Source organism: Streptomyces sp. NPDC054047, from assembly GCF_055585065.1.
On sequence record NZ_JBVJKV010000001.1, the window covers coordinates 465740 to 522628 of the forward strand.

Below are 56889 nucleotides of genomic sequence, written 5' to 3' on the forward strand. Positions count from 1 at the left end.
CAGTGCTCAGGACCTGTCACCGATCGCAGGGTGAAGTACATCGCGAAGAGGGCCGCGAAGAACATCAGCTCGGAACTCAGCCAAATGATGGTTCCGACGCTGGTGAGGTTCGGCCGATTGACCGGCGGGTGCGCGTGCCCGGTATCTACTGTCGTTGCTGTCGCCACGACCGACATTATGTCGGTCGCTTATCCCGCCCTCACCCCGGGGGGTGCCGTTCGGAGTGTCTGTGGGGTGTGTCCTGCCCGTATGGCCCATCGAAGGGCTGTCCGAACCGCTGTTGACGGGGTGTCCGGAGGAGTAGCATCCGCGCATCGGTCCCCGGCCGAGAGCCCCTCAACGAAGCGGAGGAACAATGCAGCCGACCGCCACGGTGCTGGTCTACAGCGACAACGCGAGCACCCGCGAGCAGGTCCGGTTGGCCACCGGACGCAGGCCGGCGGCGGACGTTCCCGCGGTCGAGTTCATCGAGTGCGCGACGCTGCCCGCCGTGCTCAAGGAACTCGACCGGGGCGGCATCGACGTCTGCGTCCTGGACGGCGAGGCCACCCCCATCGGCGGCATGGGGGTCTGCCGTCAGCTCAAGGACGAGATCTTCCAGTGCCCGCCCGTGCTCCTGCTCATGGGACGCCCGCAGGACGCCTGGCTGGCCACCTGGAGCCGCGCGGAGGCCGCCGTGACCCTTCCGGTCGATCCGGTCGAGTTCGCGGACTCTCTGGCCGCTCTGCTGCGCCACAGGCTGGCCGTCCAGGCCTGACGCGGCACTTGGCGCACGAGAGGGGCCCGCGCGGACGCACGGGCCCCTCTCGTCGCTTCTCGGGGTGTCCTGCGGCCGATCAGACCTGCGGCCGCAGCCGGGCCGCGTCGACGGCCGTGGGGCCGTCCTTGGCGCCGCCCAACAGGGCGCTGCCGTCCCGCCAGTCCTTCCAGTCGACGTTCCAGTCGCCGAAGCCGTTGCCGAACGGATCCATGTCCGCGCCGTAGCTGTTGACGACCTTCACGATGTCGCCCTGCCGGACGGTCTCGTAGAACCAGGCGGCATTGCCGGTGCTCATGCCCGTGCAGCCGTGGCTGGTGTTCGCGTACCCCTGCGAGCCGACCGACCAGGGCGCGGCGTGCACGTACTCGCCGGAGTCGGTGACCCGCGTCGCGTAGTAGACCATCTTGTCGTAGAAGTCCGATGCGCCGATGCTGGCACTGGTCATACGTACGGAGTACTCCTTGCCGAGCACCACCTTGACGCCGTTGCGCGTGGAGTAGCCGGGCTTGCCCGTGGTCACCGGCATGGAGTTGATCTCCTCGCCGTTGCGGTAGACCGTCATCCAGTGCGAACCGGCGTCCGTCACGGCCTCGATGCGGTCGCCGATGGTCAGCTTCAGCGGCTTGGCCTCGCCGCCCCAGAGCTTGTCGCGGACCTTGATGCCCTCGAGGTTGCTCCGTACGTTGATGGTCGCGCCGGTGGGCCAGTACTCCTTGGCGCGGTAGTGCAGCGTCTTGCTGTCCACCCAGTGCCAGGCGCCCTCCGTGGCGGGCTGCGAGTCGACCTTCAGCGCGCGCTCCACGATGGCCCTGGCCTTCTTGTCCTTCACCTTGGCACTCAGCTTGGCCGTGACGGGCTGGCCGACGCCGTACTTGCCCGAATCGGGACCGAAGGTGACGTCGAGGCGCTTCTTCTTGGCCGCGGCGCTGGTGTCGAAGTTCAACACCTTGCGGCCCGGCGAGCCTTCCTCGTCCTCGGTGCTGACCCGCACCGTGTAGTGCGCACCCGCCGCCAGGGGCGCCGTGCTGTGCCAACGAGCGCCGTCGGCGGCGAGTTCGCCCGCCACGTACCGCCCCTGCGCGTCGGTGGCCGTCACATCGGTGATGCGCCCGTCCTCGCCCTGCGCGGTGACCTCAAGGGGCTTGTCCGGATCCGCCTTCTGGCTGCCCACCGGGCTGTTGAAGGCGATCTGGCCCGCCGCGTCGTACGGCTTAGCCGAGAGCGGGTGGCCGTCGGAGCTGCCGCACGCCGTGGTTCCCACCCCGAGGGCGGCCACCAGCATGGTGCAGCTCAGTACCGTGCGGATTCGCGGTGAGTGGCTCATGAACACACGGTATGAAGGTTCATCCGCTCCGGCGCGCCGAGTGACCCGTACGAGGGTCGGCCGCGACACGCCGAGGGGCCCGGACGCTCCTGACGGAGTGTCCGGGCCCCTCGGTGAGGCGGGAGATCACAGACTCACTGGGTCTGGTTCTCGCCCCGGTAGTACTCGAAGACCCAGCCGAAGAGACCGATCATCAGGATCGGGGCCGAGAAGTACAGCAGCCACCAGCCGAAGACGACGCCCATGAAGGCGAGCGCGCCACCGATGGCCAGCGAGAGCGGCTGCCAGCTGTGCGGGCTGAAGAAGCCCACCTCGCCGGCCTCGTCCGCCACGTCGGCCTCTTTGTTGTCCTGTGCGGACGCGTCGACACGCCGGGCCGTGAAGGCCAGGTAGTAGCCGATCATGATGCACAGGCCGAAGGCCAGGAACAGCGCGGTCGTACCGGCCGGCTCCTTGGACCACCAGCCGTAGACGATCGCCATGGCGAGCACGAAGACGCTCAGCCAGATGAACATCTTGCCTTGGACCTTCACTTGCCGGCCTCCTTGCCGCCCGCGAGCGCCTTGTCACCGTGGCCGCTGTTCTCGAGCTGGTCGAGAGCCGCGATCTCAGGGTGATGCAGGTCGAACGCCGGGGATTCGGAACGGATCCGCGGCAGGGTGAGGAAGTTGTGCCGCGGCGGCGGGCAGGACGTCGCCCACTCGAGCGAGCGGCCGTAGCCCCACGGGTCGTCGACCTCGATCTTCTTGCCGTACTTGGCCGTCTTCCAGATGTTGTAGAAGAACGGCAGGATCGACAGGCCGAGCAGGAACGAGGCGATCGTCGAGATCGTGTTCAGCGCGGTGAACCCGTCGGCCGCGAGGTAGTCCGCGTAACGACGCGGCATGCCCTCGGCGCCCAGCCAGTGCTGCACCAGGAACGTGCCGTGGAAGCCGATGAACAGCGTCCAGAAGGTGATCTTGCCGAGCCGCTCGTCCAGCATCTTGCCGGTGAACTTCGGCCACCAGAAGTGGAAGCCGGAGAACATCGCGAAGACCACGGTGCCGAAGACGACGTAGTGGAAGTGCGCGACCACGAAGTACGAGTCGGAGACGTGGAAGTCCATCGGCGGCGAGGCCAGGATGACGCCGGTCAGACCACCGAAGGTGAAGGTGATCAGGAAGCCGACGGCCCAGAGCATCGGTGTCTCGAAACTCAGTGAGCCCTTCCACATCGTTCCGATCCAGTTGAAGAACTTCACGCCCGTCGGTACGGCGATCAAGAACGTCATGAAGGAGAAGAACGGCAGGAGCACGCCACCGGTGACGTACATGTGGTGCGCCCACACGGTCACGGAGAGACCCGCGATCGCGATCGTCGCGCCGATCAGGCCCATGTAGCCGAACATCGGCTTGCGGGAGAAGACCGGGATGACCTCGGAAATGATTCCGAAGAACGGCAACGCGATGATGTACACCTCTGGATGGCCGAAGAACCAGAAGAGGTGTTGCCACAGCAGTGCGCCGCCGTTGGACGCGTCGAAGATGTGGGCGCCGAATTTACGGTCCGCCTCCAGGGCGAACAGCGCTGCGGCAAGCACCGGGAAGGCCAGCAGGACCAGAACCGCGGTCAGCAGGACGTTCCACACGAAGATCGGCATCCGGAACATCGTCATGCCAGGAGCGCGCATGCAGATGATCGTGGTGATGAAGTTGACCGAACCGAGGATCGTGCCGAAGCCGGAGAAGGCCAGACCCATGATCCACATGTCGGCGCCGATGCCCGGCGAGCGGACGGCGTCCGACAGCGGGGAGTAGGCGAACCAGCCGAAGTCGGCCGCACCCTGCGGGGTGAGGAAGCCGGCCACCGCGATGAGCGAGCCGAAGAGGTACAGCCAGTACGCGAACATGTTCAGCCGCGGGAACGCCACGTCGGGCGCGCCGATCTGCAGCGGCATGATCCAGTTCGCGAATCCGGCGAACAGCGGCGTCGCGAACATCAGCAGCATGATCGTGCCGTGCATCGTGAACGCCTGGTTGAACTGCTCGTTCGACATGATCTGCGAGCCGGGACGAGCGAGTTCGGCGCGCATGAAGAGCGCCATGACGCCGCCGATGCAGAAGAACGCGAACGACGTGACCAGGTAGAGCGTGCCGATCGTCTTGTGGTCGGTGGTGGTCAGCCACTTGATGACCACAGCGCCCGGCTGTGCGCGCCGTACCGGCAGCTCGTTCTCGGACGAGTCTTCTGCTGCCGCGGCACCCTGAGGTTCGTTGAGGATGCTCACAGGTTGTTCGTCTCCCGGTTCTTCTCGTGCTTCGTCTGCTCGATGCCGGCCGGGATGTAACCGGTCTGGTTCTTCTTCGCCAGGTCCTCGAGGTGCTTCTGGTAGCGCTCGGGGGAAACGACCTTGACGTTGAAGAGCATCCGGGAGTGGTCGACACCGCAGAGCTCGGCGCACTTGCCCATGAAGGTGCCCTCCTTGTTCGGAGTCACCTCGAAGGCGTTGGTGTGGCCCGGGATGACGTCCTGCTTCATGAGGAACGGCACCACCCAGAAGGAGTGGATGACGTCACGCGAAGTCAGCACGAAGCGGACCTTCTCGCCCTTGGGGAGCCAGAGGGTCGGGCCCGGGTTGCCGTTCTGCGGGTTCCGTTGGCCGGGCGTACCGACGTCGTAGACGCCGCCGGCGTTGGACGGGAACGCATCGCGGAACTTGTCCGGGATGGCCTCCAGCTCCTTGGCCGTCTTCGCGTCGTCCTTGTTGGAACCCGGCACGTCCTCGATGTAGTTGAAGCCCCAGCTCCACTGGTAGCCGACCACGTTGACCGTGTGGGCGGGCTTTTCGTCGAGGTGGAGGAGCTTCGACTCATCACGTGCCGTGAAGTAGAAGAGCACCGAGACGATGATGAGGGGAACCACCGTGTAGAGCGCCTCGATGGGCATGTTGTAACGCGTCTGCGGAGGTACCTCGATCTTGGTACGGCTGCGCCGGTGGAAGATGACACTCCACAGGATCAGACCCCAGACCAGCACGCCCGTGGCGAGCGCTGCCGCCCACGAGCCCTGCCAGAGGGAGAGGATCCGCGGAGCCTCCTCCGTTACCGGGGTGGGCATACCAAGGCGGGGAAAGTCCTTGTATGTGCAACCTGTCGCGGTTGCCAGGATCAGGCCCGCAGTCAGCACCTGCGGCAGCTTCCGCCGCATCGGGCGCCGCGACGAGCGGTCGGAGCCGTTGGGACTCACGTAGCGCCTTCCCGAGAGTCTCGGCCCGCGCGGTCGGGTGCGGCCTTCTCGGTCGTCGGTCGCCGCCCTGCGGCGGGCAGGGGTTTGGATGTTTATGCGGGCCAAACCTTACTGGACGCTATTTGGGGTCGCGCGGGGAGGGTGCCTAACGCGCCGCGGGTCACTCCGAAGGGTGGGACCCTCCGCCGTCCACCCCTTTCTGACGGGGGGTCGGACGCCCGGCGGCTCGGCGGAAGCCCGTCGTCCGCGACCGCGGGTCCGCCCCGGCCCGTCGCGCCGTTCCCCGCGCCCCTTCGGGGCGCTCCGACCGGGGCACGCTCTAGCGTTGCCGTGTGCCCTACTTCGATGTCGCCTCCTCCGCTCCCCTCCACCCCGTGGCCCGGCAGGCCCTGCAGGCCTCGCTGGACGAGGGGTGGGCCGATCCGGCTCGGCTGTACCGCGAGGGGCGGCGGGCCAGGCTGCTGCTCGACGCGGCGCGCGAGGCCGCCGCCGACGCGGTGGGCTGCCGCCCGGACGAGCTCGTCTTCACGCCCTCCGGCACCCGCGCGGTGCACTCCGGGATCGCCGGGGCGCTGGCGGGGCGTCGGCGTGTCGGGCGGCATCTGGTGGTGTCGGCGGTCGAACACTCTTCGGTGCTCCACGCGGCGGCGGCCCTCGAGGCCGACGGCGGGGCGGTGACGGAGATCCCGGTGGACCGGTCCGGCGCGGTGACCCCGGCCGCGTACGCCGCTGCCCTGCGCCCCGACACGGCCCTCGCCTGCCTCCAGTCGGCCAACCACGAGGTCGGCACCGAGCAGCCGGTGGCCGACGTCGCTTCGGCGTGTCGCGGCGCCGGGGTGCCGCTCCTGGTGGACGCGGCGCAGTCGCTGCCGTGGGGCCGGGTGGCCGGGGAGTGGTCGCTGCTCGCCGCGAGTGCCCACAAGTGGGGCGGGCCCGCGGGCGTGGGGCTGCTGGTGGTGCGCAAGGGGGTGCGGTTCGCCGCGCAAGGCCCCGCCGACGAGCGCGAGTCGGGGCGCGCCCCGGGCTTCGAGAACATCCCGGCGGTGGTCGCCGCCGCGGCCTCGCTCCGTGCCGTGCAGGCCGAGGCCGCCGCGGAGAGCGCCCGGCTGCGGGAGCTGACGGAGCGGATCAGGGCCCGGGTGCCGGGGCTCGTGCCGGACGTGGAGGTGGTGGGCGACCCGGTGCGGCGCCTGCCCCACCTGGTGACCTTCTCGTGTCTCTATGTCGACGGGGAGACCGTGCTGCACGAACTGGACCGGGCCGGCTTCTCGGTCTCGTCCGGCTCGTCCTGCACCAGCTCCACGCTGACCCCGAGCCACGTCCTGAAGGCGATGGGCGTCCTGAGCGAGGGCAACGTCCGGGTGTCACTCCCACGGGGGACCCAGGAAGCCGACGTGGAGCGTTTTCTGGAGGTTCTGCCGGGCGTGGTGGCCGGGGTGCGCGAACAACTGGGCGCTCCGGCGGCGCCGACGACGCGTGCGCGGTCCGCCTCCCTCGTCGTGGACGCGCTCGGCAAGCGCTGCCCGCTCCCCGTCATCGAGCTCGCCAAGGTCATCGGGGACGTGCCGGTGGGCGGCACCGTCACGGTCCTCGCCGACGACGAGGCGGCGCGGCTCGACATCCCGGCGTGGTGCGAGATGCGGGGCCAGGAGTACGTGGGCGAGGAGCCGGCGGACCACGGTTCGGCCTATGTGGTCCGCCGGAGCTCCTGACCGGGCCGGGTGGCCCGGGTGACTAGGCCAGGTGGGTCCGGACGTCGGAGGCCGCCTCATGGCCGTACGCCTTGGTGAAGCGGTCCATGAAGTTGCTGCGCTGCAGCTCGTACTCCTGGGTGCCGACGGTCTCGATGACCAGGGTGGCGAGCATGCAGCCGACCTGCGCCGCGCGCTCGTGGGAGACGCCCCAGGCCAGACCCGACAGGAAGCCCGCACGGAAGGCGTCGCCGACGCCGGTCGGCTCGACCTTCGCCTCTTCCTCGGGGACGCCGACCTCGATCGGGTCCTGGCCGCTGGACTCGATGCGCACGCCGCGCGAGCCGAGGGTGGTCACGCGGTGGCCGACCTTGGAGAGGATCTCGGCGTCGCTCCAGCCGGTCTTGGACTCGATGAGCCCCTTCTCGTACTCGTTCGAGAAGAGGTACGTGGCGCCGTCCAGGAGGGTCCGGATCTCCTCGCCCTCCATGCGCGCGATCTGCTGGGAGAAGTCCGCGGCGAAGGGGATCCGACGCGTCCGGCACTCCTCGGTGTGGCGCATCATCGCCTCGGGGTCGTCCGCGCCGATGAGGACCAGGTCGAGGCCGCCCACGCGGTCGGCCACGGTCTTCAGTTCGATGAGGCGGGCCTCGCTCATCGCTCCCGTGTAGAACGAGCCGATCTGGTTGTGGTCGGCGTCCGTGGTGCACACGAAGCGGGCCGTGTGCAGCGTCTCGGAGATGCGGACCGAGGCCGTGTCCACGCCGTGCCGGTCGAGCCAGGCGCGGTACTCGTCGAAGTCCGAGCCCGCCGCACCGACGATGATCGGCGCGGTACCGAGCTGGCCCATGCCGAAGCAGATGTTGGCGGCGACACCTCCCCTGCGTACGTCTAGGGCGTCGACCAGGAATGAGAGGGAAACCGTGTGCAGCTGATCCGCGACCAGTTGGTCGGCGAAGCGGCCGGGGAAGGTCATCAGGTGGTCGGTGGCGATGGAGCCGGTGACTGCGATACGCACGACGGCATGCTCCTGTGGAGGAGAGGCGAGGGGTTGACACTTCACGCTACCGGGTCGGTACACCCCCGCTGAAGAGGCCAAACTACCCGTTAGTAGGTCTTTTTTCGCCGGGTGTGCGATGCGTACGGTGCGGTTATGGCCGTTATCTCGAAGCATGTCGTCACCGCACGTCCCGTCGAGCTGCCTTCCGAGACCTTGGAGACACTGCGCGGCGACTGCGCCCGCATGGCCCCTCACTGGGTGACCCCCGCGTCCGCCGCGACGGTTCCGGTGTCGCCCTCGCTGATCCACGGGGTCAGCGTCCCGCCCGCCTCCGCGCGGCTGATCGACGGCATGTCCGAGTACGGCGACTGAGGCGAGGGGCGTCGGCGCGCGCCGAGGGAACCGCGCGCTCCCCCGCTGCGTCCCACCGCTGTCCCCCGTAAAGGGGACGCGGAATACGAACGAGGCCCACGCACGGGCCTCCAGGGACAGCAGTGCAGTCGAAGGAGCGATGCGGTGAGCACCGAGCGATCCGACCATGACGCGGCCGAGCAGCACCGGCGGCGTTCCCGCCTTGCCGTCGCGTCGGTGGCGGCCACGGTGCTGCTCGTCGGTGGCGGCGGCGCCTACTTCGCCGCGACCGCGTCCGGCGGCAGCGGCGGCGGCAACGGCAGTTCTCCCGTCGGCGACGGCGGCACGCCTCCCCCGCTCGCCCTCGACGGGCACACGGACGGCGACCGGCAGGAAGGCGGCACCGAGGGCATCGCCCCGGGAGAGCCCGACCCGAACGGCGCCGCCTACCGCGCCGAGGGCAAGCTGCCCGACGGCCCGGGTTCCGCGGCGGTCTACCACGCGCGGGGCACCGTCACGCGGGCCCAGGTCACCGAGCTCGCCAAGGCCCTCGGCGTCACGGGCGAGCCTGTCTCGCGGGACGGCGCCTGGAAGATCGGCCCCACCAAGGACGGTTCCGGGCCCTCGCTCCAGGTGGGCAAGGAGGCGCCGGGCACCTGGACGTTCTCGCGGTACGCCTCCGGGGGCAGCGACAACTGCCAGAAGAGCAAGGCCTGTTCGGACGGTTCGCAGAGCTCGGACACGTCCGTCGCGCCGAACGGCGAGGGTGAGGCGGTCGGCGAGAGCGCGGCGAAGAAGGCGGCTGCGCCCGTCCTGAAGGCCGTGGGCCAGGACGACGCGAAGCTGGACGCGGGCCAACTCATGGGCGGTGTACGGGTGGTGAACGCCGACCCCAAGGTGGGCGATCTCCCGACGTACGGCTGGTCGACCGGTATCCAGGTCGGATCGGACGGCCAAGTGGTCGGCGGCAGCGGCCAGTTGAAGGCACCGGAGAAGGGTGCGACGTACCCGGTGATCAGCGCCGAAAAGACCCTGGACCAGCTCAACAGGACCGGTGACGGCGACGGACGCGTCGGCATCGGCGGCTGCGCCACCGCGGTGCCCGAGGACGCGACGGGCAAGGAGGGCGAGAAGCAGGCACCCTGCGAGGAGCCCTCGTCCGCGCCCCCGAAGCCGCAGCCGGTCGCGGTGGAGGACGCCACGTTCGGGCTCGCGGCGCACTTCGTGGACGGGCGCCAGACGCTCGTGCCCGCCTGGCTGTTCGACGTGCGGCCACAGGGCGCCAAGGACGCGTTCACGGTGACGCATCCGGCGGTCGATCCGAAGTTCCTCACCTCGCCGAGCACGCCGTCGCCCGCCCCGACCCCGACCGAGAAGCCGGGCACGGGCACCGAGCAGCCGGGTACGGGCGCGAAGGACCCGGCCCTGCACGTCGAGTCCTACCGCGCGGACGGCAAGTCCCTGACGCTGCACTTCTGGGGCGGCGTCTGCAGCGACTACTCGGCGTCGGCCGACGAGAGCGGGGGCAGCGTGCGCGTGAAGGTGACGGAGACCCACAAGAAGGGCGAGGTCTGCGTCATGATGGCCAAGGAGTTCACCGAGACCGTGACCCTGGACAAGCCGCTGGGCGACCGCAAGGTCGTGGACGCGGAGGGCGGCGCGACGGTGCCGCGCAAGTAGCACCCCGCAAACGCGCGCAAGCAGCACGCCACAAACGAAGGCGGCCCCCGAAGTTCTTCGGGGGCCGCCTTCGCAGGTACGGGTCTAGCTGAACGAGTCGCCGCAGGCGCAGGAGCCCGTGGCGTTCGGGTTGTCGATCGTGAAGCCCTGCTTCTCGATGGTGTCGACGAAGTCGATGGAGGCGCCGCCCAGGTAAGGAGCGCTCATCCGGTCGGTGACGACCTTCACGCCGTCGAAGTCCTTGACCACGTCGCCGTCGAGCGAGCGCTCGTCGAAGAACAGCTGGTAGCGAAGGCCCGAGCAGCCGCCGGGCTGAACGGCGACGCGCAGCGCGAGATCGTCCCGGCCCTCCTGCTCAAGAAGGCCCTTGACCTTGGCCGCGGCGGCGTCGGACAGGAGGATGCCGTCGCTCACGGTGGTGGTCTCGTCCGATACGGACATCTGCTTCTCTCCCGGGTTGTACGGAGACTGCTTGCCGACGGTTGCAACCGCCGGGGCCGCGGATTCATTCCGGGCCGAGTGCTGTGTCTCTCGGCTGGCTGTCCCTTCATGCTCGCACATGCCGCCGCGCGGGGCATCGGCCCGTCGGAGGCGAACGCGTCACATCGACACTATGGCCATCGTCAAACTGACGTGAAGCGGTTATGATAGATAACGTCAATTAGACGAAAAGGCTCGTCTGCAGAACAGAAAGGGTGCGTGTCGTGACCACCGCCCAGTCCTCCGGGGACCTCGTGGACCTCGATGTTCAGCCCACGCCGCTCGCCCTGCTGCTGCTCGGCCGCGAGGCCGACCCCAGGAGCGAGCGCGGCGTGGAGTGCCCCGGCGATCTGCCGTCGCCCTCCGACCCCGACCTCGTGGAGCGCGCACGCGCGGCCAAGGAGAAGCTCGGCGACAAGGTCTTCGTCCTCGGCCACCACTACCAGCGCGACGAGGTCATCCAGTTCGCGGATGTCACCGGCGACTCCTTCAAGCTGGCCAAGGACGCGGCAGCCAAGCCGGAGGCCGAGTACATCGTCTTCTGCGGCGTGCACTTCATGGCCGAGTCCGCGGACATCCTGACCACCGACGACCAGAAGGTCGTCCTGCCCGACCTTGCCGCCGGCTGCTCTATGGCCGACATGGCCACCGCCGAGCAGGTCGCGGAGTGCTGGGACGTGCTGGCCGAGGCCGGGATAGCCGAGCAGGTCGTGCCCGTCTCGTACATGAACTCGTCGGCCGACATCAAGGCCTTCACCGGCAAGCACGGCGGGACGATCTGCACCTCGTCCAACGCCAAGCGCGCCCTGGAGTGGGCCTATGAGCAGGGAGAGAAGGTCCTTTTCCTTCCCGACCAGCACCTCGGGCGCAATACCGCCGTGCGCGACATGGGCTTCTCGCTCGACGACTGCGTCCTCTACAACCCGCACAAGCCGAACGGCGGCCTGACCGCCGAGCAGCTGCGGAACGCGAAGATGATCCTGTGGCGCGGGCACTGCTCGGTGCACGGGCGCTTCTCGCTGGAGTCCGTGGAGGACGTGCGCGCGCGGATTCCCGGCGTGAACGTCCTGGTGCACCCCGAGTGCAAGCACGAGGTCGTGGCCGCCGCGGACTACGTGGGCTCCACGGAGCACATCATCCAGACCCTGGAGGCGGCTCCCGCCGGTTCCAAGTGGGCGATCGGGACCGAGCTGAACCTCGTACGCCGTCTGGCGAACCGTTTCGCCGCCGAGGACAAGGAGATCGTCTTCCTCGACAAGACGGTCTGCTTCTGTTCGACCATGAACCGGATCGACCTGCCCCACCTGGTCTGGGCGCTGGAGTCCCTCGCCGAGGGCAAGCTGGTCAACCAGATCGAGGTCGACCGCGAGACCGAGCAGTTCGCGAAGCTGGCGCTTGAGCGGATGCTGGCGTTGCCGTAGGCGTGCCTTGAGCCGTGCGTAAGGGGCACCCCGCATATGCGGGGTGCCCCTTACTTTTCGCCGCTTCGCGGCGGGTCTCCCGCCCGCCCACCCGATTACCCCCCAAGGTTTCGGGCGGGCGGGAGAGATCGGCGGCGTCGCTACACCTGGGCCGGCTCCTGGTCGGTTGCCTCGGAGCCGGACTGCGGCGGGACGCCCGCCTTCTTCGCCCGCTTCGCCTCGCGCTTCGCGCGCCTGCGCTCCTTGCGGAGTTCCACCATCGCGTAGAGCGTCGGGACGAGCAGGAGGGTCAGGAGCGTCGACGTGATCAGGCCGCCGATGACCACCACCGCGAGCGGCTGGGCGATGAAGCCGCCCTCGCCCGTGATGCCCAGGGCCATCGGGAGCAGGGCGAAGATCGTCGCCAGGGCCGTCATGAGGATCGGGCGCAGGCGGTGCCGACCGCCCTCGACGACCGCATCGACGACGCCGTGGCCCTGCCCGCGGTACTGGTTGATCAGGTCGATCAGGACGATCGCGTTCGTCACCACGATGCCGATGAGCATCAGCATGCCGATCATCGCCGGGACGCCCATCGGGGTGTCGGTGGCGATCAGGAGGCCGATCGCGCCCGTGGCCGCGAACGGGATCGACACCAGCAGGATCAGCGGCTGGACCAGCGAGCGGAACGTCGCCACGAGCAGCATGAAGACGATCGCGATCGCCGCGAGCATCGCGAGGCCGAGCGAGGCGAACGCCTCGTCCTGGTCCTCGGAGACCCCGCCGATGGACGCCGTGGCGCCGTCCGGCAGCTTCAGCGCGTCGAGCTTCTTGGTGAGGTCGGCGCTGACCGCGCCGGTGTTCTCGCCGGTCGGCTTCGCGGTGATCGTCGCGGCGCGCGCGCCGTCGATGCGGGTCATCGAGACCGGTCCGTCGACCAGCTTCACCTCGGCGATGTCGCCGAGCTGCACGGAGCCGAGCTTCAGCTCGCGCAGCTGGGCGAGCGTCTTGGCCGGCTGCGCCGACTTCACCACGACGTCGCGCTCGGTGTCGTCCAGGATCGCCTTGCCGCTCTCGGTGCCGCGGACCGCCTGCGCGACGGCCTGACCGAGGGTGGTGTCGTTGAATCCGGCCGCCGCGGCCTTGGAGTTGGCCTTGACCGAGATCCTCGGGATGCTCTGCGAGAGGTCGCTCTGGACGTCCGTGACATCGTCGATCTTCGCGACCTCGTCGCGCACCTCGTCGGACGCCTTGCGCAGCACGTCGCCGTCGGCGGCCTTGACGACCACGCTCAGGTCCTGGCTGCCGAAGCCGTCACCGGCCGCGATGGACGTCTGTCCGATGCCCGAGAGCTTGCCGAGCTCCTCCTCGACCTTGTCCTGCGTCGTGTCGTACGAGGACTTGTCCTTGAGCGTCAGGGTGTACGAGGCCTGGTTGGTGTCCGTGGAGCCGCCGAAGGCCGCCATGAAACCGGACGAGCCGACCGTGACCTGGTAGTCCTTGATCTCGTCGAGGCCGTCCAGCATCTTCTCGACCTTCTTGGCCGAGGCGTCGGACGCCGCCAGGCTGGTGCCCGGCTTCAACTCCTGCTTAATGGTCAGGACTTCCTGCTCGCCCTGGTCGACGAAGTTGGTCTTCAGGAGCGGTGCCATGCCGAACGTACCCACGAGGATCACGACCGCGATGGCGAGGCTGGTGAAGCGGCGCCGCGTCGCGAAGCGCAGGACGGGGACGTAGAAGCGCTGGAGCCTGCTCTTCGCCTCCTTCTCCTCGGCCTTGCGGCGGGCCTCCTCGGGGTCGGCGTCGCGCACGTCCTTGGGGGGACGCAGGAACCAGTACGAGAGGACCGGCACGACCGTCAGCGAGACGAGCAGGGAGGCGAGGAGCGCCGCCGTGACGGTCAGCGAGAAGGAGCCGAAGAGCTCGCCCACCATGCCGCCGACCAGACCGATGGGCAGGAAGACCGCGACGGTCGTCAGGGTCGAGGACGTCACGGCGCCCGCGACCTCCTTGACCGCCGTGATGATCGCCGCCTCGCGCTCCTCGCCGTAGCCGAGGTGGCGCTTGATGTTCTCCAGGACCACGATCGAGTCGTCGACGACACGGCCGATGGCGATGGTCAGGGCGCCGAGCGTGAGCATGTTGAGGGACAGGTCCCTCGTCCACAGCACGATCAGGGCGAGCACGACCGAGAGCGGGATGGAGACCGCGGTGACCAGCGTCGAGCGGATCGACGCCAGGAAGACCAGGATGACCAGGACCGCGAAGACCAGGCCGAGCGCGCCCTCGGTGGTCAGGCCGTCGATGGACTTGGAGACCGCGGGACCCTGGTCGCTTGCGACCGTCAGGTCCGCACCCGCGCCCAGGTCCTTGCGCAGGTCGGGCAGCTTGTCCTTGACCGCGTCGGAGATGGCGACGGCGCTGCCGTCCTGGTCCATCGTGATGGCGACGGCGAGGCTGGGACTGCCGTTCGTCCGCGTGATGGACGTGGCCTCCGAGGGCTGCTGCTTCACCGTGGCGAGGTCACCGAGGCGCACCGGCTTGCCCGGCCGCTCCCCCGGCTTGGCCTCGGGGGCGACCATCAGGTCCTGGATCTGCTTCAGCGATGTGTAGCCGCCGCCGACCTGGACGGTGCGGTTCTTGCCGTCCTCGTCGAAGGAGCCCGCGGGGAGCGTGGCGCCGCCGGCCTGGAGCGCCTGGCCGAGCGCGGCCGGGGTCAGGCCCGCCTTCGCCAGCTTCTTGTCGTCCGGGGTGACGTCGACCTGGAGGTCGCGCACGCCGTCGACGGTGACCTGGCCGACGCCGTCGATGTCTTCCAGGGCGGGGACGACCGTGCGGTCGAGCTGGTCGGAGAGCGCCTGCTGGTCCTTGTCGGAGGTGACGGAGAGGACCACGGTGGGGATGTCGTCCGTGGAGCCCGCGATGACCTGCGGGTCGACGTCGTCGGGGAGCTGGGCCCCGGCGCGGTTCACGGCCTGCTGGACATCGGCGACGAGCTGCTTGGAGCCGCTGCCGTAGTCGAACTGGGCCATGATCACGGCGTTGCCCTCGCTCGCCGTGGAGGTGATGCCGGTGATGCCGTCGACCGCCTCGATCGAGGACTCGAGGGGTTCGACGACCTGCTTTTCGACCACATCGGGGGACGCGCCCTGGTACGGGGCGAGGACGGACACCATCGGCAGTTCGATGGAGGGCAACAGCTGCTGCTTGAGCTGAGGGATCGCGATCGCGCCGAAGACGAGGGCGATGATCGATATCAGCCCGACGAGGGCCCGTTGGGCGAGGCTGAACCGGGACAGCCAGGACATGGTGGTCTCTCTCTGTGGCGTACTGCGCAGGAACGGGCACCGGCAGGCCGGTGCCCCCTACACGATCTGCCATGTCCAGAGCAGGAATCGTCACTCCGAGGACCCGTTCTTATGTGGCGCATACTGCGGGCGCAGTACATCGCGTCCGCGCTCACTCCACCCTTGGACGTACCAGGCCCGATTCGTAGGCGATGACGACGAGTTGTGCCCGGTCGCGGGCGCCCAGCTTCGCCATCGCACGGTTCACGTGGGTCTTCACGGTGAGCGGGCTGACCTCGAGCCGCTCGGCGATCTCGTCGTTCGAGTGCCCGCCGGCGACCTGGACCAGGACCTCGCGCTCGCGTCCGGTGAGCGCGTCGAGCCGCTCGGCGCGCACCCCGCCCTCCTCGTCCGAACCGTCGCCCTGGGCGAGGAACTTGGCGATCAGGCCTTTCGTCGCCGCCGGGGAGAGCAGGGCGTCGCCCGCGGCCGCGATCCGGATCGCGCCGAGCAGCTCGTCCGGCTCCGCGCCCTTGCCCAGGAAGCCGGAGGCACCGGCGCGCAGCGACTGCACCACGTACTCGTCGACCTCGAAGGTCGTCAGCATGACCACGCGTACGTGCGCGAGGGCGGGGTCGGCGCTGATCAGGCGGGTGGCGGCGAGGCCGTCCATGCCCGGCATCCGGATGTCCATCAGGACCACGTCCGCGGCCTCGGACCTGGCGAGCTCGACGGCCTCCGCGCCGTCCGACGCCTCGGCGACGACCTCCATGTCGGGCTCGGAGTTGACGAGCACCTTGAACGCGCTGCGCAGCAGTGCCTGATCGTCGGCGAGCAGCACCCGGATCGTCACGCGCTGGTCCCTCCCTCTGCCGGGCTGACCGGCGTTGCCGTGACCGGCAGGATCGCATGGACGCGGAAGCCTCCGCCGTAGCGGGGTCCGGCGGCGCAGCGGCCGCCCAGGGCGCTGACGCGCTCGCGCATGCCGAGGAGGCCGTGCCCGCCGCCGTCGTGCTCGCCGCTCTTCTTCTTCTCGCCGCCGCCGTCGTCCAGGATCGTGACCTCGACGTTCGGCCCTACGCGGATGACGCTGACCTCGGCCTTGGCGCCGGTCCCCGCGTGCTTCTGCACGTTCGTGAGGGCCTCCTGGATGATGCGGTAGGCGGCCAGGTCGACCCCGGCGGGCAGCTCCGCCACCGTGTCGCCGCAGGTCACCTCGACGGGGAGGCCCGCGTGCCGGAAGGTCTCGACGAGGTCGTCGAGGCGGGCCAGGCCAGGCGCGGGTTCGGTGGGCGCCTCGGGGTCGCCGGTCTGCCGCAACAGGCCGACGGTGGCGCGCAGTTCGTTCAGCGCGGAGCGGCTGGCGTCACGTACGTGGGAGAGGGCTTCCTTGGCCTGGTCGGGCCGCTTGTCCATGACGTGGGCGGCGACGCCCGCCTGGACGTTGACGAGGGCGATGTGGTGGGCGACCACGTCGTGCAGGTCGCGGGCGATGCGCAGCCGCTCCTCGGCGACGCGGCGCCGGGCCTCCTCCTCGCGGGTGCGTTCCGCGCGTTCGGCACGTTCGCGTATGGCGTCCACGAAGGCGCGGCGGCTGCGGACGGCGTCACCGGCGGCCGCGGCCATGCCGGTCCAGGCGAAGATGCCGAGGTTCTCCTGGGCGTACCAGGGCAGGGGGCCCGCCAGCATCGCGACTCCGGTGAGCCCGGTGATGGTGACCACGCCGACGCGCCAGGTGGTGGGGCGGTCAGTGGTGGCGGCGACGGTGTAGAGGGCGACGACTGCGCTCATCACGACGGCGCCCCGGAACTCGCCGGTGATCAGGTCGACGACGGAGAGGGCGCAGGTCGCGGCGAGCACGATCCAGGGGGCGCGGCGGCGGAAGATCAGCGCGGTGGCGCCGAGCAGCATCAGGACGAGGCTGAGCACGCCCGGGGTGCGCGTGCCCCAGCTGGGGCCTGCGCCATGGCCGTACGGCTCGATGAAGGAACCGATGACCATGCACACGAGGACGGCTGCCGCGAGGGCGGCGTCCACAGCCAGGGGATGCGCCTTGGCCCAACAGCGGCCTCGCACGAGAGTGGTCACGCCTTAAACGTTACGGGGCCCTGCGGGCGGCTGGGACCGGTCCGACCGCTTGGCCTGCGGCCGACGACGCCCCGGGGTCGGTCCTGGTTCAGCTCCATCTGCCCGGCAGGCCCGTTCCGCCGCTTCGCGCCGGATCTTTCCCGCCCAACCACCCGATCGCCCCGCGGCTAGCCCGGGATCAGGCCGTCGTCGCTCAGCATCTGCCGGACCTCGTCCAGCGTCGCGTCCGGGCCCGGGAGGATCAGCTCGGAGGGTTCCAGGGCGTCGTCCGGGAGGGGTGTGCCCAGCTCCCGGACCTTGTCGAGCAGCGCGCCCAGCGTCCTGCGAAAGCCGGACTCGTCGCCGCTCTGCATCTCTTCGAGCAACTCGTCGTCCAGCTTGTTCAGTTCGGTGAAGTGGCTGTCGGCCAGCTTCACCTGCCCCTCCCCCATGATCCGTACGATCATGTCGCCCTCCTCGGACGTGAGCGGTGACCTACTGCTTGTCGAAGCGCGGGGTGTCCTGCGGCTGCTGGGCCTGGGGCTGTCCCTGACCCGGCTCGATGGCCTGCTTCGACGTCGAGCCTCCGGCCAGCTCGGCCTTCATCCGCTGCAGTTCCAGCTCTACATCAGTACCACCGGAGAGGCGATCCAGCTCGGACTGGATGTCGTCCTTGGCGAGCCCGGAGGAGTCGTCCAGGGCCCCGGAGGCCAGGAGCTCGTCGATCGCGCCCGCCCGCGCCTGGAGCTGCGCGGTCTTGTCCTCGGCGCGCTGGATCGCCATGCCGACGTCGCCCATCTCCTCGGAGATGCCGGAGAAGGCCTCGCCGATCCGGGTCTGCGCCTGGGCGGCTGTGTACGTGGCCTTGATCGTCTCCTTCTTCGTACGGAAGGCGTCGACCTTGGCCTGCAGGCGCTGCGCCGCGAGGGTGAGCTTCTCCTCCTCGCCCTGGAGCGTCTGGTGCTGCGTCTCCAGGTCGGTCACCTGCTGCTGCAGGGCCGCACGGCGCGAGAGCGCCTCACGGGCCAGGTCCTCGCGGCCGAGGGCGAGGGCCTTGCGGCCCTGGTCCTCGAGCGTGGAGGACTGCTTCTGGAGCTGGCTCAGCTGCAACTCCAGGCGCTTGCGCGAGGTCGCCACGTCGGCGACACCGCGGCGCACCTTCTGGAGCAGCTCGAGCTGCTTCTGGTACGAGTAATCGAGGGTTTCGCGCGGGTCCTCGGCCCGGTCAAGGGCCTTGTTCGCCTTCGCGCGGAAGATCATCCCCATACGCTTCATGACACCGCTCATGGGCTTCGCGCGCCCCCTTCTGACGGACTTCCAGCTCCAGGTACTGCTCAGAACCCACAGTACGGGCCCTGCATCCATTACCGCACTGTTCGCGTGCCGATGCGCTCATCCCCAAGGACGACTGTGTCCGGCCGGGCTCAGGCGTAGGGAGTAGGTGCACCCCCGGGAACCGCCCGAAAACCGCTTGTAAACCACACGGAACATCCCCTTAGGCACACAATCAAGACGCCCGGTGTTGCCGGATCGTTCCCCATCGGGCGGAGGTCCATGCGTCAGCACCCCGTACCCTTGGGTTTTGTGTTCCGTAGCCGATCCAAGGACGAGAAGGCCCCGGCGAGCAAGGCCCCGGTGACCGACTCCCAGCAGCCCCGTGACCCGCAGGCCCCCAAGGGCCGCCCCACGCCCAAGCGCAGTGAGGCCCAGACCCAGCGACGCAGCGTGGCCAACACGCCTGTGACGCGCAAGGAGGCGGCGAAGCGGCAGCGCAATGAACGCCGCGTCCAGATGGACAAGCAGCGTCAGGCGCTCGCCAGCGGTGACGAGCGCTATCTGCCCGCCCGCGACAAGGGCCCCGTGCGCAAGTTCGCGCGCGACTTCGTCGACTCGCGGTTCTGCATCGCCGAGTTCTTCCTGCCGCTGGCCGTGATCATCCTCGTACTGAGCATGGTCCGGATCCCGCAGCTCCAGAACATCGCGCTGCTGCTCTGGCTCTTCGTGATCGTCCTGATCATCGTGGACTCGGTGACGACGGCGGTCCGCCTGAAGAAGCGCCTGAACGAGCGCTTCCCGAGCGAGAGCAAGAAGGGCGCCGTCGCGTACGCCCTGATGCGTACGCTCCAGATGCGCCGTCTGAGGCTGCCGAAGCCGCAGGTCAAGCGCGGAGAGCGGCCCTGAGCGGTTTCGCCGGCGGGGCAGCCGCGTGGCTCGAGAAGCTGGGCGGTCTGCGCAATGCCGTACGCCAGGAGCTGGTGACCCGGCAGCTCGACGAGCAGATAGCCGGGCGCTTCCCCGTGGGGCAGCGGCTGCGCGTGCTCGACGTGGGCATGGGGCAGGGCACGCAGGCACTGCGTCTCGCCCGGGCCGGGCACAAGGTGACGGGCGTCGAGCAGGACTCGGCGATGGTGGCCGCGGCGCGCGCCGCGCTCTCCGCGGAGCCCGAGGGCATCCAGGGGCGGGTGCGCATCGTCGAGGGCGACGGGCGCGAGACCGGGGTGCACTTCCTGCCGGGAAGCTTCGACGTCGTGCTGTGCCACGGCGTCCTGATGTACGTCGACGAGCCGGACGCGCTGCTCGCGGGCCTGGCCCGGATGCTGGCCCACGGAGGGCTGCTCTCCCTCCTCGTGCGCAACGCGGACGCGCTGGCCATGCGGCCGGGGCTCGCCGGGGACTGGGCGGGGGCGACGGCCGCCTTCGACTCCACCGTGTACCGCAATCGGCTCGGCATCGAGGCGCGGGCGGACCGGCTCGACGCCGTGTCCTCGTCGCTCGCGGGGATCGCCGCGCCGCTGCACGCCTGGTACGGCGTGCGGGTCTTCACCGACGGCGCGTCGGACGACGCGGTTCCCCCTGAGGACGCGGAGTTGGCGGCGTTGCTCGCCGCCGAGGAGCGGGCCGGGCGGACCGATCCCTATCGGCGGGTGGCCGCCCTGCTGCACGTCTGCGGCGTGCGGGACTGACTGGACCGCCGCCTGAACCGCCGCCTGGCGGCGGACGTTTCCCGCCCACCCACCCGATTGCCTCGCGGCACAGTCGGTGAGGGTGGGCCGAACGCCCTGATCGGCCCTCTAATTCAGGGCGCCACACGGGGACGAACAGGACACTCGGGACATGACTGTCTCGCGTACCCGTACCCGTCACGTCACCGCCGCCGTCACCGCCGCCGTCATCGCCACAGGCCTCCTCATCGGCGGCTGTTCCGGATCCGGTTCCGGGGACTCCGGTGAATCCACCACTCAGGCCGCGCCTCTGGCGGAGAGCGATCTGCAGGACGACTACCAGCAGGTCATCAAGGACGTCCTGCCGTCGGTCGTCCAGATCGACGCCTCCGAGAGCCTCGGCTCCGGAGTGGTCTACGACGACAAGGGCCATGTCGTCACCAACGCCCATGTCGTGGGCAAGGAAGAGACCTTCAAGGTCACGACGGCCACCGGCGAGCAGGCCCTCACCGCCAAGCTCGTGGCCACCTACCCCGAGCAGGACCTCGCCGTCATCAAGCTCGACGACCCGCCCAGCGGGCTCAAGGCCGCGAAGTTCGCCGACTCCACCAAGGCCGAGGTCGGGCAGATCGTGCTCGCCATGGGTTCGCCGCTCGGCCTGTCGTCCAGCGTCACGCAGGGCATCATCTCCGCCACCGGCAGGACCGTCAGCGAGCCCCGTACGGAGGGTGCGGCCGGGGCCACCATCGCGAACATGGTGCAGACGTCCGCCGCGATCAACCCGGGCAACAGCGGCGGCGCCCTGGTCACCCTCGACAGCGAGGTCATCGGCATCCCGACGCTCGCCGCGACCGACCCGGGCATGGGCGACAGCGCCGCGCCCGGCATCGGGTTCGCGATCCCGTCCTCGATGGTGAAGACCGTCGCCGACCAGATCATCAAGGACGGCAAGGTCACCGACTCGGGCCGGGCCGCCCTCGGCATCACGGGCCGCACGGTCCTCGGCGACGACTACAAGCCCGCGGGTGTCGCCGTCGTCGAGGCACAGAAGGACGGCGCCGCGGCCAAGGCGGGCCTCGAGGCCGGCGACATCATCACCGAGCTGGGCGATGCCGAGATCACCACGATCACCTCGCTCTCCGAGGCGCTCGCCGGGGAGAAGCCGGGCGAGAAGGCGCAGGTGACGTACGTGAGGGACGGCGCCGACAAGACCGCCGACGTCACGCTGGGCGAGATGTAGGAACGGCCCCGCGTGCGAGGGGGGTGGCCGCTGGTGCGGCCACCCCCCTCGCGTTCAGGCGTCACTCATCCCTGCGCCGCGTCCTCCGCGTGCAGGCTCATCGGCCCATAGATCTTGTTCGCGTCCTCGAAGAGCGACACCTGGTCGGCGCCGCCCTCGGCGAGCTCCTTCCAGAACTCGCCGACCCAGGACTCCGCGTCCCCCTGAGTCGTGAACTCTTCGGGCGTGAGAGCGGGCTGGACCTCTGTCCCGTCCGCCTTCTCGAACCGCCACGTCCATGCCGCCATGCGAGCCTCCCGATGGTCCGACAGCCGTTTGAAGCCGCTTGAAGCCTAGCCGGGCGAGCGGCGCTCGCGTCGACGCGGGAGGATCTTCCTGTGGAACTGACTCTGCTCGGCACCGGCGACCCCGAAGGCCTGCCCCGCCCCGGCTGCCCCTGCGCGGCCTGCGCGACCGCGCTCGGCGGCGCCGCACGTGCCGCGACCGCACTGCTCGTGGACGGCGTCCTGCTGCTCGACCTCACCCCTGGCGCCGCCTTCGCGGCCGCCCGCTCCGGGCACTCGCTCGGCGGCGTGCGCCAGGTCCTGCTCTCCCATCCGCACGACGGCCCCTCGGTGGAGGTGCCGGCCGGCCTGCCGCAGCCGGGCCGGGTGCCCGACGGGCGTGAGCTCGCGCTGCTCACCGGGCACCGGGTGCGCGCGGTGGCGATGGACCATCCGGGCACGGGGTACGAGGTGGTGGGCCCCGACGGGGAGCGGCTGCTGTATCTGCCGCCGGACGGCGCCCCCGCCGGGGTGCCGGACGGGCAACCCGCGTACGAGATGGTCCTCGCCGATGTCGTCGGGCGCCCCGACGGGCTCGCGCGGCTGCGGGCGGCCGGGGCCATCGGGCCGACCACGGACGTCATCGCCGTCCATCTGGGCCATGAGGTGCCGCCGGGCGCGGAGCTGACCCGCAGGCTGGCCGCCGCGGGCGCGCGGGCCGTGCCGGACGGGACGACGCTGGTGGTCGGCGCCTACGAGGACGTACCGGACGTGCCACGCCGCACCCTCGTCCTGGGCGGCGCCAGGTCGGGGAAGTCGGTGGAGGCCGAGCGGCGCCTGGAGGCCTTCCCCGATGTGCTGTACGTGGCCACCGGCGGGACCAGGAACGGCGACTCCGAGTGGGCGGACCGGGTGAGCGCCCACCGGGAGCGGCGGCCCGGGTCGTGGAGCACCGCCGAGACCTGCGACCTCGTGCCGCTGCTCGCCGAGAGCGGCCCTCCCCTGCTCATCGACTGCCTCTCGCTGTGGCTGACGTACGCCATGGACGAGGTGAACGCGTGGGACGACGACGAATGGGCGGGCGGCGGCGAGCGGGCGCTGCGCAAGCGGGTCGCCGAGCTGACGGACGCGGTGCGCGCGAGTCGGCGCACGGTCGTCGCCGTCTCGAACGAGGTCGGCTCGGGCATCGTCCCGGCGACCGCTTCGGGCCGCCGCTACCGCGATGAACTGGGCCGTCTGAACGCGGCGTTCGCATCGGAGTGCGAGCACGTGCTGCTTGTCGTGGCGGGCCAGGCGCTCGCCCTGCGGGGCTGACCCGGCCGGTCACGCGTCCGGTCACGTGTCCTTCACGCGTCCGGGTTACGGCGTGCGACGACCCGGTAGGCGTTGGAGAACCGGGTGCGGCTGACCACGGGGGCGATGAGCCGGTCGGCCAGGGCCGCGGCGGCGAGGAGCGGGACCGCGAGGCGGGCCGCGGCGCGGATGCGGCCGAGGGCGAGGGCGAGACCCGCGGTCAGGTCGAAGGGGACGTGCGCCGCGCGCAGGTCGGTGGCCACGACGCTGTAGCCGAGGCTCTCCAGCTCGCGTCGCAGAGCGGTGAGCGGGATGCGGTGGTGGGGCTCGGGCCTGATCCAGCCCCTGCCCAGGAGCCTGGCGTACCGGCTCTCCGGGACCGGGACCTCGATCATCAGATGGCCGCCGGGCCGCAACACCGTGCGGGCGGCGATGAGTTCGATGCGCGGGTCGGCGCTGCGCTCCAGGTAGTGGAACATGCTCAGCGCGTCGTAGCGCCCCGCCAGCTTGGGCGCCAGGTCGGCGAGGAGCCCGCGGTGGGCCTCCTCGACGCGGCCCGCCCTGCGGCCCTCCTCCACGCGCTCGGTGGGGTCGAGGCCGTCGAAGGCGGTGTACGGGTGCACCTGCTGGGCCACGGCGGGGAAGTGCCCGTGCCCTGTGTCGATGTCCAGCCAGCTCTCGGGCTCGATGAACCGGCCCATGGCGCGGGCCCGCGCCTGGTGGCGGCGGGTGGCATGCGGGACGGCGAAGATCTTCTCGGCCTGGGCGGCGGCGGCCTGGGCGGCGTCCATGGGCGTGGCAGGCTCCTCTGTCGGGCGGTGCGAGCGGTACGCAGGCGAGTAACACGACAAGCCACTCCAAACGGTACGTAAGGGATGATCGACACCGGCGCAGCGACACCGTGGACGTGCCGCGCCCCGTGGTCCCGCTCGCGCGGGGACGCCTGCCGCCGGGCCGTCCGAACCCGGGTCCGGCCCTGCCGGTACTGTTCGGCGAATGAGCTCGCTGAATCTCGACGACTTCACCGACCTGATCGAGCGGCCCGACGGCGGGGTGCGCCGCGACGCCGAGGAGCGCAGGGAGCGGCAGAGCGTGCCGCCCGGGGCGCTCGGCCGCCTGGACGAACTGGGCGAGTGGCTCTCCGCGGCGCAGTCGTCGGTGCCGGTCAAGCCGATCGAGCGACCGCGCGTGATCCTCTTCGCGGGTGACCACGGGGTCGCGGGACTCGACGTGTCCGCGCGGCCCGCGGGCAGCGCGGCCGAGCTCGTCCGTGCCGTACTCTCCGGCGCGAGCCCCGTCTCCGTCCTCGCGCGCCGCCTCGACGTCTCCGTCCGGGTCGTCGACATGGCCCTGGACTGCGACCCCGCCGAGCTGCCCGCCGAGGTGGCGGGGCACCGGGTGCGGCGCGGCTCGGGGCGCGTCGACATCGAGGACGCGCTATCGGCCGCCGAGGCCGAGGCGGCGGTGCGGGCCGGGATGGCCGTCGCCGACGAGGAGGCGGACTCCGGGACCGACCTGGTCGTGCTCGGCGATGTGAGCGTGGGCGGCACGACGCCAGCGGCGACGCTGGTCGCCGCGCTGTGCGGGACCGACGCGTCCGTGGTGACCGGTCGCGGCGGCTCACCGATCGACGACCTGGCGTGGATGCGCAAGTGCGCGGCGGTCCGGGACTCGCTGCGGCGGGCGCGGCCCGTACTCGGGGATCAGCTGGAGCTGCTCGCGACGGTGGGCGGCGCGGACATCGCCGCCATGACCGGGTTCCTGCTCCAGTGCGCGGTGCGGCGTACGCCGGTCATCCTGGACGGCGTCGTGGCGTCGGCGGCGGCGCTGGTCGCCCAGCGGGTCGCCTTCCGGGCGCCGGACTGGTGGCTCGCGGGGCACAACAGCGGGGAGCCCGCGCAGGCCAAGGCCCTGGACCGGATGGCGCTCGATCCCGTCCTGGAGCAGGGCGTGCAGGTGGGCGAGGGCCTGGGCGCGCTGCTCGCGCTGCCTCTGGTGCGGGCCGCGGCGGCGCTCTCCGCCGAACTGCCCGAGCGGAAGCCGGAGCCGGAATCGGAGCCGGAGCCGGAGGCCGAGCCCGAGACGGCTCCGGAGACCGAGCCGGAGCCCAAGGCCCACGCCCCGGAGCCCGAAGGAGCCTGAAGCGGGCAGGCGGCGCGGCTGGTCACAGCCGAGGGCGGCCCGGCATGCCCCATATGATCCCTTTTCATGGGAGATGAGCAATCTGCTGCCGGGCGCCGTCAGCGTCTCGCCGCGGCCTTCAGTGTCTGGTACCTCCGCGCCGTCACCTTCATCAACTTTCTGAGCGCGGTCTGGGTCTCCCTCGGGCAGGATCTGCGGCGGCACAACACCGAGAACTACTTCACGCCGTACCTGCTCACCGCGGGCTTCGCCTCCGGTGCGTTCACGATGTTCCTGGCCATTACGATGCGCCGCCGCAAACGCGCAGCGTGGATTCTCAACCTCGTACTCAGCGGGCTCTTCCTGCTTCTCTTCGCGTTCGCGATGGTCTTCCCGGAGATCCGCCGACACGCGCAGAACTGGATCTCCCTCGCCTTGACCGCCGCTTTCGTCGCCGCGCTGGTCGTCGGGCGGCGGGAGTTCTACGCCAAGGGCGACCGCTCCAATCCGAAGCTCGCCGCGGCCGTCGCCGTCGGCGGCCTGCTCGTGACCTCGCTGGTCGCCGCGTTCCTGGTCACCGTCACCAACCGCGCCCACGACGACTACCGTTCGACCTTCCTCGACCGCTGGCGCTACGGCACGATGCGCCTGGTCTCGCTGGCCGCCGACGACAGGCGGTTCGAGGGCATCACCACGCCCGGCTGGGTCAACGTCACCATCAACGTGCTCAGCACGCTCCTCCTCCTGGCCGTCCTGTACGCCGCGTTCCGCTCACGCAGGGCGGTCGACCCGCTCACCGAGGACGACGAGCGGAGGCTGCACGAACTGCTCGACAAGTACGGCGAGCGCGACTCGCTCGGCTACTTCGCGCTGCGCCGCGAGAAGAGCGTCGTGTGGTCGCCGAGCGGCAAGGCCGCGGTCGCCTACCGGGTGATCGGGGGCGTCTCGCTGGCCTCCGGCGATCCGATCGGGGACCCGGAGGCCTGGCCCGGCGCCATCGAGCCCTGGCTCGCCGACGCCCGCGAGCACGGCTGGCTGCCCGCCGTGATGGGCGCGAGCGAGGAGGCGGGCACGATCTACGCCCGGCACGGCCTCGACGCCCTGGAACTCGGCGACGAAGCCATCGTCGAGACCGCCGAGTTCACCCTCGAAGGACGGGCCATGCGGACCGTCCGCCAGGCCTACAACCGGGTCAAGCGGGCCGGTTACGAGGTGCGGATCCGCCGCCACGAGGACATCCCGGCCGACGAGATGGCCTACCTCCTCAAGCGGGCCGACGACTGGCGCGACGGGGCCACCGAGCGCGGCTTCTCCATGGCGCTCGGACGGCTCGGCGACCCCGAGGACGGGCGGTGCGTGATGCTCGAATGCACCGATGGCGACGGCGAGTTGAGGGCTGTGCTCTCCTTCGTGCCGTGGGGGCCGCGCGGGCTCTCGCTCGACCTGATGCGGCGCGACCGCGACGCCGAGAACGGCCTGATGGAGTTCATGGTCATCGAGCTGCTCCAGCGCGCCGCCGAGATCAAGATCACTCAGGTCTCGCTGAACTTCGCGATGTTCAGGTCGGTCTTCGAACGTGGCTCGCGGCTCGGCGCGGGCCCGGTCCTGCGGCTGTGGCGCTCCCTGCTCACTTTCTTCTCGCGGTGGTGGCAGATCGAGTCGCTGTACCGCGCCAACGCGAAGTACCGCCCGATCTGGGAGCCGCGCTTCCTTCTCTTCGAGAAGAGCGGCGATCTGCCGCGCATCGGCATCGCGTCGGCCCGCGCGGAGGGCTTCCTGGAAGCGCCGGGCCTGCCGAAGTGGCTGCACCGCAAGCATCTGGAGTCCCGACGATGAGTTCCCTGGCCGCGGGCCGGCTGACCCGTCTGGCGCGTACCGAGTGGGGGCCGCTGTACGCCGTCGTGCGCGACGGCGTCGCCGAGCGGCGGTGGCGGGCGGCGCCCATGACGCTGGCCGCCGTCTGCCTGACGGCCCTCTTCCAGTTCGTGCAGAACCAGTCCTGGGGCTATCAGTTCGTGCAGAACATCGGCTCCGTACGGGCCGAGGACCCGCTCTGGCTCGCGCTGCTGCGCACCCCGCTCTCGCTCTTCGTGCCCGCGCTCGACCTGCCCGTGTGGGGCGCGCTCGTACAGATCCTGCTGGTGTTCGGCATCGCGGAGATCTGCGTCGGCTGGTGGCGCACGCTCCTCGTCGGCTACGCGGCCACCCTCGCCGGGACGCTCTACGCGCGCGCGGGCATCGAGTGGGGCCCCGGCAACCCGCTGGGGCTGCCCGCGTCCGACGCGCGGGTCGTCGACACCGGCCCTTCCGCCGCGGTGGTGGGGCTCGCGGTGTACGTGTGCTGGCGCTACCGGGCCTGGTTCACGGCGGGGCTGGTGATCGCCGTGATGGTCGCCGAGGTCTTCGTCAAGAACAACCTCGCGGGCAAGGAGCATCTCGCCGCGATCGCCGCTGTGCTGGTGCTGTGCGGCTGCTCGGAGGTGCTTCAGCGGCGGCGCGGGCGGGCCAGTTCCGGGTCGGGTTTGCCGCCGATCCAGTCCTGAACCCTGCGGCGCGGGCCCGCCCAGCGGCGGTCGTGGTGGTAGGCCCGCAGGCCCGCTCGGGCGCGGGTGCGGTGCCGGTTGCGGTAGAAGCGCCTGGCCCACGCCGATCCCGGGCGGGCCAGGCGGATCGCGCCCACCATCGCCACCAGCGGGACCACCATGCCGATCAGGGCGGTCCGCAGCTTGCCCTTGGCCAACGCGACCAGGGCGAAGCAGCAGTTGACGGCGACGTTCAGGGCCAGGCCCGCGCGGTTGCCGCGCTCCTCGGGCGTCAGGTCGTTCACGCCGAACGGGGTGAAGCCGGTGAGCACGAGCACCACCAGGGCCGCGGTCAGCATCACGACCTCGACGCTCTTGCGGCCCTGCTCGCTCCAGTAGACGTCGTCGAGGTAGAGGATCAGCGCGAACTCGTCGAGTACGAGACCCGCGCCGACCCCGAAGATGACGGCCGCGAACATCGAGGCGAGGCTGTGCCGACCGGCCGCGACCGCCCAGAACCCTCCCACGAGCATGAGGAAGATGCCGGGCACCACGTGGTGGATGTGGACGTCGCCCGAGCTGATGTTCCGGAAGGGGCCCTTGCCCGCGCGGATCAGGCGGGTGATGGTGCGGGTGACGAGGAACGAGCCCACGAAGGAGAGCAGGGCCAGCAGGAGCGGGAGCTTTCCCGGCTCCACGATGTTTCTCGCCCACCAGTCGGCCATGGGGCCATCCTGGGCCGGGGGTCCGCTTGCCGCATTTCGCTTCGGGCGCGTGGGGGTCTGCCTGTGCCGCCGCTGCGCGGCGGATCTTTCCCGCCCACCCACCCGATCACCCCTCAGCGGCCATCGTTGTGCCCGGTGCCGATGGATCAGGCGTACCGCCCAGGTAATCTTCCGCGGTGCCCCGAACCTCCCCCGCCGACAGCCTCCGCTTCGCCTTCGGCACGCTCACCGCGCTCCCGGTCAGAGTCACCCGCTGGGACCGCGACGCCGCCCGCGGCGGCATGCTCTGCGCCCCCCTGGCGGGGCTGGTCGTCGGGCTCTGCGCCGCCGCGCTCGGCGCCGCGCTCATGGCCCTTGGCGCAGGCCCCCTCCTCGCCGCCACCGCGACCGCCGCAACCCCCGCCGCACTCACCCGCGGCCTCCACCTCGACGGCCTCGCCGACACCGCCGACGGACTCGGCAGCGCCAAACCCGCCGACCAGGCGCTCCGGATCATGAAGCAGTCCGACGTCGGCCCCTTCGGCGTCATCACGCTGCTCTTCACCCTGCTCGCCCAAGTGGCCGTCCTCTTCCAGCTGTACGAGGACTCCTGGACCCGGGGCGCGCTCGCCGCGGTCGTCTCGGCGGCCGCCGCCCGCCTCGCCCTCACCCTGGCCGCCCGCACGGGCGTCCCCCCGGCCCGCCCGGAGGGGCTCGGGGCCGCGGTGGCCGGGACGGTCCCCCGGGGCGCCGCCCTGCTCACGGCGGCGTTCGTCGCCGCGGTGGCCGCGATCGCCGCCGCGCCCTTCGGGACGTACGAGACCGTCCAGTACGCGGCCGGCGTCGTCCTCGCGGTCTGCGCCGCCGAGCTCCTCCTGCGGCACTGCGTCCGCCGCTTCGGAGGCATCACCGGCGACGTCTTCGGCGCGCTCGCCGAGACCGCCGCCACGATGTGCCTGGTCGTCCTGGCACTTGGCTGAAGCGTGGCGCCGCCCGCCGCTTTGAAACATAAATGCGGCGCCACGAACGGATGAATCTCTACCGACACGATCGAATGGGCACGACGCGCGTAGGCTCATGTTCGGCGCTTTCCGGCCCGTTCTAGGCTGGCGCCGGGCGGGTCGACCCACCCCATCGGCCAAAGAACTCTACGGAAGCGAGAATTCACCACCGTGACTGCTCTGACTCTCAGCACCGCCGCCGCGTCCGGCCTCCGTGCCGACGCGATCGTCGTCGGCGTCGCCAAGGGCACTGCCTCAGCCAAGGGGACTCTGGTTGTCGCGCCCGGCGCCGAGACCGTGGACAAGGCGTACGACGGCAAGCTCGCGTCCGTTCTGGAGACCCTCGGCGCCACCGGCGGCGAGGGCGAGGTGACCAAGCTGCCCGCGCCCTCCGGCTTCAAGGCGCCGGTCGTCCTCGCGGTCGGCCTCGGCACGGTGCCGGAGAAGGACGAGACGTACGGCACGGATGCCCTGCGCCGCGCCGCCGGTACCGCCGCGCGCGCCCTGTCCGGCTCGAAGAAGGCCGCGTTCGCGCTGCCCGCCGAGGACGCCGATGACGCCGGCGCGATCGCCGAGGGCGCGCTGCTCGGCGCGTACTCCTTCGACGCGTACAAGGACAACGGCACCGCGAAGGGCAAGAACGCCAAGGACGGCAAGGACGCCAAGGGTCCGCTCGCCGAGATCGTCCTGCTCGGCGGCAAGCCCCGCGACAAGGCGTACAAGGCCGCGGTCGAGCGCGCCATCGCCGTGTCCGAGGAGCTCAACCGCGCCCGCGACCTCATCAACACGCCGCCGAACGACCTGAACCCCGAGGCCTTCGCCGCGGTCGCCTCCGCGGCCGCCAAGGAGCACGGGATCAAGGTCCAGGTCCTGGACGAGAAGGCGCTCGCCAAGGGCGGCTACGGCGGCATCCTCGGCGTCGGCATCGGCTCGGACGCCCCGCCGCGCCTGGTCAAGCTCTCGTACACGTCGTCCAAGGCGAAGAAGCACCTCGCCTTCGTCGGCAAGGGCATCACGTACGACTCGGGCGGCATCTCGCTGAAGCCCGCCGGTCACAACGAGACCATGAAGTGCGACATGGCCGGCGCGGCCGCCGTCTTCGCCGCCGTCGTCTCCGCGGCCCGCCTGGGCCTCGAGGTGAACGTCACCGGCTGGCTGGCACTGGCCGAGAACATGCCGTCCGGCTCCGCGACCCGCCCCGGCGACGTCCTGCGGATGTACAGCGGCAAGTCCGTCGAGGTGCTCAACACCGACGCCGAGGGCCGTCTGGTCCTGGCCGACGCGATCGCCAAGGCCTCCGAGGACAAGCCCGACGCGATCGTCGACGTGGCGACGCTGACCGGCGCCATGATGATGGCGCTCGGCAACCGCACCTTCGGGATCATGGCCAACGACGACGCGTTCCGCGCCGCGATCCACGACGCGTCCGAGGACGCGGGCGAGCCGTCCTGGCCGATGCCGCTGCCCGAGCACCTGAAAAAGGGCATGGACTCCCCCACCGCCGACATCGCCAACATGGGCGAGCGCATGGGCGGCGGTCTGGTGGCCGGTCTCTTCCTCCAGGAGTTCGTCGGCGAGGGCATCACCTGGGCGCACCTGGACATCGCGGGCCCGGCCTTCAACGAGGGCGGCCCGTTCGGCTACACGCCCAAGGGCGGCACCGGCACCGCGGTGCGCACCCTGGTCCGCCTCGCCGAGCGCACGGCCGCGGGCGACCTCGGCTGACCTGCCGGTCCGTCGTACGCGGGCAGGGGCCCGGACATCCAGGTGTCCGGGCCCCTGCCGATTTCGCCCTCGACGAAATCCGTACGTTCATACGCCTGAGCAACGCCCGACGTGGCGAATCAGACGTCTCACAGCCCGGCCCGCCGTCCCACCTCTCGCCGACAAGTGCGAAGATGGGTTCTCGGCAGGACAGGGCCCCCACCACAGGGCCGAAACAAGAGCGGCCGATACCAGCCGACCGACCGGTCGTCCCCCGAGAAAAGGGGTCCGGCGTACGGCGCACATGCATGGAGGACGTGACGTGGCGAACGACGCCAGCACCGTTTTCGACCTAGTGATCCTCGGCGGCGGTAGCGGCGGTTACGCCGCGGCACTGCGCGCGTCGCAGCTGGGCCTGGACGTCGCCCTGATCGAGAAGGGCAAGGTCGGCGGCACCTGCCTGCACAACGGCTGCATCCCGACGAAGGCGCTGCTGCACGCCGGCGAGATCGCCGACCAGGCACGCGAGGCCGACCAGTTCGGAGTGAAGGCCACCTTCGAGGGCATCGACATGGCGGCCGTCCACAAGTACAAGGACGACGTGATCTCGGGCCTCTACAAGGGCCTCCAGGGACTCATCGCCTCGCGCAAGGTGACGTACATCGAGGGCGAGGGCAAGCTCTCGTCGCCGACCTCCGTGGACGTGAACGGCCAGCGTGTCCAGGGCCGCCACGTGCTCCTCGCGACCGGCTCCGTGCCGAAGTCGCTGCCGGGCCTGGAGATCGACGGCAACCGCATCATCTCCTCGGACCACGCGCTGACCCTGGACCGCGTGCCGAAGTCCGCGATCATCCTGGGCGGCGGCGTCATCGGCGTCGAGTTCGCCTCGGCGTGGAAGTCCTTCGGCTCCGAGGTCACCGTCGTCGAGGGCCTCAAGCACCTCGTGCCGGTGGAGGACGAGAACTCCTCGAAGCTTCTTGAGCGCGCGTTCCGCAAGCGCGGCATCAAGTTCAACCTCGGCACCTTCTTCGAGAAGGCCGAGTACACGCAGGACGGCGTCCGCGTGACCCTCGCCGACGGCAAGACCTTCGAGGCCGAGGTGCTTCTGGTCGCCATCGGCCGCGGCCCGGTCTCCGCCGGTCTCGGCTACGAGGAGCAGGGCGTCGCGATGGACCGCGGCTACGTCCTCGCCGACGAGTACATGCAGACCAACGTCCCGACCATCTCGGCCGTGGGCGACCTGGTGCCGACCCTCCAGCTCGCGCACGTCGGCTTCGCCGAGGGCATCCTGGTGGCGGAGCGCCTGGCCGGTCTCAAGACCGTCCCGATCGACTACGACGGCGTGCCGAAGGTGACGTACTGCCACCCCGAGGTCGCCTCCGTGGGCATCACCGAGGCCAAGGCCAAGGAGATCTACGGCGCGGACAAGGTCGTCGCCCTCAAGTACAGCCTGGCGGGCAACGGCAAGAGCAAGATCCTCAAGACCGCGGGCGAGATCAAGCTCGTCCAGGTCAAGGACGGTGCCGTGGTCGGCGTCCACATGGTCGGCGACCGCATGGGCGAGCAGGTCGGCGAAGCCCAGCTGATCTACAACTGGGAAGCGCTGCCGGCCGAGGTCGCCCAGCTCATCCACGCCCACCCGACGCAGAACGAGGCGATGGGCGAGGCCCACCTGGCCCTCGCGGGCAAGCCGCTGCACTCCCACGACTGACCCTCAGTTTCGGGCGCGACGACCACAGACTTCCGCAATTCGTAAGGAGCAACTGAAACCATGGCGGTTTCCGTATCCCTTCCGGCGCTCGGCGAGAGCGTCACCGAGGGCACTGTCACCCGTTGGCTGAAGGCCGAGGGCGAGCGCGTCGAGGCCGACGAGCCGCTGCTCGAGGTCTCGACCGACAAGGTCGACACCGAGATCCCCTCCCCTGCCGCCGGCATCCTGGCGTCCATCAAGGTCGCCGAGGACGAGACCGTCGAGGTCGGCGCCGAGCTGGCCGTCATCGACGACGGCAGCGGCGCCCCCGCCGCCGAGTCCGCCCCGGCCGCCGAGCCGGCGCAGGCCGAGGCCCCGGCCCCGGCCGCCGAGGCCCCCGCGGCTCCGGCTCCCGCCGCCGAGGCGCCCGCCGCCGAGGCCCCTGCCGCACCGGCCGGTGGCGCCTCCGGTACCGACGTCACGCTGCCCGCACTGGGCGAGTCGGTCACCGAGGGCACCGTCACCCGTTGGCTGAAGGAGGTCGGCGAGGAGGTCGCGGAGGACGAGCCCCTGCTCGAGGTCTCCACGGACAAGGTCGACACCGAGATCCCCTCCCCGACCGCGGGCGTGCTGCTCGAGATCGTCGTGGGCGAGGACGAGACCGCCGAGGTCGGTGCCAAGCTCGCCGTCATCGGCGCTCCCGGTGCCGCGCCGGCTCCCGCCAAGGAGGAGGCCCCGGCCGCCCCCGCGCAGCAGGAGGCCCCGAAGCAGGAGGCGCCCAAGCAGGAGGCCGCCCCGGCTCCCGCGCAGCCCGCCGCTCCGGCACAGCCCGCCGCCCCCGCGCAGCCCGCCGCCCCGGCGCAGCCCGCGGCTCCGGCCGCTCCGGCCGCGCCCGCCCAGGCCAAGCCCGCCGCTCAGGCACCGGCCGCGCCTGCCGCCCCGGCGTCCCCGGCCTCGCCGGCCGATGACGGCGCGTACGTCACGCCGCTGGTGCGCAAGCTGGCCAACGAGCACGGCGTGAGCCTCTCGGACGTCAAGGGCACCGGCGTCGGTGGCCGCATCCGCAAGCAGGACGTCATCGCGGCCGCCGAGGCCAAGAAGACCGCTCCGGCTCCGGCCGCCGCCGCTGCCCCGGCCGCCGCGAAGGCCCCGGCCATCGAGGCGTCCCCGCTGCGCGGCCAGACGGTCAAGATGACCCGCATGCGCAAGGTCATCGGCGACAACATGATGAAGGCGCTGCACTCGCAGGCCCAGCTGACCTCGGTCGTCGAGGTCGACATCACGAAGCTGATGAAGCTGCGCGCCAAGGCGAAGGACTCGTTCGCGGCTCGCGAGGGCGTCAAGCTCTCCCCGATGCCGTTCTTCGTCAAGGCCGCCGCCCAGGCGCTGAAGGCCCACCCGGTCGTCAACGCCCGGATCAACGACGACGAAGGCACCATCACGTACTTCGACTCGGAGAACATCGGCATCGCCGTTGACGCCGAGAAGGGTCTGATGACGCCGGTCATCAAGGGTGCGGGCGACCTGAACATCGCCGGTATCTCCAAGAAGACCGCCGAGCTGGCCGGCAAGGCCCGTGGCGGTGGCCTCACCCCGGACGACATGTCCGGCGCCACCTTCACGGTCTCCAACACCGGTTCGCGCGGTGCCCTGTTCGACACGGTCATCGTGCCGCCGAACCAGGCCGCGATCCTGGGCATCGGTGCCACGGTCAAGCGTCCGGTCGTCATCAACCACCCGGACCTCGGCGAGACCATCGCCATCCGTGACATGACGTACCTCTCGCTCTCCTACGACCACCGTCTGGTGGACGGCGCGGACGCCGCCCGCTACCTGACCACGGTCAAGGCGATCCTGGAGGCCGGCGAGTTCGAGGTCGAGCTCGGCCTGTAGTCGTGCGGCCCGCAGGGCTGTAAGACTCGTCTCATCAGGGCGTACGCCCCCGTTCGGAGGTTTCCGGGCGGGGGCGTCGCCGTATTGTCTAGGGGTCACCACGCCCTGGGGCGCTGCCCCCGCCGGAGGAGCCCACATGACCGCGCCCGTCGTTCACTCGCTGCGCGAACAGATCCGCGAGCACATCGTGGAGGGGATCGTCAGCGGGCGCTGGCAGCCGGGCGAGCGGATCGTGGAGCGGCGGATCGCCGTGGAGCTGGAGGTCTCGCAGACTCCCGTGCGCGAGGCACTGCGCGAGCTGGAGACGCTGCGGCTCATCGAGTCCGCGCCCAACAAGGGTGTCCGCGTAAGGAACTTGACCGCGGCGGACCTGGAGGAGAGCTACCCCGTCCGTGCGGGTCTGGAGGCCATCGCCGCAGAGCTGGCGGCCGAGAGCCTGGCCGAGGACTGCTCGGCCCTGGAGCCCCATGTCGCCGCCCTGTACGAGGCGGACCGGGCCGCCGACGGCACCTCTCAGGTGCGGCACACGGTCGGTTTCCACCGGGAGTTGGTGCGGGCGGCCAACAACTCCGTTCTGCTGCACACCTGGGAGGGCCTGGGCATCGAGGTCTTCACCGCCCTGTCGATCCGTTGGCTCGGCACGGTGCAGCAGTCGTACGCGGAGGAGCACGAGGCCCTGGTCTCGGCCTTCCAGCGGCGGGATCCCGCGATCGCGGAGCTGGTGAAGTCCCACGTGCTGGGCTGCGCGCCCCGCCCCTGACGGTCCCCGCGGCACCGCTCACCGTAGGAGCACGAGGGCGCTCATACGTGCTCTCACCTGCGACGTTCCTTCAAATCGAAGGCACCGCGTGCCCGGTTTGTTGGCACCGGATGCCTACTTTCTCAATATGAAGGAGTTTTCGCCTTCAACCCTTTGATCGATCATCGATCACGGAGTTAGAGTCTCCGACGGGCTCACACCAGAGCCTCACGCCCTGTCCTGCCAAAGACTTCGGGCAACCCCACCCCTTACCGAACAGGGGACCCCCTCCGACTCAGGAAGGCGGCGACATGACCGACCCCTCCGCAATCCAGCCGAGCGAGCTCGACCAGCTCCCGGACCGCGACCCCGAGGAGACCGCCGAATGGCAGGCCTCCCTGGACGCCGTTACCCAGGCGGCCGGGCCGCACCGTGCCGCGTACCTGATGCGACGCACGCTGGAGCGCGCCGAGGGCGCGGGCCTGGCGCTGCCCAAGCTCCTTGAGACCGACTACGTCAACACCATCCCCACCTCCGCCGAGCCGGCCGTCGAGGGCGACGAGGCGATGGAGCAGCGGATCGCCGCGTGGAACCGCTGGAACGCGGCCGCGATGGTGACCCGGGGCAGCAAACACGGCGTCGGTGGCCACATCGCCACCTTCGCCTCCGCCGCCTGGCTGTACGAGACCGGCTTCAACCACTTCTTCAAGGGCAAGGAGGGTGACGGGTCCGGCGACCAGCTCTACATCCAGGGCCACGCCTCCCCCGGCATCTACGCCCGCGCCTTCCTCGACGGCCGTCTGAACGAGACGCAGCTCGACAACTTCCGCCAGGAGGCGGGCGGCAACGGCCTGCCGTCCTACCCGCACCCGCGCCGTCTGCCCTGGCTGTGGGAGTTCCCGACCGTCTCCATGGGCCTCGGCCCGCTGTCGGCGATCTACCAGGCGCGCTTCAACCGCTACCTCACCAACCGCAACATCAAGGACGTCTCCGCCTCGCATGTGTGGGCGTTCCTCGGTGACGGCGAGATGGACGAGCCCGAGTCGACGGCAGCCCTCGCGCTCGCCGCGCGTGAGGGTCTCGACAACCTCACGTACGTCATCAACTGCAACCTCCAGCGCCTCGACGGCCCCGTCCGCGCCAACTTCCGCGTGGTGCAGGAGCTGGAGGCCCAGTTCCGCGGCGCCGGCTGGAACGTCGTCAAGGTCCTGTGGGGCAACGCCTGGGACGAGCTCTTCCAGCTCGACACCACGGGCGCGCTGGTCCGTCGCCTGCGCGAGGTGCCGGACGCGCAGTTCCAGACGTACGCCACGCGCGACGCCGCCTACATCCGCGAGCACTTCTTCGGCTCCGAGCCCGCGCTCGTCGAGCTGGGCAAGCTGCTCACGGACGACAAGATCAGCGAGTGTTTCCACCTCTCGCGCGGCGGCCACGAGGCCCGCAAGGTCTACGCGGCCTACCGTGCGGCGCTCACCCACAAGGGCGCGCCGACCGTGATCCTCGCGCAGACGGTCAAGGGCTTCACGCTCGGCAAGGGCTTCGAGTCCAAGAACGCCAACCACCAGATGAAGAAGCTCACGGTGGACGAGTTCAAGGACATGCGCGACCTCCTCGAGCTGCCGATCCCGGACAGCGCGTTCGTCGACGGCCAGGTGCCCTACGGCCACCCGGGCGCCGACGCCCCCGAGGTCCGCTACCTCCAGGAGCGCCGTGCCGCGCTCGGCGGTCCTGCCCCGGCCCGCCGCACGCAGCCGATCGCGCCGCTGCCCGCACCGGCCGACAAGTCGTTCGCCTCGTTCGACAAGGGCTCCGGCAGCCAGTCGATGGCCACCACCATGGCCTTCGTACGCCTGGTCAAGGACCTGATCCGCGACAAGGAGACCGGCAAGCGCTGGGTGCCGATCGTCCCCGACGAGGCGCGCACCTTCGGCATGGAGTCGCTCTTCCCGTCGCTCGGCATCTACTCGCCCAAGGGCCAGACGTACGAGCCGGTCGACCGCGACCAGCTGATGTACTACCGCGAGGCGAAGGACGGCCAGATCCTCAACGAGGGGATCACCGAGGCCGGCTCGATGGCGGACTTCATCGCCGCGTCGTCGTCGTACGCGACGCACGGCGAAGCCATGATCCCGTTCTACATCTTCTACTCGATGTTCGGCTGGCAGCGCACGGCCGACCAGATGTGGCAGCTCGGCGACCAGCTCGGCCGCGGCTTCCTCGTCGGCGCCACCGCCGGTCGTACGACGCTGACGGGTGAGGGTCTGCAGCACGCGGACGGTCACTCGCCGGTGATCGCCGCGACGAACCCCGCCGCCATGTCGTACGACCCCGCGTTCGCCTACGAGGTCGCGGCGATCGTCAAGGACGGTCTGCGCCGGATGTACGGCGACGCCGCCCCCGGTGAGGACCAGAACGTCTTCTACTACCTCACCGTCTACAACGAGCCGATGCCGCAGCCCGCGAAGCCCGCGGGTGTCGACGAGGGCATCATCAAGGGCCTCTACCGCTTCAACACGGCCGAGACCGCGGGGCACTCCCCCGCCGCCAACGCCTCGCGCATCCAGCTGATCGGTTCGGGCACGGCCATCCACTGGACCCTCTCCGCGCAGAAGATGCTCGCCGAGGAGTGGGGCGTGGCCGCCGACGTGTGGTCCGCGACCTCCTGGACCGAGCTGCGCCGCGACGCCCTGGAGGCGGACGAGGCGATCCTGCGGGGCGAGGAGCGCACTCCGTACGTGCGTACGGCACTTGAGGGTGCGCAGGGTCCCGTGCTGGCGGTCTCCGACTACATGCGCCAGGTGCCGGACCAGATCGCGCAGTGGGTCGAGCAGGACTACTCGTCGCTGGGCGCGGACGGCTTCGGCCTCTCCGACACGCGTGACGCCGCGCGTCGCCACTTCGGCATCGACGCGGAGTCGATCGTCGTGGCCGCGCTCGCGCAGCTGGCGCGGCGGGGCGAGGTTCCCGCTTCCGCGGTGAAGGAAGCTCGGGCGAAGTACGGTCTGTAGCCTTCGGCCTGATGCGGGTCCCTGCCGGGTGGCGGGGGCCCGCTTTCGGCTGCGGGTGCGTTTTCGGTTTCTTTCCCGCCCACCCACCCGATGCCCGGTGGCGACTACCGGTAGCGGCCGGCCATGTGGTGGGCCGCTGCCGCGAAGCGCTCCCTCAGGGTCGTCGGCTCCAGGATCTCCGCCTCCGGGCCCAGGGACATGAGCTGGGTGTAGGCGACCGTCTCGTTCTCCACGGCGAGGGTCAGCGTCACCCAGCCCTCGCCGTCCGGGGCGCTCGCGGTCGTCAGCGCTTCTTGCGTGGAGGCCGCGTCCGTGGCGTACGGCAGCTGTCGTACGCCCTGCTCGGAGAGCCGCAGCACGACCTCGGAGCGCAGGATCGCGCGCGCGAACTGCGCGGCCCGCTCCTCCCAGAAGCCCGGCAGGTCGAACTCCTCGTCGCGTACGAAGCGCTCCTCGCCCGCCGCGAGCGCGGTGAACCGGTCGATGCGGTACACCCGGAACGAGCCCGTGTCGGGCACCCGCGCGCACAGGTACCAGACACCGGCCTTGAGCACGAGGCCGTAGGGCTCCAACTCCCTTTCCACCTCGGCGTCCTGGCGCCGGTAGCGGGCGGTTACGCACCGGTCGTCCCACACCGCGTCCGCCAGCGCGGGCAGCAGCTCGGGCGCCGGCGTCTCCTTGAACCAGCCCGGCGCGTCCAGGTGGAACCGCTGCGAGGCGTTCTGCGAGGCGTCCCGCAGTGAGGGCATCAGCGCCGCCGACACCTTCAGGCGGGCCGCCGACGCCGCGTCCTCCAGGCCCATCTCCCGCAGCGCGCCCGGCACTCCGGACAGGAACAGGGCCTCCGCCTCGCTGCGGCCGAGGCCGGTGAGCCGGGTGCGGTAGCCGCCGATGAGGCGGTAGCCGCCGGTCCTGCCGCGGTCCGCGTAGACCGGGACGCCGGCCTCCGAAAGCGCCTGGGCGTCCCGGGTGATGGTCCGCTCGGAGACTTCGAGCTCGCCCGCGAGCTCGGCGGCGGTCATGGAGGGGCGGGCCTGGAGCAGAAGCACCATCTTGATGAGGCGGGCAGCGCGCATGCCCCCATGATGCCGCTAGCGGTAGAGCGCGCATGCCCCCACGATGCCGCTAGCGGTAGTCGGTGACGTCCGCCGTCTTGCTCTCCTGGTCGACCTCCGTCAGGTACCGCCAGGCGTCGGGCGCCGAACCGTCGACGTCCGTGAAGCCGTACTCCTTGGCGAGGCCGCCGCTGGAGAGCGAGGTGCCGTTCCAGCGGGCCACTTCGGGGTCGGAGGCCAGCGCGACCAGGGCCCTGCCGATGAACGTCGGGGTCTCGGAGATCGCGAAGTGCGGGTTCTGCGCGCAGCCCTCCTGCCAGTTCTCCTCCGTCACCTTGAAGGCCGTGTCGAGCATGAACTCGGAGCGCAGCCAGCCGGGGGTCAGGCAGAGGGCCGTGCAGCCGTACTCCTCGAGCTCCTCGGCGAGGCCGCGCGCCATCCGCAGCGGGGTCGCCTTGGCCAGGTCGTAGTAGAAGGGCTTGCGGTAGTTGGGGCCGTTGTACTCCTCGGTGCCGTCGGTGACCTCGACGACCAGGCCGCCGGGGTTCTTGACGAGCAGCGGCAGCGCGTACCGGCTGGTGACGATGTGGGTCTCGATGCCCAGGCGCATCAGGCGCAGCCCCTTGCCGAGGTCGTGCTCCCACATCTTCTTGTCCCACTCGACGTGGACGTCACCGCCCCAGATGTCGTTGACCAGGATGTCCAGGCGGCCCTGTTCGCGGTCGATGCGCTCGACGAGCGCCTCGACCTGCTCCGGCTCCAGATGATCGGTGGGTACGGCGATTCCGGTGCCTGTCCCGCCCGCCTCCCTGCCCGCGGCGGTGATCAGCTCCGCGGTCTCCTCGATGGTCTCCGTGGTGCGGCCGACCTCGCTGGTGTGCGCGCGGGTCGTGCGTCCCGTCGCGTACACCGTGGCTCCGGCCCGGCCGAGCTCAACGGCCATGGCGCGGCCGGCGCCGCGGGTGGCCCCGGCGACGAGGGCGATCTTCCCGGTCAGTGGCTGCGGAACTGCGTGGGTGCGGTCCATCTCGCCGTCCATGTCCCCGTCCGTGTCCCTGTCCATGTCCCCGTCCATGTCCCTGTACGTGTCGCTGTCCATGCTTGTGAGGCTGCCACCCAATGCCGACATCTGCTGTCGGGTTTTCCATGGGCATGTGCACGCATAACGAGACAGCCGCATCCGCCGCACTCCGCGTGCGTACCCACCCCCCAGGACCGATGCTTGTCCCGTGATGGACGAGACGGAGTTCTGGGAGATCGTGGACCGCACCCGCGTGGCCGCCGAGGGCGACCCCGAGGACCACGCGGACCTGCTCACCGAGAGGCTGCTGGAGCTCGAGCCGGACATGGTGCTCGACTTCGCCCGTCACTTCGAGGCGCGCTACAACCGCGCGTACCGCTGGGACCTCTGGGGAGCCTCCTGGATCATCCTCGGCGGCGCGAGCGACGACGCCTTCGACTACTTCCGCTGCTGGCTGATCGGCCAGGGGCGTGAGGTCTTCGAGGGAGCCCTGCACGACCCCGACTCGCTGGCGGATCTCCTCGACGACTTCGACGAGGAGATCGACGGCGACGGCGAGGAGCTCGGCTTCGCGGCGGACGAGGCCTACGAACAGCTCACCGGCGTCGTCACCCCCGACCTCGGCATCGCTCCCGCCCCTCAGGAGCCGGCGGGGACACCGCTCGACTTCGAGAACGAGGCGACGATGGCCCAGCGCTACCCCAAGCTGTGGGAACGATTCGGCGAGATCGACTGAGGCCCGCACATCCCGGCGGCTTCCACCGGGTCCCCGGCTTTACCGGCTCTACGGGCTCTATCGGCTCTACCGGCTCTGCAACCGCGCGGCCCTCTCCCTGATCGCGGGGAGCGCGGCCGTCAGGGCCGCGCCCGGGCAGTGCGTGTAGTAGCCGTCGTTGTGCCCCGAGACCGCGCTGAACTTCCCGCTCGTCCCCGCCGCGTACTTGCTGAGGCTGTGCGAGGAGACCAGCCGCACCGTGGAGCGCGGGTCCACGTCCGAGAGCCCGAGCTTCCACGCGGCCAGCGCCGCCACCGCATCGGTCATCACCTTGGGGACGGGGACCCCCGCCGTGAACGTCCCGATCGCCGCTATCCCCACCGACCCCTGGTTGAAGCCCTGCGTATGCGCGCCGACCACGGCCCTCTCGATGCCGCCCGCACGCCCTTCGTAGACGGTCCCGCACCGGTCGACGAGGAAGTTGTAGCCGATGTCGTCCCACTTCCTTCCCTCGACCTGGCCCGCGTACAGATAGCGGATGATGCGCGGGGCATCGGCGCAGTCGTAGCCGTTCGGCGAGTCCGTGTGGTGCACGAACACCGCCCGGACCCGGTCGGCGTACCGGACGGGCGGCGCCGGCACCGCACCGGCCAGCCACTTGGCCCGCGGCACCACGTGAGGCCGGGCCGCCGGATGCCCCGCTGCCCGCCGCGCCGCGCCCTCGTCCTCCCGCCCCGGCTCCCCCGAGGCTCCGGGCCCCGCGAACAGCGCGCACATCAGCAGAAGCCCCGCGACCACGGCGGCGGGCACGCAGCACAGCGCCACACGCACCGCCAACGGCAGGCGCGCCGCGGACACCCCACGGAAGACACGCATGGTCCGACTCTCCGGCCCACCCGCACCGCCCGCGATCCGCGGTCCGCCACTCGGCTGAACCGGAGGCCGAGGCGGCCGGCCCTGAGGCCGGAGCGCCCGGTTCGTCAGAAGTGGGTGCCGCCGTCGACCCGGACCTCGGTGCCGGTGATGAACTTGCCGTCCTCCGAGCCGAGCAGGGCGACCACCGAGGCCACGGACTCCGGTCCCGCGAAGCCCTGCCCGATGGCCGGGGCCAGCTTCACGAACAGGCTCATGTCGGCGTCCTGGGGCAGGCCGGGGCCCACACTCTGCCTGCTGGCGCCGCTGCCGTCGGTCATGCCGCTGGATATGGAGCCGGGCTGGACGGCGTTGAACCGGATGCCCTGCTTGCCGTACTCGGCGGCCAGCGCGTGCGTCATGGACTGGATGCCGCCCTTGCTCGCCGCGTACGCCGCCATGTACGGGTGGGCGAACATCGCCGAGGTGGAGCTGAAGTTGACCACGGCGGCGTCATCGCCTTCGAGCAGCGCCGGGATGGCCTCGCGGATCACCAGGAACGTGCCGACCAGGTTGACCTGGATGACGCGGTTGAAGGAATCCAGGCTGGTCTCGTGCGTGTGCGAGGAGCGGAGCACGCCCGCCGCGTTCACCAGGACGTCCAGGCCGCCGAGCGCGGTGACGGCGGCGGCGACGCCCTCGCGCACCGAGGTCTCGTCCGCGATGTCGACCACGAGGGTGGTGAGGCGGTCGGCCGCCGCGCCCGCCTTCTCGGAGGTGTCCTTCAGGCCCGCCTCGCTGACGTCGGCGGCCACGACCTCGCCGCCCTCTTCGAGAAGCCGCAGGACGGTGGCCTGTCCGATGCCCGAGCCACCGCCGGTGACGAGTGCGCGACGGCCTGCGTAGCGGTTCATGAAATGCCTCCGATCAACTCCGGGCTCCCGGATCCGTCCATGGATGCGCCCATGGACCCGGCGTTCCCGATCTGATTTCAATGTACGCCTCTCTGACACGTTTTGCCATGGCGACAATTCATGTATCAGGGTGAGGACCGCGCGTAGGCTGCGACGGTGAGCACCCATCCGTCGCAGCCATCGCCGCCGCCGTCACAGCCCTCACCGCCGTCACTGACCGAGCGCCGCAAAGCGGCCACGCAGCTCGACATCGCCCGCGCCGCCGCCGAGCTCTTCGCCGAGCGCGGCCCGGACGGCACCACCGCCGAGGAGATCGCGGGCCGGGCCGGAGTGGCGCTGCGCACCTTCTACCGGTACTTCCGCAACAAGCAGGACGCGGTCGCGCCGCTCCTCGCCGGGGGCGCCGCCGAGTGGCGGGCCCATCTGGCGGGCCTCGACCCGGCCACCGGCGTGCCGACGGCCCTGGAGCAGTCCATCGCGGACGCGCTGACCGCCGCGGACGACCGCGCGGCCGACTCCCTGGAGTGGACCCGCGGCCTGCTGCGCGCCGCGCAGGACGATCCGGCGCTGCGCGCCGTCTGGTACCGCGTGAACCAGGAGTCCGAGGAACAGCTCGTGCCCGTGCTCGCCCGCCTGGCCGGGGACGGCGCGGACGAGCTGGACGTGCGCCTGGCCGCCGCGGCCGCCACCGACGCCATCCGCCTGGCCCTGGAGACCTGGGCCGCCACGGACGCACCCACCGAGGGGCCCGGCTCCCCCGCCGTCCTTGCGGTGCGCTGTCTGCGCGAGCTGACGGGCGGGCTGCGGCTTCTCGACCCCCGCCGCGACGGCCACTGAGGCGCGGCGCCCCCGCCGCGGCACCGGATCAAGCCCTGTCCTTGGCTACAGCTCCGAGCCCGGCCCCGGCCCCGGCCCACGGTCAAGCCGTAGGTCGAGCCCCACGTCCAGCGAGAACGCCAGCAGCGCCACGTCGTCCCCGACCCCGCCGGAGAACCGCACCAGGTCCCTCCAGACCACGGACGTCAGCGCCGCCGGATCGTCCAGCACGTCGGCGGAGAGCACCGAGAGACGCTCGGCCAGCGGGTAGAAGGCGCCGGAAGCGTCCCGCGCCTCGGTCACCCCGTCGGTCACCACGAGCAGCCGGTCGCCGGGCTTCAGGCCCACGGTCACCCCTTCGGGCGGGGCGACACCGGCGATCCCCAGGCCCAGCGGAGCGCCCGGCGCCACGGCGAGCTCCTGGACGGCGCCACCGCGCAGCAGCAGCGGGGGCGGGTGTCCGCAGGAGACGATCCGCAGCTCGGGGACGTCGTCCCGGAACTCCAGGAGGACGGCGGTGGCGAAGAGCTCGGCGTGCTCGGCCTCCTCGGAGTCGACCACCAGACGCCGGTCGAGACGGGCGGCCACCCCCTCCAGGTCGGGCTGGTCGAGGACCGCCTCCCGGAAGGCACCGAGCAGCGCGGCGACCGTGCCGACGGCGGCGAGGCCGTGCCCCTGTACGTCGCCGACCAGCGCCCGTACGCCGCCGGGCGCCTTGCGCACGTCGAAGAGATCGCCGCCGACCAGCGTCCCGCCCTGCGCGGCGCGGTAGAGGCCCGCGCAGCGCACCGGGCCCACGCGCTCCGGCAGCGGCGGCAGGACGGCGAACTGGGCGGCCTCCGCGACGGTGCGGACGGTGACGAGCTGGGTGTCGCGCCGACTGCGTACCCAGGCGAACACGATGCTCAGGAGCGCCACGAAGGCGACCGTCAGGACATCGCTGTCACCGGGGCGGCCCAGTCCGAAGCCCGGCACGTAGAGCAGCAGCACCACGGTGCCACCGAGGAGGGCCGTGGCCGACGCGCCGTACGACAGCGCGGCCAGCGGCGGCACGGCGGCGAGCAGGAAGCTGAGGTCGACCGTCTTCGGGGTGGACAGCTGGATCACGCAGATCACGGCGAGGAGCACGGGCGGCGGCCAGCGCACCCAGGGGGGCGGCGGCGCGCCGCGCAGCCACCCCGGCTCCTCCCGGTCCCGCCGACTGGCAGCAGCGACCCTGAACATCGGTTCGCTCCTTCCGGTCGACCTCCCCACGCTCCTACGCGCGCGTGCCCGCCGCACGCCGGGCCGGTCCGTCGGGTGCCGAATCCCCGCCCGGGGGCCATGGCGGCCCCGGGCGGGTCAGAGCACGAGCCCCATCAGCACGTCGTCCACGTACGCGCCGTCGAGGAAGAACTCGCCCGGCAGCACCCCCTCGACGACGAAGCCCTCGGAGGCGTAGAGCGTCCGGGCCGGAGTGTTGTGCCCGAGCACCCGCAGCGTGACGCGCCGCGCGCCCTGGCGGCGGGCCAGCTCCACCGCGGCCCTGACCAGCCCGCGTCCCACTCCCCTGCCGCGTGCCTCGTCCGCGACGGCGAAGCCCAGGATCTGGCGCACGTGGGCGTTGGCGAGGAGGGAGGTGGGAAAACCGATCCGTATGTAGCCGACCACTTCGCCGTGCAGCTCGGCCACCAAGTGGTCGCGCGGGCCGAAGCGTTCGCTGAAGAACGGCGGGTACGGGGGCTGCGGGGCAGGCTGTACCGCGTGCAGGGTCGACCAGGTGACGCGGTCGAGGCGGCCGAGGGCTTCTTCGTCGTCCGGCAGAGCGGTACGTATGTGCGTGTCCGGCATGGGCGTCACTGTACGACGGACACCGGGCGCCTCTCGGCGGGTTTCCGGGGCAGGATGGCGTCATGGAGCCCACCGAGTCCGAGCAGTCAGCCCCTTCAGCGCGGCGGTCCCGTATCGCCGTGGCCGGTGCGTCCGGCCTCATCGGAACGGCGCTGACCCGCGCCCTCACCGACGACGGTCACGAGGTGGTGCGACTGGTGCGCCAGGCACCTCGTACGAAGTACGAGGTGCGATGGGACCCCAAGGAGGGGTACGTCGACACGGCGGGGCTCGCGGGCTGCGACGCGCTCGTCAACCTGGCGGGAGCCGGGGTCGGCGACCACCGCTGGACGGCCGCCTACAAGCAGGAGATCCGCGACAGCAGGGTGCTCGGCACCTCGGCGCTCGCCGAGGCGGCGGCCTCGCTGGACGTGCCGCCCCGCGTGTTCCTGTGCGCGAGCGCGATCGGCTACTACGGAGACACCGGTCAACGCGCGGTGGACGAGAGCGCGCCCGCCGGGGAGGGCTTCCTGCCCTCCCTGTGCGTGGAGTGGGAGGGCGCGGCGGCAGCGGCGCACGAAGCGGGCATCCGCACGGTGTTCGCGCGCAACGGCCTGGTGGTGGCGCGCGAGGGCGGGGCCTGGGGGCGGATGTTCCCGCTCTTCAAGGCGGGGCTCGGCGGACGCCTCGGCGACGGCCGGCAGTACTGGAGCTACATCTCGCTGCACGACGCGGTGGCCGCGCTGCGGCACCTGCTCGACACCGAGACGCTGACGGGGCCGGTGAACCTGACGGCGCCCGATCCGCTCACCAACCGTGAGGTGACGGCCGCGATGGGCCGGGTCCTGCACCGGCCCACGCTCTTCACGGCACCGCGGCCGGCGCTGCGCGTGGTGCTCGGCGAGATGGCCGGCGACGTGCTCGGCAGCCAGCGGGTCCTGCCGACGCGGCTCCTGGAGTCGGGGTTCTCGTTCGCGTTCCCGGGCATCGAGGAGTCGATCCGCGCGGCGCTGCGGTGAACGGCTCGCGTCCGCGATCGCCGTGCGACCGGCGTGCGACCGTGCTCGGTCGATGCGCGACTGCCGCTGAACGCCCCGGCTCCTACCCTCGTGCGGAACTCGGTGATTCCAGAGCCCTGTTGAGGGCATGACGTCCCCAGCAGCCGCGCAACCTCGGGGAGGGGCACGTGCTAGAGCCTTCGCACCATGCGGATGTCGTCATCGTGGGGGCGGGGGTCGCGGGACTGTCGGCCGCCCACCAGCTGACCAGTGCCGGTGTAACGGCCGTCGTCCTGGAGGCCGCCCCTTACGTCGGCGGGCGCATGTCGACGGAGAAGGTCGACGGGTTCCGGCTCGACAGGATCGGGCAGCTGCTCACCACGTCGTATCCCGAGTTGCGCCTCGCACCGGGCCTCGACGCACTCGTACTGCGGCCCTTCGTGCCCGGCGTCCTGGTACACAGCGACGGCCGGCACCACCGCGCCGTCGAGCCCACGGGCCCCCGGCGCGCAAGGGGCGCACTCACCGCCGCGCGCGCCCTTGCAAGCGCCCCCAGGGCTTCGCGAACGGCACGGACCGCGCCCCGCACCGCCCCCCTCGGCGGCGCGCTCGACCAGGCCCGCCTCGGCGCGGCACTCGCCAGGATCGCGGCGACGCCCCCGAAACGCCTGCTCGCCCGCCCCGAACTCCCGGCGGCACAGGCCCTCTTCGCCCGCGGTCTGCCCGCGCGCACCGTCAACGGCTTTCTGCGCCCGCTGCTCTCGGCGCTCCTGTGCGACCCGGACCTGACGACGTCGAGCCGGTGCGCGGACCTCGCCCTGCACTCCTTCGCGAGCGGCCGCCTGTGTCTGCCGGAGGGCGGCGCCGAGGTGCTGCCCGAGCTCCTCGCGGCCGCTCTGCCACCGGGCACGGTACGCACCGGCGTACGCGTCACGGCGGTCTCCACGACCTCGGTCACGACCGCGGACCACGGCGAAGTGCGCTGCCGCGCCGTCCTGCTGGCCACCGACGCCCGGGCCGCCGCCGAACTCCTTCCCGGTCTGCGCGTGCCGCCCTTCCACCAGGTGACGGTGGTGCACCACGCGGCTCCCGAGCCGCCGCTCGCCGAGCCCGCCCTGCTGCTCGACGCCGACCGTTCGGGGCCGGTCGCGCACACGGCCGTGGTCAGCCACGTCGACCCGTCGCGCGCCCCCGCGGGCCGGGCGCTCATCTCGTCGACCGTCCTGGGCCCGCCGCCGGACGAGCGCGCCGTCCTCACCCACCTGGCCGAGCTGTACGGCACGTCGACCGCCCGCTGGGAGACACTCGCCGTCCACCACACCCGCGAGGCGGTGCCCGCGATGCCGCCCCCGCACGATCTGCGCCGCCCGGTGCGGCTGCTCGCGGGGCTCTACGTGTGCGGGGACCACCGGGACACCAGCACGGTGCAGGGAGCGCTGCACTCGGGCCGCCGCGCGGCGCGGGCGGCGCTCGCGGACTTCGGGGTGGATCCGGCGTACGGGACGGGGCAACTGCCGATGGCGGCCTGAGCCCGTCGCCTGAGCCCGTCGCCTGGAGTCCGTCACCTGAACGCGTCGCCTGAGCCCTGCCGCCTCATCCATCCGACCTATTCGCCGCCCCCAACACCCCCTCCCTGCGCATCACCGAACTGCGCACACCCCTGCAACCCCCCTTGCCACACAGGTACTCCACGGCTACGGTCCCACCGGATCGCCAAGCTGCGGGAGGCATCACGTGCGTCGCACCATGCCGGTGATATCGCTCATCCTGGGCCTAGTCATAGGAGGTCTGTCTTTGCCGACAGCCACAGCCAAAGCCACAGCCACCCCGGATGCCGCGGCCGCGACGGACACCCAAACCCCCTCCGTCGTCCCCCGCCCCACCGACTGGACCGCGCTCGACGGCCGCACGAAACTCACCGAGCGCACCCGCATCCTGATCGACCCGCGCGCCGGATCCACCACCGCGCTCCCCTCGGGCCGCGGCGAATTCCCGGGCCCCGCCCACCAGTCCGTACGCAAGCTCGCCACCCAGCTCCGTACGGAGATCAAGCAGGTCACCGGCATCACCCCCCGGATCGCGCCCAGCCAGGGCCGCCCCGCCGACGGTGACATCACGCTCGGCCTCACCGCCAAGGGCAATCTCGGCGCCGAGGGCTACCGCTTCGACAGCGCGGGCCCGATCCGTGTCGAAGCCGCCTCCACCCACGGCCTCTACTACGGCACCCGCACCCTCCTCCAGCTCCTGCGCTCCACGGCCGACGACCACCGCGCCGTCCCCCGCGCCCGCTCGACCGACCGACCGGCGCAGGCGATCCGCATGGTCCACCTGGACGCGGGCCGCAAGTACTGGAAGATCCCCTACCTGGAGAACCTGATCCGCAGGATGGGCGACCAGAAGCTCAACACCCTCTTCCTGCACCTCTCCGAGTCCGAGGGCTTCCGCCTCCACAGCCCGAAGTTCCCGGGCCTGGCCGACCCCGACCACAGCTACGGCCGCGCCGACATCGAACACCTGAAGGCCTTCGCGGCCCGCCATCACGTCCAGCTGATGCCCGGCCTCGAACTCCCCGGCCACGCCACGGTGATCAGCGAGGCCTTCGGCATCGGCTTCGGGTCCGGCGCCGGCGCGTGCACGGGCGAGCACACGCACTCGCACCTCACGCCCGACTGGATCATCGACATGACCAGCGACAGGGCGATCGCGAAGTCGAAGGAGATCGTCGACGAGTTCGCGGGCTGGTTCGACGCGCCGCTGTTCTCGATCGGCGCGGAGGAGGTCCCCGGCCAGCTGGCCGAATGCCCGCGCGTGAAGAACCACCTCGCGAGCGCGCCCGACGTGTCCACGCTCGGCGACCTGCTCAACCGCTACATCAACACCCTTGACGACGTGGTCACTTCGCACGGCAAGCGCACGGCCGTCTACAACGGCTCCGAGCACCTCGACGCGCCCCAGCAGAAGGTTCACTCCCCGGTCGTCTTCCTCACCTGGGAGGGCACGGGCGCCGAGCCGGAGATCCCGGGGCACGACGAGATCGCCATCGGCCCGTTCTACGACACCCCGAACAACTACCACCACCTGTATCCGGACGAGCCCTGGATGTACGACGGCTGGGCCCCGAACACCGACCGGGACATGCTCGGCTCCGGCGTCACCAACTGGGCCGACTACAACTTCTGGGCCGACGACGGCTACTTCGAACAGCACATGGCGGGCCCCCGCGCGATCCTCGCCGACCGCGCCTGGAACAAGTCCGCGACGCCGGACACGCTCGCCGACTTCAGGGCCCGCGCCGCCCGCATCGGCGACCCGCCGGGCACCACGCCCGCGCCGGTGCCGCCGCGACTCGAGGGCCGGCCGAGCCACCACTGGACGTTCGACGACGCCGCGTACCCCAGCGGCTGGACGTACGCGGGCAGCCCCGGCAACACCATCCTCGCCGAGGACGTGGCGGGCGGCCTGCCCGGCACCTCGTACATCATCAACAACCCCACCCCCGTGGACGGTGTGCGCGGCCAGGCCTGGCGCTTCGACTCCGACCGGGACGGCGTGGGCTTCGGCGGCCTCGACGTCGCCGAGCCGTGGACCGTGTCGGTGCGGGTCCGTCCGACGGCCAGGACCGCGGACCAGGTCCTACTCAGCTCCAAGGCGGGCGCGCTGAAGCTGATGCAGCACGGCACCGGAAGGGTCGGCTTCACGCGGTACGGCGCGGCCGACTTCAGCTTCGACCACACGCTGCCGCTGGACCGCTGGACGCGGCTGACGTGGGTGACGGCTCCGGGGCACACCACCTTGTACGCCGACGGGAAGCGGGTCGGGTCCGTCGCGGCGTCGATCCCCCTGCCGCTGCGGTCCGTCGGGACGGAGAAGGTGAGCCTGCGGGGCGACCTCGACGAACTGACCACGTGGGACGAGGCGTTGTCCCCCGAGGAGGTCGCACGCCTGGACTGATCCCGGCCTGAGCCCGGACTGGACCAGGTAAGGGGCGGGGCTGCGCAGCCCCGCCCCTTACATAACCGCCCCTTACCTGCCGGTTCCGGCGTCACCCCAGGGCGGCCACCCGGTCGCGATACCCCCGCACCGCCGCCGCGTCGCGGTACGGCTCAAGACGCCGCTCGAAATCGCGTACGTACTCGACCGCACGCACCGAGCGCATCTCCCCCGCCGCCTGCGCCGCCTCGGCGCCCAGCTGGCAGGCCTGCTCCAGCTCGCCGAGGCCCAGGCGCGACGAGGCGAGCACCACGCGGCAGAACAGGCGGCTGCGGGCGTACCCGGGGGCGCGCAGCTGGAGCGAGCGCTCCGCGTGCTGGGCGGCCACGCGGTACTGCTGGAGGTCGCGGTGGCAGTGCCCGAACTCGTCGGCCAGCTGCGCCTCGTCGAAGAACCGCGCCCAGTACGGGACTTCGTCGCCGGGCCGCGATGTCTCCAGGGCCCGCTCGGCCCGCACCATCGAGGCCGTGCACGCCCGCACCTCGCCGAGCACGCCGTGCCCGCGCGCCTCGACGGAATGCAGCAGGGCCTGCACGACGGGCGGCGCGGAGGAGCCGACGCCCTGCTGGGCCACCCGCGCCAGCTGCACCGCCTCTCTGCCGTGCCCCAGGTAGACGGCCTGGCGGCTCATCGTGACCAGGACGTACGAGCCGTAGGCGCGGTCGCCCGCCGCCTGCGAGAGCCGCAGCGCCTGGACGTAGTAGCGCTGGGCGAGCCCGTGCGCCGCGATGTCGTACGAGGTCCAGCCCGCGAGCCGGGTGAGGTCGGCGGCGGCGGCGAAGAGCCGCCGCCCGGCCTGCTCGCCGTACGAACCGCGCAGCATCGGCTCGGCCTCGTGCTCCAGATAGCGCACGAGGGCCTGCCGGGCGTGCCCGCCGCCGTACGCGTGGTCGAGCGCCCGGAAGAGCTCGCCCACGGAGCGCAGGGCCGAGATGTCGCCGCTGGTCACCCGCGCCCCGACCGCCCGCTCGGGCTCCTTGCGCTGGCGCGGTATGGCGGGGCGGCCCTGGGTGGGCACGCGGCCGCCCGGTACGTGGTCGCCGCGCCCCACGCGGTCGTCCGCGCGGCCGATCAGCCAGTCCCTGCTGGGAACGACGAGCCCTGCCGGGGTGAACGCGATCTTCCGCAGTTCGGCATGGCTCCCTGAGTCCTTGCGCCAGAGCCCGCCGACGATGTCGATCGCCTCTTCGGGGCTCGCCGCGAACTCGAGCCCGGCGTACACCGGCGCGCACGCGTCGAGCCCCAGGTCCTGTGCGGAGAGGCGGCGCCCTAACCGCCGGGTGAAGACCTCGGCGATCAGGGCGGGGGTGGTGCCCCGAGGCTGCTGCCCGCGCAGCCATCTGGTCACCGATGTCTTGTCGTACCGCAGATCGAGACCGTGCTCGAGCCCCAGCTGATCGACGCGGCGCGCGAGCCCCGCATTGGAGAACCCGGCTTCTGAGATGAGCGCGGCTAGCTGGCGGTTGGGGGTGCGCTGCGGAGGTCGTTCCGTCATCAGCTGTGCGGTCTCCTGCCTTTCGGGCGTTGCCTTGAGCAGCCCTTATGGCTCTGTGAACGGCGTGAATGTAGCGGCCCCCACCGCCCTCATCACGGCCTTCGACCCGCGTTCATCCGATCGTGTGAGGATTGACCGGAGGACTGACGAGAATCCGCGGCCCGTACAGTGGCTGGGGGCGCGATATGTGCACGGTGCAGGTTCTAGGGAGGCACTTGCCGTGAGTGAGTTTCAGTTCGTCCGACTTGGCTTCGGCCCGGACTCGGTCGAGTACCAGGAGGCCTGGGACGAGCAGCGCCGCGTGCACGCCGCCCGCTTCGCCGACGAACTCCCGGACACGTGTCTGCTGCTCGAGCATCCGCCGGTCTACACCGCGGGCCGCCGCACCGCCGAGAACGAGCGCCCGCTGGACGGCACCCCCGTCGTCGACGTGGACCGCGGCGGCAAGATCACCTGGCACGGCCCCGGGCAGCTCGTGGGCTACCCGATCCAGAAGCTGCCGCGCCCGGTGGACGTCGTAGCACATGTGCGCCGCCTGGAAGAGGCACTTATCCGTACGTGTGCGGAATTCGGCCTGGAGACGTCCCGCGTCGAGGGCCGCAGCGGCGTGTGGGTGCTCGGTGACCCACGTCCAGCAACAGACGAGCGCCCGGCGCTCGGCGGGCTGACCCTGGACCTCGACCCCCGGACGCAGGACGACGAGTTCGACGCCCGGTTCAACGGCCCGGAGTACGCCCCTTCCAACGCGGGCCAGCGCCGGGAGGACCGCAAGATCGCGGCCATCGGCATCCGCGTCGCCAAGGGCGTGACGATGCACGGCTTCGCGCTGAACGTGAACCCGGACAACACCTGGTTCGACAAGATCATCCCGTGCGGCATCCGGGACGCGGGCGTGACGTCGCTCTCGTACGAACTGGGCCGCGAGGTCACGATCGCCGACGTCCTGCCCGTCGCCGAGAAGCACCTGCGGGACATCCTGGAGAACGCGGAGCTCAAGCCGCGCACCGTCGAGAAGGCGGCGGAGGCATCTGCCGCGAGCGCCGAAAACACGGTTGAAAATCCGGAAGCCGAGAAGGCGACCGCCTAGACAGCTGGGGCTCGGGGAATGCACCCCGCCGGCCAGAGGTTGGCCGGACGTAAGCCCAACGACATCACGGGCGTACCCTGGTGTGCGCCGAAGAATCGAAGCTACAGGGAGCCGATGTGTCCGCAGTCGCACCCGACGGACGCAAGATGCTGCGCCTGGAGGTCCGGAACGCCCAGACCCCCATCGAGCGCAAGCCCGAGTGGATCAAGACCCGGGCGAAAATGGGCCCCGAGTACACCAAGATGCAGAACCTCGTGAAGAGCGAGGGCCTGCACACGGTCTGCCAGGAGGCGGGCTGTCCCAACATCTACGAGTGCTGGGAAGACCGCGAGGCCACCTTCCTCATCGGCGGTGACCAGTGCACCCGGCGCTGCGACTTCTGCCAGATCGACACGGGCAAGCCGCAGGCACTCGACCGCGACGAGCCCCGCCGCGTGGGTGAGTCCGTCGTCACGATGGACCTGAACTACGCCACGATCACCGGCGTCGCCCGCGACGACCTGGACGACGGCGGCGCCTGGCTGTACGCGGAGACCGTGCGCCAGATCCACGCGATGACGGCGGACCGCGCCGAGGGCAAGACCAAGGTCGAGCTCCTCATCCCCGACTTCAACGCGGACCCCGACCAGCTGGCCGAGGTCTTCTCCTCCCGCCCCGAGGTCCTGGGGCACAACGTGGAGACCGTGCCGCGCATCTTCAAGCGGATCCGTCCGGGCTTCCGCTTCGAGCGCTCGCTCGAGGTCATCACGCGCGCCCGCGAGGCCGGTCTGGTCACCAAGTCGAACCTCATCCTGGGCATGGGCGAGGAGCGCGAGGAGATCAGCGAGGCGCTGCACGCGCTGCACGAAGCGGGCTGCGAGCTCATCACGATCACGCAGTACCTGCGCCCGACGCCGCGCCACCACCCCGTGGAGCGCTGGGCCAAGCCGCAGGAGTTCGTGGAGCTGAAGGAGGAGGCCGAGGAGATCGGATTCTCCGGCGTCATGTCGGGACCGCTGGTCCGCTCCTCCTACCGCGCCGGCCGCCTTTACCAGATGGCGATCGAGAAGCGCGGGGCATACGTCGCCTCGCAGGCGGTGTGATTCCGGTTCCCGCGGTGTGATTCCGGATGCCGGGCGCGAGCCCGCCGGCGCTTGCGGCGAGAGCCAGCTGTGTGAATCGGCGCACAAGTGACTACTGGTGAGTAGTGGCCGAGATGGCGCGGCCCGTACGGTCCCCGCAGGTGAGGGGACCGTACGGGCCGCGTCAGTGTTTTGCGGTCGAGCGTCAAGGCTTCATCCGTGTTTGACCGGTCAGTCACGCCCTGGTAACACCAATCAGTGACCCTGGAATTACCCCACGTACAGCCCTACCCATAGCCGCTCAGGAGGGCCCCACCATGCAGGCCGCGCCCGTACGCGCCACCGCCATCCCGTCCGTCACCGACGCACTGCGCGCCGTCGAGTCGCTGCTCATGAGCAGCGGCCAGCGCACCGCTCGCCGCAACGCCTGGACGTCCGTGCTCGACGACCGGCGTCGCGCCAAGGACCGGGCCGAGGCGCTGCGCGTGCTCGAAGAGGCGATGACAACCCGCACGTCGTAGTCACTTCCAGGGACACGTAGACTTCACGACATGGCGAGGAAGGAAACCGCGGCGGACGCCGCGAACCCCGGGCGACTCAAGCAGATTGCCCTGACCTACAAGATGACCCGCAAGGCCGATCCGCTGATCGGTCTTGTCATCGCGGCTGTGGGGATCGTCACCTTCGGTGTCTTCCTCGCGATCGGCTTCTTGATCGGTCACCCGATCTATCTCGGCATTCTCGGCTTTGTGCTCGCCTTCCTCGCGATGGCGATCGTCTTCGGGCGCAGGGCTGAGCGTGCGGCCTTCGGGCAGATGGAGGGCCAGCCCGGTGCGGCGGCCGCGGTGCTCGACAAGATCGGCCGCGGCTGGACGACGACTCCGGCGGTGGCGATGAACCGCAGCCAGGACGTCGTGCACCGCACGGTCGGCAAGGCGGGCATCGTGCTCGTCGCCGAGGGCAACCCGAACCGGGTGAAGAGCCTGCTGGCCGCCGAGAAGAAGCGGATGGCGCGCGTGGTCTCGGACGTCCCGGTGCACGACGTCATCGTCGGCACCGGCGAGAACGAGGTGCCGCTGAAGAAGCTGCGTACGACGCTTCTGAAGCTGCCCCGCGTCCTCCAGGGCCCGCAGGTCACGGCGACGAACGACCGGCTGCGCGCCATGGGGGACCTCATGAGCAACATGCCGTTGCCGAAGGGGCCCATGCCGAAGGGCATGCGGATGCCTCGCGGTGGCCCGAAGATGCGGTAACTCACCGCCTCTGCCTGCCGCTCCCCTCCACCTGTCTCTACGTCCTGTCTCTACGTCGACGAAGGCCCCGGAACCGATGATCGGTTCCGGGGCCTTCGTCGTCGTACGGAGCTTCGGCGGTGGCCGTCGAGGTCAGATCCGCACCTGGATGGCGCGCGCGAGGCGGTCGTGCAGGCCGCGGCCGTCGCGGTCCCAGATCAGGGCCGGGATGGCGACGCAGAGCAGCAGGCTGCGGACGAGGACCCGGACGATGCCGAGCCGGCCGCCGCCCTCGGCGATGACACGCAGCCGGAAGAGGGCCTTGCCGGGGGTGCAGCCGACCGTGCCGACCGTCAGGACGGTCATGACGAAGAAGATTCCCAGCGCCCAGTTGCCCATCGCCTGCTGGTCACCGCGAGCGAACAGGCCGTATGCGATGAGCATGCACAGGGCCCAGTCCACGATGACGGCACCCATGCGCCGCCCGGGCCGCGCGATCGAGCCCGGCCCCTCCTCCGGCAGGCCGAGCTGCTCGCCGCGGTACCCGAAGTCGACGCCCGCGTCCTCCGCGGCCGCACGAGGGCCCGAGAGCCACGATCCGATTACTTGCCTGTTGTCCACCCGTCCACGGTACTGCGCCCGTTTTCGTACGAGGACGGGCGGGGTAGGGCGAATGACACCTGACCCGAACCCGCCTCGGTTAACTTCGGCGAAACAAATGGGTCATGCTTGAGAAATCCCCCGTCCCTATGGTCGGGTCCCAGCGTGTGCCACCGCACTGGCCGCACAACGAGCTGCAACCCCGTCCCCGCCTGGGGGCCGGGAGTAGGAGGAGTTGGATGTTCCAGAACGCCGACGACGCAAAGAAGTTCATCGCGGACGAGGACGTGAAGTTCGTAGATGTCCGGTTCTGCGACCTGCCCGGAGTGATGCAGCACTTCACGATCCCGGCAGCGGCGTTCGACCCGAACGAGGAGCTCGCCTTCGACGGTTCGTCGATCCGCGGCTTCCAGGCCATCCACGAGTCCGACATGGCGCTGCGCGCGGACCTGTCGACCGCCCGGGTCGACCCCTTCCGCCGCGACAAGACCGTCAACATCAACTTCTTCATCCACGACCCGATCACGGGCGAGCAGTACAGCCGTGACCCGCGCAACATCGCCAAGAAGGCCGAGGCCTACCTCGCGTCCACCGGCATCGCGGACACCGCGTACTTCGGTCCCGAGGCCGAGTTCTACGTCTTCGACAACGTCCGCTTCCAGACGTCGGCGAACGAGAGCTTCTACCACATCGACTCCGAGGCAGGCGCCTGGAACACCGGTGCGGTCGAGAACAACCGTGGCTACAAGGTCCGCTACAAGGGCGGTTACTTCCCGGCCCCGCCGGTCGACCACTTCGCCGACCTCCGCGCCGAGATCTCCCTCGAACTCGACAAGAACGGCCTCCAGGTCGAGCGCCA

Annotated in this window: 51 protein-coding genes (2 of these 51 only partly in view); 28 read left to right on the forward strand and 23 right to left on the reverse strand. The window is 70.8% G+C overall.

Annotated features, from left to right (window positions below):
* Nucleotides 1-176, reverse strand: the 5' end (the start) of a protein-coding gene (gene ctaE, locus ACZ6ZP_RS02185) for an aa3-type cytochrome oxidase subunit III (RefSeq protein WP_160504601.1). The gene continues 445 nt to the left of window position 1, outside the view; only the first 176 of its 621 coding nucleotides appear in the window; it begins with the start codon at nt 174-176; the stop codon falls past the left edge of the window.
* A 179-nt stretch (nt 177-355) separates the two neighbouring features.
* Between ctaE and ACZ6ZP_RS02190 the strand changes: the two genes are divergently transcribed.
* Nucleotides 356-757: a DNA-binding transcriptional response regulator gene (locus ACZ6ZP_RS02190; RefSeq protein ID WP_351159469.1), complete on the forward strand. Its 402-nt coding sequence runs from the start codon at nt 356-358 to the stop codon at nt 755-757.
* 79 nt (nt 758-836) lie between these two features.
* Here ACZ6ZP_RS02190 and ACZ6ZP_RS02195 read toward each other — a convergent pair whose 3' ends face one another.
* From ACZ6ZP_RS02195 to ctaC, 4 genes are all read right to left on the reverse strand, one after another.
* Nucleotides 837-2084 carry a L,D-transpeptidase gene (locus tag ACZ6ZP_RS02195; protein WP_383819408.1) on the reverse strand — a complete coding sequence of 416 codons (1248 nt, stop codon included), beginning with the start codon at nt 2082-2084 and terminating at the stop codon, nt 837-839.
* A 134-nt stretch (nt 2085-2218) separates the two neighbouring features.
* On the reverse strand, nt 2219-2617 hold the full coding sequence (locus ACZ6ZP_RS02200) for a cytochrome c oxidase subunit 4 (RefSeq protein WP_351159475.1): 399 nt from the start codon (nt 2615-2617) through the stop codon (nt 2219-2221).
* The gene (gene ctaD, locus ACZ6ZP_RS02205; RefSeq protein WP_351159477.1) at nt 2614-4350 is read right to left on the reverse strand and encodes an aa3-type cytochrome oxidase subunit I; all 1737 of its coding nucleotides are present in this window, start codon (nt 4348-4350) and stop codon (nt 2614-2616) included. Before ctaD ends, ACZ6ZP_RS02200 begins: the two co-directional genes overlap by 4 nt.
* Nucleotides 4347-5309 (reverse strand): aa3-type cytochrome oxidase subunit II, encoded by a 963-nt coding sequence (ctaC, locus tag ACZ6ZP_RS02210; protein WP_351159480.1) that lies wholly within the window; start codon nt 5307-5309, stop codon nt 4347-4349. Before ctaC ends, ctaD begins: the two co-directional genes overlap by 4 nt.
* A gap of 332 nt (nt 5310-5641) precedes the next feature.
* Between ctaC and ACZ6ZP_RS02215 the strand changes: the two genes are divergently transcribed.
* Entirely contained in the window at nt 5642-7021 is a 1380-nt protein-coding gene (locus ACZ6ZP_RS02215; protein WP_361470522.1) for a cysteine desulfurase/sulfurtransferase TusA family protein, read from the forward strand.
* A 22-nt stretch (nt 7022-7043) separates the two neighbouring features.
* On the opposite strand, the gene ACZ6ZP_RS02220 is transcribed toward ACZ6ZP_RS02215, so the two are convergent.
* Nucleotides 7044-8018, reverse strand: a complete 975-nt coding sequence (locus tag ACZ6ZP_RS02220; protein WP_351159487.1) for a carbohydrate kinase family protein — start codon at nt 8016-8018, stop codon at nt 7044-7046.
* Nucleotides 8019-8153: 135 nt separating this feature from the next.
* Here ACZ6ZP_RS02220 and ACZ6ZP_RS02225 point away from each other — a divergent pair, with 135 nt between their 5' ends.
* Together ACZ6ZP_RS02225 and ACZ6ZP_RS02230 are read left to right on the forward strand one after the other, a co-directional pair.
* Nucleotides 8154-8372, forward strand: a complete 219-nt coding sequence (locus ACZ6ZP_RS02225) for a hypothetical protein (protein WP_361470524.1) — start codon at nt 8154-8156, stop codon at nt 8370-8372.
* A 144-nt stretch (nt 8373-8516) separates the two neighbouring features.
* A complete protein-coding gene (locus tag ACZ6ZP_RS02230) occupies nt 8517-10031 on the forward strand; it encodes a hypothetical protein (protein WP_469405243.1) in 1515 nt (504 codons plus the stop codon).
* Nucleotides 10032-10115: 84 nt separating this feature from the next.
* On the opposite strand, the gene ACZ6ZP_RS02235 is transcribed toward ACZ6ZP_RS02230, so the two are convergent.
* Nucleotides 10116-10472, reverse strand: coding sequence for a HesB/IscA family protein (locus ACZ6ZP_RS02235; protein ID WP_030933606.1), 357 nt, complete (start codon nt 10470-10472; stop codon nt 10116-10118).
* A 254-nt stretch (nt 10473-10726) separates the two neighbouring features.
* Between ACZ6ZP_RS02235 and nadA the strand changes: the two genes are divergently transcribed.
* Entirely contained in the window at nt 10727-11932 is a 1206-nt protein-coding gene (gene nadA, locus ACZ6ZP_RS02240; protein WP_383819399.1) for a quinolinate synthase NadA, read from the forward strand.
* 140 nt (nt 11933-12072) lie between these two features.
* Here the strand turns inward: nadA and ACZ6ZP_RS02245 are convergent, their stop codons facing one another.
* The 5 genes from ACZ6ZP_RS02245 to ACZ6ZP_RS02265 all read right to left on the reverse strand — a co-directional run bounded on the left by ACZ6ZP_RS02245 (nt 12073) and on the right by ACZ6ZP_RS02265 (nt 18552).
* Nucleotides 12073-15219, reverse strand: coding sequence for an efflux RND transporter permease subunit (locus ACZ6ZP_RS02245; protein WP_469405246.1), 3147 nt, complete (start codon nt 15217-15219; stop codon nt 12073-12075).
* Nucleotides 15220-15370: 151 nt separating this feature from the next.
* Nucleotides 15371-16051: a response regulator transcription factor gene (locus ACZ6ZP_RS02250; RefSeq protein WP_361470530.1), complete on the reverse strand. Its 681-nt coding sequence runs from the start codon at nt 16049-16051 to the stop codon at nt 15371-15373.
* Nucleotides 16048-17286: a sensor histidine kinase gene (locus ACZ6ZP_RS02255; protein ID WP_351159504.1), complete on the reverse strand. Its 1239-nt coding sequence runs from the start codon at nt 17284-17286 to the stop codon at nt 16048-16050. Before ACZ6ZP_RS02255 ends, ACZ6ZP_RS02250 begins: the two co-directional genes overlap by 4 nt.
* A 167-nt stretch (nt 17287-17453) precedes the next feature.
* Nucleotides 17454-17732, reverse strand: a complete 279-nt coding sequence (pspAA, locus tag ACZ6ZP_RS02260; protein WP_351159506.1) for a PspA-associated protein PspAA — start codon at nt 17730-17732, stop codon at nt 17454-17456.
* Nucleotides 17733-17760: 28 nt separating this feature from the next.
* Nucleotides 17761-18552: a PspA/IM30 family protein gene (locus tag ACZ6ZP_RS02265; RefSeq protein ID WP_351159509.1), complete on the reverse strand. Its 792-nt coding sequence runs from the start codon at nt 18550-18552 to the stop codon at nt 17761-17763.
* Nucleotides 18553-18819: 267 nt separating this feature from the next.
* Here ACZ6ZP_RS02265 and ACZ6ZP_RS02270 point away from each other — a divergent pair, with 267 nt between their 5' ends.
* From ACZ6ZP_RS02270 to ACZ6ZP_RS02280, 3 genes are all read left to right on the forward strand, one after another.
* Nucleotides 18820-19446, forward strand: coding sequence for a DUF3043 domain-containing protein (locus ACZ6ZP_RS02270; RefSeq protein ID WP_351159511.1), 627 nt, complete (start codon nt 18820-18822; stop codon nt 19444-19446).
* 74 nt (nt 19447-19520) lie between these two features.
* Entirely contained in the window at nt 19521-20228 is a 708-nt protein-coding gene (locus ACZ6ZP_RS02275; RefSeq protein ID WP_361470533.1) for a class I SAM-dependent methyltransferase, read from the forward strand.
* Between the two features lie 151 nt (nt 20229-20379).
* Nucleotides 20380-21447 carry a S1C family serine protease gene (locus tag ACZ6ZP_RS02280; RefSeq protein ID WP_351159515.1) on the forward strand — a complete coding sequence of 356 codons (1068 nt, stop codon included), beginning with the start codon at nt 20380-20382 and terminating at the stop codon, nt 21445-21447.
* Nucleotides 21448-21512: 65 nt separating this feature from the next.
* Here the strand turns inward: ACZ6ZP_RS02280 and ACZ6ZP_RS02285 are convergent, their stop codons facing one another.
* Nucleotides 21513-21734, reverse strand: a complete 222-nt coding sequence (locus tag ACZ6ZP_RS02285) for a hypothetical protein (RefSeq protein WP_351159517.1) — start codon at nt 21732-21734, stop codon at nt 21513-21515.
* Between the two features lie 90 nt (nt 21735-21824).
* On the opposite strand from ACZ6ZP_RS02285, the gene ACZ6ZP_RS02290 reads away from it, so the two are divergent.
* Nucleotides 21825-23024 carry a bifunctional adenosylcobinamide kinase/adenosylcobinamide-phosphate guanylyltransferase gene (locus ACZ6ZP_RS02290; RefSeq protein WP_351159519.1) on the forward strand — a complete coding sequence of 400 codons (1200 nt, stop codon included), beginning with the start codon at nt 21825-21827 and terminating at the stop codon, nt 23022-23024.
* A gap of 32 nt (nt 23025-23056) precedes the next feature.
* Here the strand turns inward: ACZ6ZP_RS02290 and ACZ6ZP_RS02295 are convergent, their stop codons facing one another.
* A complete protein-coding gene (locus tag ACZ6ZP_RS02295) occupies nt 23057-23794 on the reverse strand; it encodes a class I SAM-dependent methyltransferase (RefSeq protein ID WP_351159521.1) in 738 nt (245 codons plus the stop codon).
* A 205-nt stretch (nt 23795-23999) separates the two neighbouring features.
* On the opposite strand from ACZ6ZP_RS02295, the gene cobT reads away from it, so the two are divergent.
* From cobT to ACZ6ZP_RS02310, 3 genes are all read left to right on the forward strand, one after another.
* Entirely contained in the window at nt 24000-25145 is a 1146-nt protein-coding gene (gene cobT, locus ACZ6ZP_RS02300) for a nicotinate-nucleotide--dimethylbenzimidazole phosphoribosyltransferase (RefSeq protein ID WP_351159523.1), read from the forward strand.
* Nucleotides 25146-25211: 66 nt separating this feature from the next.
* Nucleotides 25212-26960, forward strand: a complete 1749-nt coding sequence (locus ACZ6ZP_RS02305) for a phosphatidylglycerol lysyltransferase domain-containing protein (protein WP_469405251.1) — start codon at nt 25212-25214, stop codon at nt 26958-26960.
* Entirely contained in the window at nt 26957-27667 is a 711-nt protein-coding gene (locus ACZ6ZP_RS02310) for a hypothetical protein (protein ID WP_361470540.1), read from the forward strand. The genes ACZ6ZP_RS02305 and ACZ6ZP_RS02310 overlap by 4 nt, the downstream gene beginning before the upstream one ends.
* Here ACZ6ZP_RS02310 and ACZ6ZP_RS02315 read toward each other — a convergent pair.
* Nucleotides 27610-28371: a hypothetical protein gene (locus ACZ6ZP_RS02315; RefSeq protein WP_351159530.1), complete on the reverse strand. Its 762-nt coding sequence runs from the start codon at nt 28369-28371 to the stop codon at nt 27610-27612. The two genes, ACZ6ZP_RS02310 and ACZ6ZP_RS02315, sit on opposite strands and share 58 nt — an antisense overlap.
* 176 nt (nt 28372-28547) lie before the next feature.
* Between ACZ6ZP_RS02315 and ACZ6ZP_RS02320 the strand changes: the two genes are divergently transcribed.
* From ACZ6ZP_RS02320 to aceE, 6 genes are all read left to right on the forward strand, one after another.
* Nucleotides 28548-29330, forward strand: a complete 783-nt coding sequence (locus ACZ6ZP_RS02320) for an adenosylcobinamide-GDP ribazoletransferase (protein ID WP_469405254.1) — start codon at nt 28548-28550, stop codon at nt 29328-29330.
* A 192-nt stretch (nt 29331-29522) separates the two neighbouring features.
* Nucleotides 29523-31076: a leucyl aminopeptidase gene (locus tag ACZ6ZP_RS02325; protein WP_351159534.1), complete on the forward strand. Its 1554-nt coding sequence runs from the start codon at nt 29523-29525 to the stop codon at nt 31074-31076.
* Nucleotides 31077-31377: 301 nt separating this feature from the next.
* Nucleotides 31378-32766 (forward strand): dihydrolipoyl dehydrogenase, encoded by a 1389-nt coding sequence (lpdA, locus tag ACZ6ZP_RS02330; protein ID WP_351159536.1) that lies wholly within the window; start codon nt 31378-31380, stop codon nt 32764-32766.
* A gap of 60 nt (nt 32767-32826) precedes the next feature.
* Nucleotides 32827-34638: a 2-oxoglutarate dehydrogenase, E2 component, dihydrolipoamide succinyltransferase gene (gene sucB, locus ACZ6ZP_RS02335; RefSeq protein ID WP_469405255.1), complete on the forward strand. Its 1812-nt coding sequence runs from the start codon at nt 32827-32829 to the stop codon at nt 34636-34638.
* 136 nt (nt 34639-34774) lie between these two features.
* The gene (locus ACZ6ZP_RS02340) at nt 34775-35398 is read left to right on the forward strand and encodes a GntR family transcriptional regulator (protein ID WP_351159541.1); all 624 of its coding nucleotides are present in this window, start codon (nt 34775-34777) and stop codon (nt 35396-35398) included.
* A 290-nt stretch (nt 35399-35688) separates the two neighbouring features.
* Nucleotides 35689-38385 (forward strand): pyruvate dehydrogenase (acetyl-transferring), homodimeric type, encoded by a 2697-nt coding sequence (aceE, locus tag ACZ6ZP_RS02345; protein ID WP_361470547.1) that lies wholly within the window; start codon nt 35689-35691, stop codon nt 38383-38385.
* A 104-nt stretch (nt 38386-38489) separates the two neighbouring features.
* On the opposite strand, the gene ACZ6ZP_RS02350 is transcribed toward aceE, so the two are convergent.
* Nucleotides 38490-39461, reverse strand: coding sequence for a helix-turn-helix transcriptional regulator (locus tag ACZ6ZP_RS02350; RefSeq protein ID WP_351159545.1), 972 nt, complete (start codon nt 39459-39461; stop codon nt 38490-38492).
* 49 nt (nt 39462-39510) lie between these two features.
* On the reverse strand, nt 39511-40467 hold the full coding sequence (locus ACZ6ZP_RS02355; protein WP_469405771.1) for an SDR family oxidoreductase: 957 nt from the start codon (nt 40465-40467) through the stop codon (nt 39511-39513).
* A 205-nt stretch (nt 40468-40672) separates the two neighbouring features.
* Here ACZ6ZP_RS02355 and ACZ6ZP_RS02360 point away from each other — a divergent pair, with 205 nt between their 5' ends.
* Nucleotides 40673-41197, forward strand: a complete 525-nt coding sequence (locus ACZ6ZP_RS02360) for a DUF4240 domain-containing protein (RefSeq protein WP_351160639.1) — start codon at nt 40673-40675, stop codon at nt 41195-41197.
* 66 nt (nt 41198-41263) lie between these two features.
* Here the strand turns inward: ACZ6ZP_RS02360 and ACZ6ZP_RS02365 are convergent, their stop codons facing one another.
* Both ACZ6ZP_RS02365 and ACZ6ZP_RS02370 read right to left on the reverse strand, forming a co-directional pair.
* Entirely contained in the window at nt 41264-42052 is a 789-nt protein-coding gene (locus ACZ6ZP_RS02365) for a peptidoglycan recognition protein family protein (protein WP_351159547.1), read from the reverse strand.
* Between the two features lie 104 nt (nt 42053-42156).
* On the reverse strand, nt 42157-42942 hold the full coding sequence (locus ACZ6ZP_RS02370; protein WP_383827187.1) for an SDR family NAD(P)-dependent oxidoreductase: 786 nt from the start codon (nt 42940-42942) through the stop codon (nt 42157-42159).
* Between the two features lie 156 nt (nt 42943-43098).
* On the opposite strand from ACZ6ZP_RS02370, the gene ACZ6ZP_RS02375 reads away from it, so the two are divergent.
* Nucleotides 43099-43779, forward strand: a complete 681-nt coding sequence (locus tag ACZ6ZP_RS02375) for a TetR/AcrR family transcriptional regulator (protein ID WP_361470554.1) — start codon at nt 43099-43101, stop codon at nt 43777-43779.
* Nucleotides 43780-43824: 45 nt separating this feature from the next.
* Here the strand turns inward: ACZ6ZP_RS02375 and ACZ6ZP_RS02380 are convergent, their stop codons facing one another.
* Nucleotides 43825-44982, reverse strand: coding sequence for a PP2C family protein-serine/threonine phosphatase (locus ACZ6ZP_RS02380; RefSeq protein ID WP_468617763.1), 1158 nt, complete (start codon nt 44980-44982; stop codon nt 43825-43827).
* A 117-nt stretch (nt 44983-45099) separates the two neighbouring features.
* Nucleotides 45100-45588: a GNAT family N-acetyltransferase gene (locus tag ACZ6ZP_RS02385; protein WP_351159555.1), complete on the reverse strand. Its 489-nt coding sequence runs from the start codon at nt 45586-45588 to the stop codon at nt 45100-45102.
* A gap of 62 nt (nt 45589-45650) precedes the next feature.
* On the opposite strand from ACZ6ZP_RS02385, the gene ACZ6ZP_RS02390 reads away from it, so the two are divergent.
* From ACZ6ZP_RS02390 to ACZ6ZP_RS02400, 3 genes are all read left to right on the forward strand, one after another.
* The gene (locus tag ACZ6ZP_RS02390; protein WP_361470558.1) at nt 45651-46586 is read left to right on the forward strand and encodes a TIGR01777 family oxidoreductase; all 936 of its coding nucleotides are present in this window, start codon (nt 45651-45653) and stop codon (nt 46584-46586) included.
* Nucleotides 46587-46753: 167 nt separating this feature from the next.
* Complete coding sequence (locus ACZ6ZP_RS02395) at nt 46754-48094, forward strand: NAD(P)/FAD-dependent oxidoreductase (protein WP_469405258.1); 1341 nt, start codon at nt 46754-46756, stop codon at nt 48092-48094.
* A gap of 265 nt (nt 48095-48359) precedes the next feature.
* A complete protein-coding gene (locus ACZ6ZP_RS02400; RefSeq protein ID WP_469405260.1) occupies nt 48360-50516 on the forward strand; it encodes a family 20 glycosylhydrolase in 2157 nt (718 codons plus the stop codon).
* 91 nt (nt 50517-50607) lie between these two features.
* Here the strand turns inward: ACZ6ZP_RS02400 and ACZ6ZP_RS02405 are convergent, their stop codons facing one another.
* Entirely contained in the window at nt 50608-52050 is a 1443-nt protein-coding gene (locus ACZ6ZP_RS02405) for a regulator (RefSeq protein ID WP_351159564.1), read from the reverse strand.
* Nucleotides 52051-52270: 220 nt separating this feature from the next.
* Here ACZ6ZP_RS02405 and lipB point away from each other — a divergent pair, with 220 nt between their 5' ends.
* The 4 genes from lipB to ACZ6ZP_RS02425 all read left to right on the forward strand — a co-directional run bounded on the left by lipB (nt 52271) and on the right by ACZ6ZP_RS02425 (nt 55451).
* On the forward strand, nt 52271-53137 hold the full coding sequence (lipB, locus tag ACZ6ZP_RS02410) for a lipoyl(octanoyl) transferase LipB (protein WP_351159566.1): 867 nt from the start codon (nt 52271-52273) through the stop codon (nt 53135-53137).
* A gap of 116 nt (nt 53138-53253) precedes the next feature.
* Nucleotides 53254-54219 (forward strand): lipoyl synthase, encoded by a 966-nt coding sequence (locus ACZ6ZP_RS02415; protein WP_351159568.1) that lies wholly within the window; start codon nt 53254-53256, stop codon nt 54217-54219.
* A 296-nt stretch (nt 54220-54515) separates the two neighbouring features.
* A complete protein-coding gene (locus ACZ6ZP_RS02420) occupies nt 54516-54719 on the forward strand; it encodes an SCO2195 family GlnR-regulated protein (protein ID WP_160504648.1) in 204 nt (67 codons plus the stop codon).
* Nucleotides 54720-54749: 30 nt separating this feature from the next.
* Entirely contained in the window at nt 54750-55451 is a 702-nt protein-coding gene (locus ACZ6ZP_RS02425) for a DUF4191 domain-containing protein (RefSeq protein ID WP_344518372.1), read from the forward strand.
* A 132-nt stretch (nt 55452-55583) separates the two neighbouring features.
* On the opposite strand, the gene ACZ6ZP_RS02430 is transcribed toward ACZ6ZP_RS02425, so the two are convergent.
* The gene (locus tag ACZ6ZP_RS02430) at nt 55584-56051 is read right to left on the reverse strand and encodes an RDD family protein (protein ID WP_351159573.1); all 468 of its coding nucleotides are present in this window, start codon (nt 56049-56051) and stop codon (nt 55584-55586) included.
* A 218-nt stretch (nt 56052-56269) separates the two neighbouring features.
* Here ACZ6ZP_RS02430 and glnA point away from each other — a divergent pair, with 218 nt between their 5' ends.
* A protein-coding gene (glnA, locus tag ACZ6ZP_RS02435) for a type I glutamate--ammonia ligase (RefSeq protein WP_351159575.1) crosses the window boundary here: on the forward strand, nt 56270-56889 show its beginning. It continues 790 nt past the right edge of the window; the window shows 620 of its 1410 coding nt (coding positions 1-620); its start codon is at nt 56270-56272; its stop codon lies off the right edge, out of view.

Bases quoted from the DNA above. Each gene is read 5' to 3' on its own strand.
- ACZ6ZP_RS02190 (WP_351159469.1), top strand. From the start codon at position 356: ATGCAGCCGACCGCCACGGTGCTGGTCTACAGCGACAACGCGAGCACC.
- ACZ6ZP_RS02195 (WP_383819408.1), bottom strand. From the start codon at position 2,084: ATGAGCCACTCACCGCGAATCCGCACGGTACTGAGCTGCACCATGCTG.
- ACZ6ZP_RS02225 (WP_361470524.1), top strand. From the start codon at position 8,154: ATGGCCGTTATCTCGAAGCATGTCGTCACCGCACGTCCCGTCGAGCTG.
- ACZ6ZP_RS02235 (WP_030933606.1), bottom strand. From the start codon at position 10,472: ATGTCCGTATCGGACGAGACCACCACCGTGAGCGACGGCATCCTCCTG.
- ACZ6ZP_RS02245 (WP_469405246.1), bottom strand. From the start codon at position 15,219: ATGTCCTGGCTGTCCCGGTTCAGCCTCGCCCAACGGGCCCTCGTCGGG.
- pspAA (WP_351159506.1), bottom strand. From the start codon at position 17,732: ATGATCGTACGGATCATGGGGGAGGGGCAGGTGAAGCTGGCCGACAGC.
- ACZ6ZP_RS02265 (WP_351159509.1), bottom strand. From the start codon at position 18,552: ATGAGCGGTGTCATGAAGCGTATGGGGATGATCTTCCGCGCGAAGGCG.
- ACZ6ZP_RS02270 (WP_351159511.1), top strand. From the start codon at position 18,820: ATGCGTCAGCACCCCGTACCCTTGGGTTTTGTGTTCCGTAGCCGATCC.
- ACZ6ZP_RS02280 (WP_351159515.1), top strand. From the start codon at position 20,380: ATGACTGTCTCGCGTACCCGTACCCGTCACGTCACCGCCGCCGTCACC.
- ACZ6ZP_RS02285 (WP_351159517.1), bottom strand. From the start codon at position 21,734: ATGGCGGCATGGACGTGGCGGTTCGAGAAGGCGGACGGGACAGAGGTC.
- ACZ6ZP_RS02295 (WP_351159521.1), bottom strand. From the start codon at position 23,794: ATGGACGCCGCCCAGGCCGCCGCCGCCCAGGCCGAGAAGATCTTCGCC.
- cobT (WP_351159523.1), top strand. From the start codon at position 24,000: ATGAGCTCGCTGAATCTCGACGACTTCACCGACCTGATCGAGCGGCCC.
- ACZ6ZP_RS02305 (WP_469405251.1), top strand. From the start codon at position 25,212: ATGGGAGATGAGCAATCTGCTGCCGGGCGCCGTCAGCGTCTCGCCGCG.
- ACZ6ZP_RS02310 (WP_361470540.1), top strand. From the start codon at position 26,957: ATGAGTTCCCTGGCCGCGGGCCGGCTGACCCGTCTGGCGCGTACCGAG.
- ACZ6ZP_RS02315 (WP_351159530.1), bottom strand. From the start codon at position 28,371: ATGGCCGACTGGTGGGCGAGAAACATCGTGGAGCCGGGAAAGCTCCCG.
- sucB (WP_469405255.1), top strand. From the start codon at position 32,827: ATGGCGGTTTCCGTATCCCTTCCGGCGCTCGGCGAGAGCGTCACCGAG.
- ACZ6ZP_RS02340 (WP_351159541.1), top strand. From the start codon at position 34,775: ATGACCGCGCCCGTCGTTCACTCGCTGCGCGAACAGATCCGCGAGCAC.
- aceE (WP_361470547.1), top strand. From the start codon at position 35,689: ATGACCGACCCCTCCGCAATCCAGCCGAGCGAGCTCGACCAGCTCCCG.
- ACZ6ZP_RS02350 (WP_351159545.1), bottom strand. From the start codon at position 39,461: ATGCGCGCTGCCCGCCTCATCAAGATGGTGCTTCTGCTCCAGGCCCGC.
- ACZ6ZP_RS02355 (WP_469405771.1), bottom strand. From the start codon at position 40,467: ATGGACCGCACCCACGCAGTTCCGCAGCCACTGACCGGGAAGATCGCC.
- ACZ6ZP_RS02360 (WP_351160639.1), top strand. From the start codon at position 40,673: ATGGACGAGACGGAGTTCTGGGAGATCGTGGACCGCACCCGCGTGGCC.
- ACZ6ZP_RS02365 (WP_351159547.1), bottom strand. From the start codon at position 42,052: ATGCGTGTCTTCCGTGGGGTGTCCGCGGCGCGCCTGCCGTTGGCGGTG.
- ACZ6ZP_RS02370 (WP_383827187.1), bottom strand. From the start codon at position 42,942: ATGAACCGCTACGCAGGCCGTCGCGCACTCGTCACCGGCGGTGGCTCG.
- ACZ6ZP_RS02380 (WP_468617763.1), bottom strand. From the start codon at position 44,982: ATGTTCAGGGTCGCTGCTGCCAGTCGGCGGGACCGGGAGGAGCCGGGG.
- ACZ6ZP_RS02385 (WP_351159555.1), bottom strand. From the start codon at position 45,588: ATGCCGGACACGCACATACGTACCGCTCTGCCGGACGACGAAGAAGCC.
- ACZ6ZP_RS02390 (WP_361470558.1), top strand. From the start codon at position 45,651: ATGGAGCCCACCGAGTCCGAGCAGTCAGCCCCTTCAGCGCGGCGGTCC.
- ACZ6ZP_RS02405 (WP_351159564.1), bottom strand. From the start codon at position 52,050: ATGACGGAACGACCTCCGCAGCGCACCCCCAACCGCCAGCTAGCCGCG.
- ACZ6ZP_RS02420 (WP_160504648.1), top strand. From the start codon at position 54,516: ATGCAGGCCGCGCCCGTACGCGCCACCGCCATCCCGTCCGTCACCGAC.
- ACZ6ZP_RS02425 (WP_344518372.1), top strand. From the start codon at position 54,750: ATGGCGAGGAAGGAAACCGCGGCGGACGCCGCGAACCCCGGGCGACTC.